The organism is Candidatus Nitrotoga fabula (genome assembly GCF_905221025.1).
Classification (GTDB): Bacteria; Pseudomonadota; Gammaproteobacteria; order Burkholderiales; family Gallionellaceae; genus Nitrotoga; species Nitrotoga fabula.
Map to the genome: position 1 here is coordinate 57,672 of NZ_CAJNBL010000005.1, position 57,671 is coordinate 115,342.

Annotated in this window: 56 protein-coding genes (2 of these 56 cut by a window edge); 32 read left to right on the forward strand and 24 right to left on the reverse strand. The window is 50.4% G+C overall.

Annotation, left to right across the window (positions count from 1 at the left end; translation table 11 throughout):
• The 7 genes from KJA68_RS01190 to fba all read left to right on the forward strand — a co-directional run.
• A protein-coding gene (locus KJA68_RS01190) for a 16S rRNA (uracil(1498)-N(3))-methyltransferase (protein WP_213035094.1) crosses the window boundary here: on the forward strand, nucleotides 1–453 show its 3' portion. The gene continues 285 nt to the left of window position 1, outside the view; only the last 453 of its 738 coding nucleotides appear in the window; its start codon lies off the left edge, out of view; the stop codon is at nucleotides 451–453.
• 219 nt (nucleotides 454–672) lie between these two features.
• The gene (tkt, locus tag KJA68_RS01195) at nucleotides 673–2,688 is read left to right on the forward strand and encodes a transketolase (RefSeq protein ID WP_213035095.1); all 2,016 of its coding nucleotides are present in this window, start codon (nucleotides 673–675) and stop codon (nucleotides 2,686–2,688) included.
• 275 nt (nucleotides 2,689–2,963) lie between these two features.
• Nucleotides 2,964–3,089, forward strand: a complete 126-nt coding sequence (locus KJA68_RS10960) for a hypothetical protein (protein ID WP_281412121.1) — start codon at nucleotides 2,964–2,966, stop codon at nucleotides 3,087–3,089.
• Between the two features lie 190 nt (nucleotides 3,090–3,279).
• Nucleotides 3,280–4,275, forward strand: coding sequence for a type I glyceraldehyde-3-phosphate dehydrogenase (gap, locus tag KJA68_RS01200; RefSeq protein WP_213035096.1), 996 nt, complete (start codon nucleotides 3,280–3,282; stop codon nucleotides 4,273–4,275).
• 77 nt (nucleotides 4,276–4,352) lie between these two features.
• Nucleotides 4,353–5,537 (forward strand): phosphoglycerate kinase, encoded by a 1,185-nt coding sequence (locus tag KJA68_RS01205; RefSeq protein WP_213035097.1) that lies wholly within the window; start codon nucleotides 4,353–4,355, stop codon nucleotides 5,535–5,537.
• 16 nt (nucleotides 5,538–5,553) lie between these two features.
• Nucleotides 5,554–6,993, forward strand: a complete 1,440-nt coding sequence (gene pyk / locus KJA68_RS01210; protein WP_213035255.1) for a pyruvate kinase — start codon at nucleotides 5,554–5,556, stop codon at nucleotides 6,991–6,993.
• 89 nt (nucleotides 6,994–7,082) lie between these two features.
• Nucleotides 7,083–8,147 carry a class II fructose-bisphosphate aldolase gene (fba, locus tag KJA68_RS01215; RefSeq protein ID WP_213035098.1) on the forward strand — a complete coding sequence of 355 codons (1,065 nt, stop codon included), beginning with the start codon at nucleotides 7,083–7,085 and terminating at the stop codon, nucleotides 8,145–8,147.
• A gap of 83 nt (nucleotides 8,148–8,230) precedes the next feature.
• Here fba and KJA68_RS01220 read toward each other — a convergent pair whose 3' ends face one another.
• The 10 genes from KJA68_RS01220 to dnaA form a co-directional block, all read right to left on the reverse strand.
• Nucleotides 8,231–8,422 (reverse strand): NF038104 family lipoprotein, encoded by a 192-nt coding sequence (locus tag KJA68_RS01220; RefSeq protein ID WP_213035099.1) that lies wholly within the window; start codon nucleotides 8,420–8,422, stop codon nucleotides 8,231–8,233.
• 94 nt (nucleotides 8,423–8,516) lie between these two features.
• A complete protein-coding gene (locus KJA68_RS01225) occupies nucleotides 8,517–10,358 on the reverse strand; it encodes an alpha-amylase family glycosyl hydrolase (protein ID WP_213035100.1) in 1,842 nt (613 codons plus the stop codon).
• Nucleotides 10,359–10,693: 335 nt separating this feature from the next.
• Nucleotides 10,694–11,383 (reverse strand): hypothetical protein, encoded by a 690-nt coding sequence (locus tag KJA68_RS01230; protein WP_213035271.1) that lies wholly within the window; start codon nucleotides 11,381–11,383, stop codon nucleotides 10,694–10,696.
• Nucleotides 11,384–11,540: 157 nt separating this feature from the next.
• On the reverse strand, nucleotides 11,541–12,242 hold the full coding sequence (locus KJA68_RS01235; RefSeq protein WP_213035101.1) for a cyclase family protein: 702 nt from the start codon (nucleotides 12,240–12,242) through the stop codon (nucleotides 11,541–11,543).
• Nucleotides 12,243–12,733: 491 nt separating this feature from the next.
• Nucleotides 12,734–13,501, reverse strand: coding sequence for an IS5 family transposase (locus KJA68_RS01240; RefSeq protein WP_213035102.1), 768 nt, complete (start codon nucleotides 13,499–13,501; stop codon nucleotides 12,734–12,736).
• 173 nt (nucleotides 13,502–13,674) lie between these two features.
• On the reverse strand, nucleotides 13,675–14,349 hold the full coding sequence (locus KJA68_RS01245) for a hypothetical protein (protein WP_213035103.1): 675 nt from the start codon (nucleotides 14,347–14,349) through the stop codon (nucleotides 13,675–13,677).
• Nucleotides 14,350–14,704: 355 nt separating this feature from the next.
• Nucleotides 14,705–14,869, reverse strand: coding sequence for a Fic family protein (locus KJA68_RS11075; protein WP_420887620.1), 165 nt, complete (start codon nucleotides 14,867–14,869; stop codon nucleotides 14,705–14,707).
• Between the two features lie 186 nt (nucleotides 14,870–15,055).
• Complete coding sequence (gene gyrB / locus KJA68_RS01255) at nucleotides 15,056–17,437, reverse strand: DNA topoisomerase (ATP-hydrolyzing) subunit B (RefSeq protein ID WP_213035105.1); 2,382 nt, start codon at nucleotides 17,435–17,437, stop codon at nucleotides 15,056–15,058.
• 122 nt (nucleotides 17,438–17,559) lie between these two features.
• Complete coding sequence (gene dnaN, locus KJA68_RS01260) at nucleotides 17,560–18,666, reverse strand: DNA polymerase III subunit beta (protein ID WP_213035106.1); 1,107 nt, start codon at nucleotides 18,664–18,666, stop codon at nucleotides 17,560–17,562.
• A 199-nt stretch (nucleotides 18,667–18,865) separates the two neighbouring features.
• Complete coding sequence (dnaA, locus tag KJA68_RS01265; protein WP_213035107.1) at nucleotides 18,866–20,239, reverse strand: chromosomal replication initiator protein DnaA; 1,374 nt, start codon at nucleotides 20,237–20,239, stop codon at nucleotides 18,866–18,868.
• A 440-nt stretch (nucleotides 20,240–20,679) separates the two neighbouring features.
• Between dnaA and rpmH the strand changes: the two genes are divergently transcribed.
• The 19 genes from rpmH (at nucleotide 20,680) to glmU (ending at nucleotide 37,626) form a co-directional block, all read left to right on the forward strand.
• Nucleotides 20,680–20,814, forward strand: a complete 135-nt coding sequence (gene rpmH, locus KJA68_RS01270; protein WP_213035108.1) for a 50S ribosomal protein L34 — start codon at nucleotides 20,680–20,682, stop codon at nucleotides 20,812–20,814.
• Nucleotides 20,795–21,154, forward strand: coding sequence for a ribonuclease P protein component (rnpA, locus tag KJA68_RS01275; RefSeq protein ID WP_213035109.1), 360 nt, complete (start codon nucleotides 20,795–20,797; stop codon nucleotides 21,152–21,154). The genes rpmH and rnpA overlap by 20 nt, the downstream gene beginning before the upstream one ends.
• Nucleotides 21,151–21,363: a membrane protein insertion efficiency factor YidD gene (gene yidD / locus KJA68_RS01280; protein WP_420887617.1), complete on the forward strand. Its 213-nt coding sequence runs from the start codon at nucleotides 21,151–21,153 to the stop codon at nucleotides 21,361–21,363. Before rnpA ends, yidD begins: the two co-directional genes overlap by 4 nt.
• Nucleotides 21,364–21,383: 20 nt before the next feature.
• Nucleotides 21,384–23,030 (forward strand): membrane protein insertase YidC, encoded by a 1,647-nt coding sequence (gene yidC, locus KJA68_RS01285; RefSeq protein WP_213035110.1) that lies wholly within the window; start codon nucleotides 21,384–21,386, stop codon nucleotides 23,028–23,030.
• Nucleotides 23,005–24,354 carry a tRNA uridine-5-carboxymethylaminomethyl(34) synthesis GTPase MnmE gene (gene mnmE, locus KJA68_RS01290; protein ID WP_213035111.1) on the forward strand — a complete coding sequence of 450 codons (1,350 nt, stop codon included), beginning with the start codon at nucleotides 23,005–23,007 and terminating at the stop codon, nucleotides 24,352–24,354. Before yidC ends, mnmE begins: the two co-directional genes overlap by 26 nt.
• Before the next feature lie 408 nt (nucleotides 24,355–24,762).
• Nucleotides 24,763–26,703, forward strand: a complete 1,941-nt coding sequence (gene mnmG / locus KJA68_RS01295) for a tRNA uridine-5-carboxymethylaminomethyl(34) synthesis enzyme MnmG (RefSeq protein WP_213035112.1) — start codon at nucleotides 24,763–24,765, stop codon at nucleotides 26,701–26,703.
• Nucleotides 26,700–27,320: a 16S rRNA (guanine(527)-N(7))-methyltransferase RsmG gene (gene rsmG / locus KJA68_RS01300; RefSeq protein ID WP_213035113.1), complete on the forward strand. Its 621-nt coding sequence runs from the start codon at nucleotides 26,700–26,702 to the stop codon at nucleotides 27,318–27,320. Before mnmG ends, rsmG begins: the two co-directional genes overlap by 4 nt.
• Before the next feature lie 2 nt (nucleotides 27,321–27,322).
• Nucleotides 27,323–28,120 carry a ParA family protein gene (locus KJA68_RS01305; protein WP_213035114.1) on the forward strand — a complete coding sequence of 266 codons (798 nt, stop codon included), beginning with the start codon at nucleotides 27,323–27,325 and terminating at the stop codon, nucleotides 28,118–28,120.
• The gene (locus tag KJA68_RS01310) at nucleotides 28,117–28,962 is read left to right on the forward strand and encodes a ParB/RepB/Spo0J family partition protein (protein WP_213035115.1); all 846 of its coding nucleotides are present in this window, start codon (nucleotides 28,117–28,119) and stop codon (nucleotides 28,960–28,962) included. Before KJA68_RS01305 ends, KJA68_RS01310 begins: the two co-directional genes overlap by 4 nt.
• A gap of 35 nt (nucleotides 28,963–28,997) precedes the next feature.
• Complete coding sequence (locus tag KJA68_RS01315; protein ID WP_213035116.1) at nucleotides 28,998–29,396, forward strand: ATP synthase subunit I; 399 nt, start codon at nucleotides 28,998–29,000, stop codon at nucleotides 29,394–29,396.
• A complete protein-coding gene (gene atpB / locus KJA68_RS01320; protein ID WP_213035117.1) occupies nucleotides 29,393–30,253 on the forward strand; it encodes a F0F1 ATP synthase subunit A in 861 nt (286 codons plus the stop codon). The genes KJA68_RS01315 and atpB overlap by 4 nt, the downstream gene beginning before the upstream one ends.
• A gap of 58 nt (nucleotides 30,254–30,311) precedes the next feature.
• A complete protein-coding gene (gene atpE / locus KJA68_RS01325; protein ID WP_173054147.1) occupies nucleotides 30,312–30,554 on the forward strand; it encodes a F0F1 ATP synthase subunit C in 243 nt (80 codons plus the stop codon).
• A 34-nt stretch (nucleotides 30,555–30,588) separates the two neighbouring features.
• Entirely contained in the window at nucleotides 30,589–31,059 is a 471-nt protein-coding gene (locus KJA68_RS01330) for a F0F1 ATP synthase subunit B (RefSeq protein ID WP_213035118.1), read from the forward strand.
• A 5-nt stretch (nucleotides 31,060–31,064) separates the two neighbouring features.
• Nucleotides 31,065–31,598 carry a F0F1 ATP synthase subunit delta gene (locus KJA68_RS01335; RefSeq protein WP_213035119.1) on the forward strand — a complete coding sequence of 178 codons (534 nt, stop codon included), beginning with the start codon at nucleotides 31,065–31,067 and terminating at the stop codon, nucleotides 31,596–31,598.
• Between the two features lie 31 nt (nucleotides 31,599–31,629).
• A complete protein-coding gene (gene atpA, locus KJA68_RS01340; protein ID WP_213035120.1) occupies nucleotides 31,630–33,171 on the forward strand; it encodes a F0F1 ATP synthase subunit alpha in 1,542 nt (513 codons plus the stop codon).
• A gap of 15 nt (nucleotides 33,172–33,186) precedes the next feature.
• Nucleotides 33,187–34,056, forward strand: coding sequence for a F0F1 ATP synthase subunit gamma (atpG, locus tag KJA68_RS01345; protein ID WP_213035121.1), 870 nt, complete (start codon nucleotides 33,187–33,189; stop codon nucleotides 34,054–34,056).
• Nucleotides 34,057–34,257: 201 nt separating this feature from the next.
• Nucleotides 34,258–35,679: a F0F1 ATP synthase subunit beta gene (gene atpD, locus KJA68_RS01350; protein ID WP_213035122.1), complete on the forward strand. Its 1,422-nt coding sequence runs from the start codon at nucleotides 34,258–34,260 to the stop codon at nucleotides 35,677–35,679.
• 48 nt (nucleotides 35,680–35,727) lie between these two features.
• The gene (locus KJA68_RS01355) at nucleotides 35,728–36,156 is read left to right on the forward strand and encodes a F0F1 ATP synthase subunit epsilon (RefSeq protein WP_213035123.1); all 429 of its coding nucleotides are present in this window, start codon (nucleotides 35,728–35,730) and stop codon (nucleotides 36,154–36,156) included.
• Nucleotides 36,157–36,264: 108 nt separating this feature from the next.
• Nucleotides 36,265–37,626 (forward strand): bifunctional UDP-N-acetylglucosamine diphosphorylase/glucosamine-1-phosphate N-acetyltransferase GlmU, encoded by a 1,362-nt coding sequence (gene glmU, locus KJA68_RS01360; protein ID WP_213035124.1) that lies wholly within the window; start codon nucleotides 36,265–36,267, stop codon nucleotides 37,624–37,626.
• 83 nt (nucleotides 37,627–37,709) lie between these two features.
• Here glmU and hisD read toward each other — a convergent pair whose 3' ends face one another.
• From hisD to KJA68_RS01410, 10 genes are all read right to left on the reverse strand, one after another.
• Nucleotides 37,710–39,011 carry a histidinol dehydrogenase gene (gene hisD, locus KJA68_RS01365; RefSeq protein WP_213035125.1) on the reverse strand — a complete coding sequence of 434 codons (1,302 nt, stop codon included), beginning with the start codon at nucleotides 39,009–39,011 and terminating at the stop codon, nucleotides 37,710–37,712.
• Entirely contained in the window at nucleotides 39,008–39,646 is a 639-nt protein-coding gene (hisG, locus tag KJA68_RS01370; RefSeq protein WP_213035126.1) for an ATP phosphoribosyltransferase, read from the reverse strand. Before hisG ends, hisD begins: the two co-directional genes overlap by 4 nt.
• 13 nt (nucleotides 39,647–39,659) lie before the next feature.
• Nucleotides 39,660–40,910 (reverse strand): UDP-N-acetylglucosamine 1-carboxyvinyltransferase, encoded by a 1,251-nt coding sequence (gene murA, locus KJA68_RS01375; RefSeq protein ID WP_213035127.1) that lies wholly within the window; start codon nucleotides 40,908–40,910, stop codon nucleotides 39,660–39,662.
• A 282-nt stretch (nucleotides 40,911–41,192) separates the two neighbouring features.
• On the reverse strand, nucleotides 41,193–41,948 hold the full coding sequence (locus KJA68_RS01380) for an ABC transporter permease (RefSeq protein ID WP_213035128.1): 756 nt from the start codon (nucleotides 41,946–41,948) through the stop codon (nucleotides 41,193–41,195).
• A 7-nt stretch (nucleotides 41,949–41,955) separates the two neighbouring features.
• Nucleotides 41,956–42,861, reverse strand: coding sequence for an ABC transporter ATP-binding protein (locus KJA68_RS01385; RefSeq protein WP_213035129.1), 906 nt, complete (start codon nucleotides 42,859–42,861; stop codon nucleotides 41,956–41,958).
• 28 nt (nucleotides 42,862–42,889) lie between these two features.
• A complete protein-coding gene (locus KJA68_RS01390; protein WP_213035130.1) occupies nucleotides 42,890–43,180 on the reverse strand; it encodes an STAS domain-containing protein in 291 nt (96 codons plus the stop codon).
• Nucleotides 43,177–43,716, reverse strand: a complete 540-nt coding sequence (locus tag KJA68_RS01395) for an MlaC/ttg2D family ABC transporter substrate-binding protein (protein WP_246487014.1) — start codon at nucleotides 43,714–43,716, stop codon at nucleotides 43,177–43,179. Before KJA68_RS01395 ends, KJA68_RS01390 begins: the two co-directional genes overlap by 4 nt.
• 133 nt (nucleotides 43,717–43,849) lie before the next feature.
• Entirely contained in the window at nucleotides 43,850–44,311 is a 462-nt protein-coding gene (gene mlaD, locus KJA68_RS01400) for an outer membrane lipid asymmetry maintenance protein MlaD (RefSeq protein WP_213035132.1), read from the reverse strand.
• A 2-nt stretch (nucleotides 44,312–44,313) separates the two neighbouring features.
• Nucleotides 44,314–45,108 (reverse strand): lipid asymmetry maintenance ABC transporter permease subunit MlaE, encoded by a 795-nt coding sequence (gene mlaE / locus KJA68_RS01405; protein WP_420887618.1) that lies wholly within the window; start codon nucleotides 45,106–45,108, stop codon nucleotides 44,314–44,316.
• Nucleotides 45,099–45,908: an ABC transporter ATP-binding protein gene (locus tag KJA68_RS01410; protein WP_213035133.1), complete on the reverse strand. Its 810-nt coding sequence runs from the start codon at nucleotides 45,906–45,908 to the stop codon at nucleotides 45,099–45,101. The genes mlaE and KJA68_RS01410 overlap by 10 nt, the downstream gene beginning before the upstream one ends.
• 409 nt (nucleotides 45,909–46,317) lie before the next feature.
• Between KJA68_RS01410 and KJA68_RS01415 the strand changes: the two genes are divergently transcribed.
• Nucleotides 46,318–47,673, forward strand: a complete 1,356-nt coding sequence (locus KJA68_RS01415) for an alkene reductase (RefSeq protein WP_320412093.1) — start codon at nucleotides 46,318–46,320, stop codon at nucleotides 47,671–47,673.
• Nucleotides 47,674–47,856: 183 nt separating this feature from the next.
• Here the strand turns inward: KJA68_RS01415 and metK are convergent, their stop codons facing one another.
• Entirely contained in the window at nucleotides 47,857–49,020 is a 1,164-nt protein-coding gene (gene metK / locus KJA68_RS01420) for a methionine adenosyltransferase (RefSeq protein ID WP_213035134.1), read from the reverse strand.
• Nucleotides 49,021–49,091: 71 nt separating this feature from the next.
• Here metK and KJA68_RS01425 point away from each other — a divergent pair, with 71 nt between their 5' ends.
• Genes KJA68_RS01425 through ubiD form a run of 3 tightly spaced genes read left to right on the forward strand, consistent with a single transcriptional unit; the run spans nucleotide 49,092 to nucleotide 52,305 of the window.
• Nucleotides 49,092–49,976: a lysophospholipid acyltransferase family protein gene (locus tag KJA68_RS01425; RefSeq protein WP_213035135.1), complete on the forward strand. Its 885-nt coding sequence runs from the start codon at nucleotides 49,092–49,094 to the stop codon at nucleotides 49,974–49,976.
• Nucleotides 49,977–50,005: 29 nt separating this feature from the next.
• Entirely contained in the window at nucleotides 50,006–50,842 is an 837-nt protein-coding gene (locus KJA68_RS01430; protein ID WP_246487023.1) for a lysophospholipid acyltransferase family protein, read from the forward strand.
• Complete coding sequence (ubiD, locus tag KJA68_RS01435) at nucleotides 50,842–52,305, forward strand: 4-hydroxy-3-polyprenylbenzoate decarboxylase (RefSeq protein WP_213035137.1); 1,464 nt, start codon at nucleotides 50,842–50,844, stop codon at nucleotides 52,303–52,305. Before KJA68_RS01430 ends, ubiD begins: the two co-directional genes overlap by 1 nt.
• On the opposite strand, the gene KJA68_RS01440 is transcribed toward ubiD, so the two are convergent.
• Nucleotides 52,262–53,320, reverse strand: coding sequence for a zinc-dependent alcohol dehydrogenase family protein (locus tag KJA68_RS01440; RefSeq protein WP_213035138.1), 1,059 nt, complete (start codon nucleotides 53,318–53,320; stop codon nucleotides 52,262–52,264). The genes ubiD and KJA68_RS01440 overlap by 44 nt on opposite strands.
• Nucleotides 53,321–53,496: 176 nt before the next feature.
• Between KJA68_RS01440 and aroC the strand changes: the two genes are divergently transcribed.
• A complete protein-coding gene (aroC, locus tag KJA68_RS01445; RefSeq protein ID WP_213035139.1) occupies nucleotides 53,497–54,600 on the forward strand; it encodes a chorismate synthase in 1,104 nt (367 codons plus the stop codon).
• Nucleotides 54,601–54,772: 172 nt separating this feature from the next.
• Here the strand turns inward: aroC and KJA68_RS01450 are convergent, their stop codons facing one another.
• Nucleotides 54,773–55,474: a DsbC family protein gene (locus KJA68_RS01450; protein WP_213035140.1), complete on the reverse strand. Its 702-nt coding sequence runs from the start codon at nucleotides 55,472–55,474 to the stop codon at nucleotides 54,773–54,775.
• Nucleotides 55,475–55,493: 19 nt separating this feature from the next.
• Nucleotides 55,494–56,651, reverse strand: coding sequence for a UbiH/UbiF family hydroxylase (locus KJA68_RS01455; protein ID WP_213035141.1), 1,158 nt, complete (start codon nucleotides 56,649–56,651; stop codon nucleotides 55,494–55,496).
• 89 nt (nucleotides 56,652–56,740) lie between these two features.
• Here KJA68_RS01455 and dusB point away from each other — a divergent pair, with 89 nt between their 5' ends.
• Nucleotides 56,741–57,671, forward strand: the 5' portion of a protein-coding gene (gene dusB, locus KJA68_RS01460; protein ID WP_213035142.1) for a tRNA dihydrouridine synthase DusB. It continues 77 nt past the right edge of the window; the window shows 931 of its 1,008 coding nt (coding positions 1–931); its start codon is at nucleotides 56,741–56,743; its stop codon lies beyond the right edge, outside the window.

The window sequence follows — 57,671 nt, forward strand, 5'->3', positions numbered from 1 at the left end:
ATTCAAAAAGCCACCGAGCTCGGGGCTGCTGAAATACAACCCCTGCAAACCCGCCGCAGCACGACCCGGCTGGATGGCGAGCGTGGGGAAAAACGCACCCGGCACTGGCATGACATCGCCATTTCCGCCTGTGAACAATGCGGCAGGAACAGGCTCCCCCGCATACATTCCCCACAGGAATTCGGCGTCTGGCTTGCCGCTGTCGGGGAGATGCCAGGCAGAAAATTTATTCTCTCCCCGGAAGCTGCAACCACCCTGCATGAGCAGCCTGTGCCGAATGAACCCATCACCCTGCTAACTGGGCCGGAAGGCGGTTTCAGCGAGGAAGAAATGCAGCTTGCCATCCGGGCAGGCCTCATTCCGGTTCGCATGGGCCCGCGCGTACTGCGCACAGAAACCGCCGCACTGGCAGGCATCACTTCCCTGCAAACCCTATGGGGAGATTTTATTTAGCCCTGCCGGACCCCTCCGCTCAGGACAATACACCACCCGCTTATCCCGCTGCAATGTCCGACCTGCAATGCCGGATCCGGTTTTTACAGCCGGCAACCCGGACTTCGGTCATTTTCTCCTGTTGCCCAAAACAGGGCAGTACGGCATAATTACCAACTGTTTCTGTCTGTTACAACGAAAATCAATTCATTCTAGAGATGTTTAGGAGGCTAGTAAAAAATGGCTGCGGCGCGTAAGGTACACCCACCCAAGTTTAATGACATAACTGGAGCGATCCGCGCTTTGGCAATGGATGCAGTGCAAAAAGCCAACTCCGGACATCCTGGTGCCCCTATGGGCATGGCAGAAATCGCCGAAGTGCTATGGATCAACCACCTTCGCCACAACCCGGCCAACCCGAAGTGGGCGGACCGCGACCGGTTCGTGTTTTCCAACGGCCATGGATCGATGCTGATTTATGCACTGCTGCACCTGAGCGGTTACGATCTGCCCATGGATGAACTGAAACGCTTCCGCCAGATGCACTCCATGACTCCGGGACACCCCGAGTACGGCTATACCGCAGGAGTGGAAACCACGACCGGCCCGCTGGGACAAGGCATTACCAATGCAGTCGGCTTTGCGCTCGCCGAAAAGCTGCTGGCCGCAGAATTCAACCGCCCCGACCATGAGATCGTCAACCATTACACCTACGTTTTCCTTGGCGACGGCTGCATGATGGAAGGTATTTCACACGAATCCTGCGCGCTGGCAGGAACATGGGGGCTGGGAAAGCTGATCGCTTTCTGGGACGATAATGGCATTTCCATTGACGGTCACGTGGAAGACTGGTTTACCGACGATACCCCGAAACGCTTCGAGGCTTACGGATGGCACGTAATCGCTGACGTGGAAGGCCACGATCCTGAAGCAATCAATGAAGCTATCCTGGCCGCCAAGGCAGTGACCGACAAGCCCACCCTGATCTGCTGCAAAACCATCATCGGCGCAGGTTCGCCAAACAAGGCCGGCACCCATGACGTGCACGGTGCGGCGCTTGGAGATGCGGAAATCGCCGCCACACGCGAACATATCGGCTGGAAGTACCCGCCATTCGAAATTCCGGCGCATGTCTACCAGGCATGGAACGCACGCACCAAGGGAGAAGGACTGGAAAAGCTCTGGCAAAACAAATTTGCAGAATACAGCAAGGCATATCCCCAGGAAGCGGCTGAATTTGAACGGCGCATGAGGGGCGATCTGCCGGAAGGCTGGGAGCAGCATGTTGCGGACCTGATCGCCAAAACCAACGAGAAGTCGGAGTCAATTGCTTCGCGCAAGGCTTCACAGAACGCCATTAACGGGCTGGCTACCGCGCTGCCGGAATTTCTGGGCGGTTCAGCCGACCTGACCGGATCCAACCTGACCAACTGGACCGGCGCCAGACACATCCATGGAAAATCAACCGGCAATTACATCAGCTACGGGGTTCGCGAATTCGGCATGTCCGCGATCATGAACGGCGTAGCACTGCATGGCGGGTTGCTGCCGTTCGGCGGCACATTCCTGATGTTCTCGGAATATGCGCGCAATGCACTGCGTATGGCCGCCCTGATGAAACAGCGCGTCATTTTCGTATACACGCACGACTCCATCGGCTTGGGGGAAGACGGCCCGACTCACCAGCCAGTCGAGCAGACTGCCACGCTCCGCTACATTCCAAACATGGATGTCTGGCGTCCCTGCGATACCGTCGAATCGGCCGTTTCCTGGGTTGCCGCGGTTGAACGCAAAACCGGACCGTCCAGCCTGATTTTCAGCCGCCAGAACCTGGCATTCCAGAAACGCGACATCGCCCAGATTGCCGATATCCGCAAGGGTGGATACATCCTGTCGGAAGCAGCCAATGGCCAACCCAAAGCTATCCTCATTGCAACCGGTTCCGAGGTCGGTCTGGCAATGGATGCGCAGAAAGCTCTGGCGCAGGAAGGCATTCATGTACGTGTGGTTTCCATGCCATCCACCAACGTCTTTGACCGGCAGGATGCCACATACCGCGCCCATGTGTTGCCTGCAGGCATCCGGCGCGTGGCGGTTGAGGCCGGCGTGACAGATTTCTGGCACAAATATGTCGGCCTGGACGGCGCCGTGATCGGCATGAACGTATTCGGCGAATCCGCCCCGGCAGGCGAACTATTCAAGCATTTCGGCTTTACCACTGAAAACGTGGTAAATACGGTAAAAGGCATTTTATAAAATTTCCAGAGGCCGTCCTGAGCTTGGAGGGCGGCTTCCGGAAGATCCGGGCACTCAGTATTGCTGGCCTGCTTTTTTGCACAACGCTGAATTTCAGCCTGCTGATCGATTGCAGCATAGACGACGAAGATTTTGACCAGTCATCACTGTCCAATTCTTTACATTGCAACCGCTTTTGCAAATGACATCGGCCCTGTACAAGCATTGCCCACACTTGAATGAGTACTGCGCAGAATTTATGAAGATGGCACTACGCAAAGAACACAGCAGTCGCCATGCCGGGGAATTTTCAGGATCAGGCAGCAGGCGTGTCCATTATCACCCTGCCACCGGATCGCGAGGCAAATCCTGCTTGCGTGATGCAACCCAATGCCGGTGCAAACTGCGAGCCCACTGAATAAATGCCTCCATTCCTGCCAACCTGAATGCCCGGGGCAAGATCACGCGATGTCCGGTAAAACTGCCCTGCCATCCGGATATTGGATGCACGGCACTGTGGAAAATGCAGGGTTTTTTATCAAGCTGGCTGTAATGTCAAGGCATAGATCTGAGTTGGCAATATTTTAGTTCTTAAAACCAGGAGAAAGAAGCATGACTATCAAAGTGGGTATCAATGGATTTGGCCGGATCGGCCGCATGGTTTTCCGTTCGGCGGTAAAAAATTTCAAGAACATCGAGATCGTGGGCATCAACGACCTGCTCGAACCCGAGTATCTCGCCTATATGCTGACCTATGACTCGGTGCATGGCCGCTTTGACGGAACCGTCTCGGTTGAAGGAAATACCCTGGTTGTTAATGGAAAGAAAATCCGCCTGACCGCCATCAAGGACCCTGCCGAACTCAAGTGGAATGAAGTGGGTGCAGATGTTGTCGTCGAATCCACTGGTCTTTTCCTCACCAAGGAAACCTGCGAAAAACACCTTGCCGCCGGCGCCAAGAAAGTTATCATGTCCGCGCCTTCCAAGGATGACACCCCCATGTTCGTATATGGCGTCAATCACACCACTTACGCAAACCAGCCGATCATTTCCAACGCTTCCTGCACGACAAACTGTCTTGCCCCTGTTGCGAAGGTACTGCACGACACTTTCGGCATCAAGCGCGGACTCATGACCACAATACATGCCGCCACCGCCACCCAGAAGACCGTGGACAGTCCTTCCAACAAGGACTGGCGCGGGGGACGCGGTATCCTTGAAAACATCATTCCCTCTTCCACCGGGGCAGCCAAGGCTGTGGGCGTCGTCATTCCCGAACTGAACAAGAAACTGACCGGAATGGCTTTCCGCGTGCCCACATCGGATGTATCCGTGGTTGACCTCACTGCAGAACTGGTCAAGCCGGCAACCTACGATGAAATCTGCGCTGCCATGAAGGCAGCCTCCGAAGGTTCCATGAAAGGCATCCTTGGCTATACCGATGCCAAAGTGGTTTCCACCGATTTCCGTGGCGAAAGCTGCACCTCGGTTTTCGATGCAGAGGGTGGCATGGCTCTCGACAGCACCTTCATCAAGGTCGTGTCATGGTATGACAACGAGTGGGGCTACTCCAGCAAGGTACTGGAAATGGTCGGCGTGATCGCCTGATAAACCTGTCCGCAGGGCGGAGTTTCCGCCCTGCGAGGGCTCATGTACATCCCCCAAATGATTCATTGGAGAAAGAATTGTCCGTAATCAAAATGACTGATCTGGATCTCAAGGGCAAACGCCTCCTGATCCGCGAAGATTTGAACGTTCCCCAGGCCGATGACGGTACGGTCACCGACGATACCCGCATCCGGGCCAGCCTTCCCACCATCCGGCATGCCGCAGATGCAGGTGCCAAGGTAATGCTGATGTCCCACCTCGGCCGTCCCGAAGAAGGCGTGTACTCCGAAGCCGATTCCCTGAAACCCGTGGCCGATTGCCTGTCCAGGCTGCTGGGCCAGGAAGTCCGGGTAATCCGTGACTGGCTGGATGGTAACTTCAGCGTGGCCGACGGGGAAGTCGTGCTGTTTGAAAACGTGCGCTTCAACCAAGGCGAAGGAAAGAACAGCGACGAGCTGTCCCAGAAAATGGCCAGATTGTGCGACATCTTTGCCATGGATGCTTTTGGCACCGCTCATCGCGCGCAGGCTTCCACCCACGGGGTGGCGAAATACGCGCCCGTCGCATGCGCCGGTCCGCTGCTGGCAGCGGAGCTGGATGCTCTGGGCAAGGCCCTGCAAAGCCCCGCACACCCGCTGATCGCCATTGTCGGAGGTTCCAAGGTTTCAACCAAGCTGACCGTCCTGGAATCACTGTCCCATATTGTGGATCAGCTGATCGTAGGCGGAGGCATAGCCAATACCTTCATCAAGGCGGCAGGATACAACGTCGGTAAATCCCTGTATGAAGCCGACCTGGTAGCCGAAGCACAACAACTGATCCAGGCTGCCAAGGCCAAGGGCGGCTCCATTCCGGTTCCGACTGATGTGGTTGTCGGCAAAAAATTCGATGCGAACGAGCCGGCCGTCATCAAGAAGGTTGCAGACATCAGCGATGACGACATGATTTTCGATATCGGCCCCGAAACCGCCCGGACCTATGCAGACTACCTGAAAAAAGCCGGCACCATAGTCTGGAACGGCCCGGTCGGGGTGTTCGAGTTTGACCAGTTTGGCGCAGGCACCCGGACCCTAGGCATGGCCATTGCGGAAAGTCCCGCATTTTCCATAGCCGGCGGCGGAGACACGCTGGCAGCGATTGCAAAATACGGGATCGGCAGCCAGGTAAGCTATATTTCCACGGGAGGCGGAGCATTCCTGGAGTTTCTTGAAGGAAAGAAATTGCCCGCGGTAGAAATTCTTGAGCAACGTGCCGCACAGTAAACAAAACGAGAAATTTATGTTACGCAGAACCAAGATCGTTGCCACCCTTGGACCCGCCTCCAGCGACCAGAAAGTGCTGGAAAAAATGATACAGGCCGGCGTGGATGTGGTGCGCATGAACTTTTCCCACGGTTCCGCAAAGGACCATGTGGCCCGGGTGGAAAAAGTGCGCGCAGCAGCGGCTGCATGCGGCCGCATTGTAGGTATCCTGGCCGACCTGCAGGGTCCAAAGATCCGTGTGGGCAAAATCGAGAATGACAAGATCATGCTCAAGCAGGGTGACACATTTATCCTGGACGCGGAATGGACCGGGCTCGGCAACCAGGAGCGTGTCGGCCTCGACTACAAGGATCTGCCCAAAGATGTCAGCAAGGGTTCCGTGCTGCTTCTGAACGACGGTATGCTGGAATTCGACGTGATCGAGGTCAAGGGCGCGCAAGTGATCTGCAAAGTGGTGTGCGGCGGCATTCTGTCCAACAACAAGGGGATCAACCGCAAGGGCGGCGGCCTGACTGCGCCCGCGCTGACCGACAAGGATAAAAAGGACATCAAGACTGCCGCCCTCATCCAGGCAGATTATCTGGCAGTTTCCTTCCCGCGCTCGGCAGAAGACATGAAACTTGCGCGCAGGTTGATGCACGAGGCTGGCGGAAAAAGCCTGCTGATGGCAAAAATCGAGCGCGCCGAAGCCATCGGCGTGCTGGACGAAATCATCGATGCATCCGATGCGATCATGGTTGCCCGCGGCGACCTTTCGGTGGAAGTCGGAGATGCGGCCGTACCCGGCCTGCAAAAACGCATGATCCGCATGGCGCGCGCAAAAAACAAGCTGGTGGTCACCGCCACCCAGATGATGGAATCCATGATCACCAATCCGATCCCTACCCGCGCGGAAGTTTCCGATGTAGCCAACGCTGTGCTGGATGGAACCGATGCCGTCATGCTGTCTGCGGAAACCGCAGTGGGCGATTACCCGATCGAAACGGTCAAGTCCATGGCACGCATCTGCATCAAGGCGGAAAACGAGATGGAGGACAACGAAACCAGCCACCGTCAGCACCTGAAGAAATTCTCGCGCATTGACCAGTCCATCGCCATGTCCGCGCTTTATGCAGCCTCGCACTTCAATGTCAAGGCGATTGTCGCGCTTACGCAATCCGGCTCGACGACGCTGTGGATGTCGCGCATGAATGCGCGGGTACCCATCTTTGCGCTGACACCGACAGAATCCACCCTGAGCAAGGTGACCCTGTTCAGCGGCGTGCATCCAATCTCGTTCGACATCACCTCCGATATCCCATCGGTGGAATTGCGCGCGGCGGAAGATGAGCTGGTGCGCCTGGGGCTGGTGCAGGAAGGAGACATGATTGTGATGACCATCGGCGAAGCCGTAGGCAAGGCAGGACACACCAATACCATGAAGATCGTACGGGTAGGCGATCACAAGAAAAACTGAAGAGTTGAAATACAGGCGGGTTTGCCCTTACACTGCCCGGTTGCACGTTTAGATTTTGTTGGATAACTTTAATCTGTTAGGAGAAAAAAATGGCTCTTGTTTCATTACGCCAGCTGCTGGATCATGCAGCCGAAAACGGGTACGGACTGCCCGCATTCAACGTCAACAATCTGGAGCAGGTCAAGGCAATCATGGAGGCCGCGGATGAAACCAACAGCCCCGTAATCATGCAGGGCTCCGCCGGCGCCCGCAAATATGCAGGCGAGGCGTTCCTGCGCCACCTGATCCAGGCTGCCGTAGAAACCTACCCGCACATCCCGGTTGTCATGCACCAGGATCACGGAGCCTCTCCTGCAGTATGCATCAACGCCATCCGTTCCGGATTTTCCAGCGTGATGATGGACGGCTCCCTAAAAGAGGACGCCAAGACCCCCTCTTCCTATGAATACAACGTCGAAGTCACGCGCAAGGTCGTGGAAATTTCCCATGCAGTGGGCGTATCCGTTGAAGGTGAACTCGGCTGCCTGGGCTCTCTGGAGACCGGCATGGGCGAACAGGAAGACGGTCAGGGCGCAGAAGGCAAGCTCGACCACTCCCAGCTGCTGACCGATCCGGAAGAAGCCGCCGACTTCGTCGCGAAAACCGGCGTGGATGCGCTGGCAATCGCCATCGGAACCTCTCACGGCGCATACAAGTTCACCCGCCCGCCTACCGGCGACATCCTGGCCATTGACCGGGTCAAGGCGATCCACGCCCGCATTCCAAACACCCACCTGGTCATGCACGGCTCTTCTTCGGTTCCGCAGGAATGGCTGAAGATCATCGACCAGTATGGCGGCGACATGGGAGAAACCTACGGCGTGCCGGTTTCAGAAATCGTTGAGGGCATCAAGCACGGCGTGCGCAAGGTAAACATCGACACCGACCTGCGCATGGCCTCCACCGGCGCGATCCGCCGCCACCTCGCGCAAAACCCGAAGAACTTCGACCCGCGCAAATTCCTGGCCGATTCCACCGTTGCAATGAAGGAAATCTGCAAGGCCCGTTACGAAGCCTTCGGCTCTGCCGGCCAGGCTTCCAAGATCAAGCCGATCTCGCTGGATGCGATGTCCATCCGTTATACCAAAGGCGAGCTGAAAGCCATCATCAAGTAATTGAGACAACCGGCATGAACGAAAAAAGCGGCCAAGAGGCCGCTTTTTTCTTTCCAGGACAATGAAAAAAACCGTACAGGTTCTCAATCCTGCTCCTCCTTATCCTCGTCACCATCAGGAATCACCGCATCCGCAACCGCCCCGACGGCCTTGGCAGTAACCTTGACCCCCGTGGCAACAACCGTAACCGCAGTATCAGCAACGGTATATACGGCGCATCCGGACACGCTCAATACCAAAGCCAGCAGTATGAGCAACCGGGAAGCCGAAATCATGGGGTCGCGTAACAATATGACTTTTGAAAACTAAAAATCAACGTGCAGGGTGCAGGCGCTCATCCTCTCCGCACCCGGTTTTTGCAGGTAAAGACTATATGACATTGCGCCAGACCCGCCCGTAATTGGATGGAATGCTCAACCATCGCTCCTGCGATCCCCCGATGACAAAATTATCCTGTCCGTGCAATTGTTCCATATAACGACCGCCACGCTCAAACCGGAACGGCACATGCTGTTCGGCGTCCGTGAAATTCAAGGCAACCAGGCTCGTTTTCGTTTCCGTCCTGCGCTCGAACAATAACAGGCCGCGCGACAGGTAACGCTCATAATCATTGAAAAAATAATGCTGCCCGCGGCGAAACTCCTCGCAGTTCCTGCGCAGGCTGATCAGTCTGCGCACCAACCAGATAAGGCTTTTTCCGACTTCGTCATAGAAATAATCCCAGCGCAATGGCCGGAGGAGCATCACCCGTCCAAGGCCATCCTCGGGAAGAAAATAATTTTCTCCGAATTCCTGCCCCTGCCAGAGCATCGGGATGCCCTTTGCACAGAGCAGGCCGATCAGGTACGGCTGCATCCTGTACCAGTGCGCACGCTCGCCTTCCGCGAACAACGGATTCCAGTCAGGCTGGCGAAGGCCAAATTTGCACAGGAAGCGGCTATGATCATGGTTTTCAATATATTGCAAAGGAGCCTTGGACAAAACCTCCCCGTTATGGGTCGCCTGGCCAATGTAACCCAGCGCGCCAAAGCGCATGCCGAGATTTTCAATTGCTCCGGCGGCACCCTGTGCGCAAGAACCCGCAGCGGCAAAAGTTGCATTCTGCCAGGTGGCATTACTGTAGCTCTCTGCAAGAACCTGCTCCGGAGCCTCCAGCTGTTCCGCAATCTGAATCAGGCGTGGTCCGTCCGGCGCATCAAACCGTGAAAAACCGGCCATTTCTCCCTTGACGTACTGATAGGTATGGAAGACCAGGTTTGCATACCCCATACCCGTTGCACCATCCCAGTAATTGGGCACGCAGTCGTAACGAAATCCGTCAATATGATAGGTCTCCAGCCAGTGCCGGTTTACCGTAAAAAAAAAGTCGCGGGTCAGGGCACGGTTGAAATCGGTGCTGACGCCAAAATAATCCTTGGCGAACGGGCCCATGAACGGGTTTTCCCGGTACTGAAGGCGCCGGTAAACATCGGCGTAAGGAAAGCTGTCGGCGGTATGGCCATACACCGCATCCACGATCACCGCCAGCCCGCGCTGGTGCGCAGCATCCACAAAATGCTGGAAATCCCCGCGCCGGCCAAAGCGTTCATCCACCCCCAAATACCCCAGCGGCAGATATCCCCAGTCCACCTCCAGCGCAACATTGCTCACCGGCATGACCGACAATGCATTCACACCCAGGTCCGCTAGATAATCCAGCCGATCCATGGCCCCTTGAAGTCCCGCCCCGAATTCGGAAAGGTTCAGTTCATACAGAATCAGGTCATGCAATGCCGGGGTTTTCCAGCTTGCCTCGGCCTGGCTCCAGCGATACGGGACGTAGCCGAGCGTGAAGGCAGAAAGCTTTCCAACTGCGTATTCCCGCGCAAATGGGTCCACAATCCAGTCCAGTATTCCGCAATTCGGGTTGTGCAGTTCATACCGGTACACATGCCGCCCCGCCGAACCGAAACGTGAGCCCGGCTGGACATCCCGGGAAACGTTGAAATCAACCGTCCCGAACCAGGCATCACCGTATTCCGGGTCGATGCGATGCTGAAGCTCGAAGGTAAGCGGCTGCACCGACTGGATGAACTGGTCATGCTCGTGAATGATTTTTACATAAAGCCGGTTGCCATCCCGTGCCGAAACCCAGGGCAGCAACAGACCAAAACTAACCACACCCGCTGGAAATTCTTTGGGGCCCAACTGGTTCAGGGCAAGACTTTTCAAAATGCAGGTTCTCCTGTAAAGAAACGCACCATTACACTACTTACTCCTGCCGATCAATACAGCAGCCAACTATAAAGAATCGACACCTGCGAACAAACTGCGCAGGGAATCACGTTAGGCAGGGCTACTCGGTATTGGAATTGGGGGTTAAATTCCGCCAAGGGGTTTCCCCTTTGAACCTAAACGATAACAACCAATAGTAACATCGCATTAAAGGCCATTCACATAAACCCAATAGCCTCCGCCAAACCCAAGGCTACTCAACCGGCTTGGCTTTAATCGATGGCCGTTGAGTTTTCCTGAATCCAGAAAAATGAACGATTATTCATTTCAATCTATACTTCCGAGTCTTCTATTGAGGTACGTCTGCTCGCTGCAGAACCATAACCCACTTCATTTTCGACATTTAGATTGGCACCCTCAGAAATCTGCTCGATGACTCCATCACTATCTGGAAAATTTCCTGATCCTTCTTTATCCGTCCCTGCTTCCGAGTCTTCTATAGATGTACGTCTGTTCGCTGAAGCGCCATAACTCGCTTCATTGTCTACATTTACATTAGCACTCTCAGAAACTTGCTCAACGGCTTCATCTGCATCAAGAGAATTTCCTGATCCTTCCTTACCGCGTTGTATAGGGTTTATCGCGTTCTTTTCTGGTACCCCGCTTATGCTGGAAGTTGCAGCGCTTCCATGCGGTTTAATCGTATGTTTATTTTTTTTGATCAGTGCGTGACCTGATGTATGTGATTGTGCACCCTCATTACTGTTATTTTTTCCTGCCTTCATGATAAATCCTCCCGCGAGTTCAAGTCTGAAGTGCAACGCCTGGCTTGAAGAATACCTGATTAGGCGTCTGGCATCCAAATCTCTATTCTGGGGCGGTTGTTTATTTTTGCCATCACGGTATCCATTTACTGTTGAATGATCGTGATAAAGCCCCGATTCTTCAAAAACACGAACGCATTGATCCATTTTTGTTTTTATTGACGCTGATCCTGGGCGCAATCGATTCTGTGCCCCCATAGAGAGGGATACTCACCACTGTACTCTTGCACCATACGGGCTGCGCGTTCCTTTACTTCAGGACAAGCATCTTTGATTTGTTCATAACCCCATCTTCTCAGAGAGACCTCCTCAAAACCCGGGAGATTCAGTCGGCTATGCCCGACCTATCCCGGCCTCATGAAGATTTCAAAGTCGCGATTATCCGCAGCGGCGCACCGCTACTTTTTGCTATTTTCATAGGCAAAGCCACAATATAAATGCCTTTGGCAGGCAGTCGGTCTAAATTGGCCAGATTTTCGAAACCCGGTTTGTTTCGGCCCAGTAAAATCCGATGCGTTGTAAACTCTTGCGATTGGCCGTAATCCAGGCTGGGGGTATCCAGCCCCAAGGCTTTGATATTTCTATTTTCAACCAGCCACTGCGTCGCGGCCGGAGAAATGCCGGGAAAATGCAATTCCGGTATTGCTGCCGCACCGGTTTTCTGGGTGCCGAAGTATTTTTCCCGGTCAGGGTAAAACTGCCCATAACCGGTTCTGAAAAGTATGATCGTGTTTTCCGGAATCCTGCCGTAGTCTTTTTCCCAGTTTTCAATATCCTGAACGCCTACCTGATAATCCCGATCGGCCAATACATGATGCGATACATCGATCATCACCGCCTCGCCGGTTAAACTGCTGAGCGGAATCTGGTCTACCGTTAATTTATTTTCCGCAAAATGAATCGGTGCATCCAGATGCGTACCCCCATGTTCAGGCGTACAGAATCTGTAGGAAGAATAATAACCAAACGGCGTATTGCCTTCCGCCTCAGTGATGTGTTCAAACCCTTTGATGTTATTCGGCCAATACAAAGTAGCACTGTCATAACTATGACTCAAATCTATCCATTCCGGATTATTGGGCAAAGCAACAGAGTGATAATGTTGGGAGCACCCGGTAATGCCTGCTATGAATAGAATGAGTAATTTTTTCACTGTAATCATTTCTGGAAAATAGTAAAAGAAAATATCCGAAACCGATAATGACAGGGTTATCAACCATGTCAATATAAAGATCACTGGTCAAAAAATTTTATGAACCACTCCATTATCCATGTACTCAAGTAGACTACGTCGGTTATTCATAATATCAATTTGCGAATTTCCTGACATTACCCGATCAAATTGAGCAGTCATAAATTTGAAGCCCAGGCATTCTGAATATGAAATCAGCCATCATGTGAAGTTTCCTTAACTCGACTAATTTAAGGAATAACGGTGCTTGTTTGACCAGTACTTGGTTGCAGAAAATATAATTTAACAAGCTCATAACAGCCTTCAGAAATAGACTAAGGAATATCCATTCCAAACGACTAGAACCTATCTCAAAATTACCTAAGTAGAATTCTGATAGTTGCCAACTGCACGAAACCGAGAAAATTCTCGGCATAGTATTCCCGTCGACAAAGGAGACGACGTTGCCACTGAATCCAGGCAAAGAAGCGCTCGACCAACCAGCGTCGTTCATATCTACGCAGGCGGCGACCATCTTGTGTCTTGGGTTTTACCCGGTTTCTTCTATGTGGAGCGATCATCTCAATGCCATCCTCGCACAACTCTTCATCCAATTTGTCGCTGTCGTAGGCACGATCGCCAATCAGATTCTCAGGCTTTGCCTCTATCATATAGAAGTCAAAACTCAACTGCACTAAGGTGACTTCGTGATGATTTGCGGCGTGCGTGCTTACCGCCAACGGCAGGCCATGGCGATCCACTATTGCCATGATTTTCAGGCCCTTACCGCGCTTTGTCGGGCTAATTTCATCGCCCCCACCCTTGGCCGATGCGAAGGTGGCATCAATAAAACACTCCGACTCATCAATGGCGCCTTCATCACGCAGGGCGTTTGCCAAAGCAGTCATAACCTCCCGCAGAACTTCATTTCGACACCACTGTTGAAAGCGGCGATGAGCCGTTTTGTAATTCGGGTAACACTGAGGCAGCATGTGCCATTGGGCACCCGTATTAAGAATCCAGAGCACGGCTTCGAGAATTTTGCGTGCGGGGATGGGTTTGCGTCCAACACGACCAGAAGCAATATCCTCTTCCGGAAAGTGATTCCGGATGCGGTCCCAATGTTGATCGCTCAACCTTAGCATGACTGAAATTATACGGCATACAGCTCACAAGTTAATTTTGAGATAGGTTCTACAAAGTATATTTCCAGTCTTTCTGGCAAGGTGCCTTGCTAAAGGCGCTTAGCATATTGTGAAGGGGCGTTTTAGCCGCATTGCGGCGAAGCAACCCAGTGAACAGTAACAAATAACTTGATCTATTTGTTAAATTTTTTATATCTTAATACTGGCACTACAGAGCGATTTAGCTCAATAAAGCCAGTGCCATTTTCAGGCAAAACAAAAAGTGAGTCCCCTAGCTTTCCCAAAAAAATATATTCTCCATTCTTCATTCCAGTAACATTTTCAATTGTAACTGCCATGTATGAGGATTTTTCATTAATATTGTGGGCTTCAGATAAAGCAAGAAATAAAATTAGTGCTGGGGATGGAAATAGTAATAGACATACAGCATAACGCAATGCAGCTGTTTTAAATTGCTCCTTCATGAACTTACTAGATGATAGTATGTTCCCAATTGGAATAAGTGATAAAAAATATCCAACTACAGCAAGAGGGTATTTCAGTCCAAAATATAATGACACAACACCGCCAATGAAAAACCAAAACAAAGCAAGCTTTAGTATTATTTTTTCATGACCTTTTTCAATCTCCCGTTTTTTTGGGGAAAGAAACTCAACAACAGCACATGATAAAATGATGCAAAATGCCACAACAGATGAATACCCACCATATGAAAGCAAATCGCTTAAACTAATATAGATCAATGGGTTTATATCAAAACTGCACCAATATGCCAGAATATATATCAATGCGCTGACGGGGGACCAGACTGTTAATAATGGAAGTACTTTTTTAATGTCGTCTAGCATGGATTGCTTGTATCCTAAAGCTGCAATTCACCGGCAGCGAAGAGCGAGCAGCGTTTTTTGTTGTCCGTGTGAAATTGCCTTATTAGCCTATTCACGATGAAGCTGGGTAGTACACAGAATATAATAGAAAAATAACCTCCTCTTGATCATTCTGACAAGTCAAGAATGACATTGCTCAATTAGGGCACATTTGGCACGACGAACCTGAAACAAACTCCACCCCGAATAAAACCTGGGTGATTACCCTCTTTAAATTAGAACTAACCCTGATATCGGTATTAGACAATGTGTCAGGAAATAACCTTCTATCTTCAATATCGATTTTTCCAGTAATGCCGAGAAGATCGAATGCTTGTTAAGCCAATATGAATCTGGCCGATCGCCCGTTACCATTAATAAAGTAATGTATCTGCAAAAAACCGTGATAATATTTTGCGCTTTCTTTTATAATTTTCTGCTTCTTTGCAGTTAGCAAACGCTCATACCGCATCCAATCCTCCTGACCTGCGATACTTAAAATTACACTTCAAACTTGTATCTGCTCTACCTTTTGCAACAAAAATCCTTAATAAAGGAAAGCAACGCTTTACATCAAAATCTGCCAATTTAGAGACTAAACCTAGTTTTTGAATAACGTAGATGCCTGTAGTTAAAAATCATCGACAGGCAATTTAAGAAATTTTGAGACCTGGCATCAACAACACCACTATATATCAAGATTCTGGGCTCCCAGCGCATTCTCCTCAATGAAGTTACGGCGAGGTTCAACTATATCGCCCATCAGGGTAGAGAAGGTTTCGTCTGCCTTGATCATATCTTCGATCTGTACGCGCAGCAGGGTACGGTTCTTGACGTCCATTGTGGTTTCCCATAACTGTTCCGGGTTCATTTCTCCCAATCCCTTGTAGCGCTGGACACTGACTCCGCGCTTCGCTTCTTCCAGCAGCCATTCGATGGCCTGCTTGAAGTCTGCGACCGGCTTGCGCTGTTCGCCACGCTTGATATATGCACCCTCTCCCATCAGACCGTTCAGCACATGCGCGGTTTTCCGGATCTGGGCATATTCTCCGCTTTGCAGGAAAACGGAATCAATGTAGCTGACCGAATAATTGCCGTACAGGTATCTTTCCAGGCGCAAACGGTTTTCATCATTGGCCGGATTTACTTCCGCCCTTACCATTACCGCCGAGCCGCATGCCTGTTGCAGATTGATCGCGCTCTTCTCCGCCTGTTCCCGGGTATCGAGCTGGATGTCCGGCTGTTTCAACATGGCGTGCAGTGCTTCTTCCATGATCATCCTGGACAAGCGTTCTATTACCGCTTCCGCAAGGAAGTATTCCTTTGCCAAATTTTCCAGTGTTTCTGCTTTCAGCGCAGGTACATCCTGCTGCGTGTACAGTTCGGCATTCATCAGGGCAGAACGGAGCATGAATATTTTCATTTCATGGTCATCCTTCAGGTAACGTTCTTCCTTTCCCTGCTTGACCTTGTACAGCGGAGGCTGTGCTATATATACATGCCCGCGCTCGACCAGTTCCGGCATCTGGCGATAGAAGAACGTCAACAGCAGCGTGCGGATATGGGAGCCATCCACGTCCGCGTCGGTCATGATGATAATCCGGTGGTAACGCAGTTTTTCCACATTGTATTCATCCTTGCCGACCCCTGTCCCCATAACGGTAATCAGGGTGGCAATTTCCTGGGACGTGATGACTTTTTCGAAACGCGCCCTTTCAACATTCAGGATTTTTCCCTTAAGCGGCAGGATGGCCTGGAATCTGCGGTCGCGCCCCTGCTTTGCCGAGCCGCCAGCTGAATCTCCCTCCACCAGATACAGCTCGGATTCTGCCGGGTTTTTTTCCTGGCAGTCGGCCAGTTTGCCGGGCAGCCCCATCCCATCCAGCACCCCTTTTCTGCGTGTCAGTTCACGAGCTTTGCGTGCAGCTTCGCGTGCCCTGGCAGCTTCTACAATTTTTCCAACAATCACTTTGGCATCGTTCGGGTTTTCCAGCAGGAATGCCATCAGCTGCTGGCTGACCAGTTCTTCCACGACTGGCCGGATTTCAGAGGAAACCAGTTTATCCTTGGTCTGCGACGAGAATTTCGGATCTGGCAACTTGACTGACAGCACCGCAGTCAGGCCTTCCCGCATGTCATCCCCGGTGGTTTCCACCTTGGCTTTTTTAGCGATTTCTTCTGATTCTATGTACTGGTTCAGGGTACGCGTCATTGCCGTGCGCATTGCGGTCAGGTGAGTACCGCCATCCCGTTGCGGAATATTATTGGTAAAGCATTGCACTGTTTCCTGATAGGTGTCGTTCCACTGCATTGCGATTTCAGCGGTGATCCCCTCCTTTTCAGCGGAGGAATGAAATATGTTTTTATGCAGGGTATTTTTATTCCGGTTCATGTATTCCACGAAACCCTTTACCCCGCCGGTAAATGCAAAGATTTCTTCCTTGCCGTTCCGCTTGTCGATCAGGGAAACTTTTACCCCGTTATTCAAGAAAGAAAGCTCGCGCAGCCTTTTAGCCAAAACGTCAAAATGAAATTCGACTGTGCCGAAAATTTCCCTGCAGGGCAGAAAATGAACCTCCGTGCCGTTTTTTTTGCTTTCCCCAATCACATGGAGCGGAGCAACCGGTTCGCCATTCCGAAATTCCATGAAATGGGTTTTTTTATCCCTGTAGATCGTAAGCCGCAGCCACTCGGACAGGGCATTTACAACGGATACCCCTACGCCATGCAGCCCCCCGGAAACTTTATAGGAATTGCCGTCGAATTTTCCACCAGCATGCAGAACCGTCATGATGACTTCGGCTGCCGAACGATTTTCCTCCTCATGGATGTCGGTTGGTATTCCTCGCCCGTTATCCGCAACACTCACCGAATTATCCGGATGTATGGTTACGGTTATTTCATTGCAATACCCGGCCAGAGCTTCATCCACGGCATTATCCACCGCCTCGAACACCATATGATGCAGGCCGCTGCCATCATTTGTATCCCCGATATACATACCGGGACGTTTCCTGACCGCTTCCAGGCCTTTCAGGACTTTAATACTGGTGGAATTGTATTCGTTCATTTCTGCACCTTCATATGTTTCACGTGAAACATCAAAAAAATATCAATAATTATAAATATATATCATTTATAAATATAAACAATACCCAGGAACCTCCTGAGATAAGGATTTATACTCGATGATCAAATCCGCATCGGCATTACCACATATTTAAATTCTTCGTTTTCCGGGATGGTAATCAGGACGCTGCTGCTGGAATCGCCAAATGAGAAAATGATGGTTTCTGTGTCCAGATTGGATAATCCGTCCATCAGGTAATTGACATTAAAACCGATATCGAGTTCTGGGCCATGATAATCGATTTCCATTTCTTCCAATGCTTCTTCCTGTTCGTTATTATTGCTGCTTATGCTCAGATTCTGATTGGTCAGGACAAGACGGGCTCCCCTGATTTTTTCATTGGATAGAATTGCTATGCGCTGCAATACTTGCAGCACCTGGGATCTGTTCAGGATTACCTGATTGCTGTATTTTGGAATCACCCGTTCATAGTCGGGGAATTTTCCATCAATTACCTTGGAAATCATGACGGACCCCGAGAAAGTCATGCGAACCTGACTGTCAGCCAGTTCCAATGCCATCATTTCATCCGTATCGGATAAAATCCGGATCAGTTCATGTATGGTTTTTCTTGGCAGGATCACTTCACGTTTTGAATATTCCTGATCCAGCCGGGTAGCAACATAGGCTAGACGATGCCCATCGGTTGCCACTAATTTCAGCCAGTCTCCTTCAATTGCCAGCAATATTCCGTTCAGATAATAACGAATATCCTGTTGTGCCATTGCATATTGAATCATCGAAAGCAGTTTTTTCAGGGTTTTTTGTTGGATCTGAATTTTGACAGCCTGATTCAATTGTTCAGTAACTTTTGGAAAATCTTGTGCCGGCAGGGTTTGCAGAATGAATCTGCTTTTATTCGCTTTGATTGTCAGGCGATTTTCCTGAATATCCAGTGTGGTTCTACTTCCTTCCGGCAATACCCTGAGTATTTCCTGCAGTTTTTTGGCGCCGGTAGTTATGGCTGTGTCTGGTCCGGATTGGTTTGCATTGGCAATTTGCGTTTCAATCTGAATTTCAAGATCAGTGGTGATCAATCGTATATCCGGTCCTTTTTTTTCAATCAATACATTTGAAATAATTGGGAGAGGCCGGGTGCGATCCACAATTCCAATGATTTTCTGCAATGCATTCAGTAAGTGTTCTTTTTCAATTTTTTCTATAAACATATTTACTTATCCTTAATAACAATAATTACATTTCAATTTTTAATGAACAATTAACTATTCTTTTTTATTTTCAATATATTGGAATATAAAAAAGATTGTGGATAAATTCTGTTTTCAAATGGTAAATATTGTGTATAGTTTTTTTGAAGAAAAATTTTGGTTGTTTATCCACAAAATATGCAGGTCATTTATCAGAATATTAATTTCGCAAAGTCTGATTCAGCAGAATAAAGTCTTCGTTTAGCGCTGTATCCGTATTGCGCAGACTTTCAATGGTCTTGCAGGCATACATGACTGTTGTATGGTCACGGCTGCCAAATGCCGCTCCGATTTCCGGAAGGCTTAGCTGCGTCAGTTCTCTTGCCAGGCACATTGCAACCTGCCTGGGCCTGGCAATCAGCCGGGTACGTTTTTTGGACAGAAGATCTGAAACCTTGATGCGATAAAAATCAGCCACGGTTTTCTGGATGTTTTCCATGGATATCTGTTTGTTCTGGCAGGCCAGAAGGTCTTTGAGCGCTTCTTTGGCCAGTTCAACCGAAATAGAACGTTTATGGAAACGTGAATAGGCGTCTATGCGTTTAAGAGCCCCTTCCAGTTCGCGGATATTGGAACGGATATGTTTGGCGATGAAAAAGGCCACATCTTCGTTGATTGGATTATTGGAAAGAGAAGCTTTCTGCAGCAGGATGGCAACCCGCATTTCTATGCCGGGAGGTTCAACTGCAACCGTCAGACCCCAGCTGAAACGGGAAGTCAGTCTGGGGGTCATGCCTGATATTTCCTTGGGGAAGGTATCGCAGGTAATGACAACCTGCTTGTGCCCATCGATCAGTGAATTCAGTGTATAGAAAAATTCCTGCTGGGTTCCGGGTTTATCTGCAATAAACTGAATGTCGTCGATCAGCAGCAAATCCAGCGAGTTGTAGAATTGCTTGAATTCATCGAATTTTTTAGTCTGAAAAGCGCGGACCACGTCTGAAATATAATTGGTGGCATGAACATAGCAAATTTTTGCATGCCTGTTTTCCTGTTTTATGTAATTTCCAATGGATTGAATTAAATGAGTTTTGCCCAGCCCTACTCCACCGTAGATAAACAGGGGGTTGTAGGTTGTACCCGGAGTTTCGGCAACCTGAATGGCTGCCGCATGTGCCAGCTGATTGGCTTTTCCGGTTACAAAATTTTCAAAGGTCAGCAACGGATTGAGCTGGCTTTGATTTTTATGTTTATTCAGTGAAAGCAAAGGCACGGAAGGAACCGGAGCAGAACCGGGTACTTCATCCATGAGTAAAGCTGGAGATTTCGCAGTGAGCGAATCAATGGGTTTGTCTCCCACACGCAAACTGAAGCTGGGTGGACAGGAAAGATATAATTCTGCTTGCCGTGCAATTTCCGGTAAAAAACGTTCCTGAACAATTTTCAGTGTAAAGCTGTTAGGAGCAATGAGGATTATCTGATTGCCCTGTACCTCAAACGATAGAGGTTTGATCCAGGAGTTATATTGCTGTGGGGTGAGTGTTTCTTCAAAAAAAAGAAGACATGAATTCCATAATGTATTGTCTTGCATCATTTTTGGATAACAGTTCGATTATATCGGTGAATATTCTACTACATCACTGCCATGCAAGTTCTTTGCTGTAGCTAAGTGATTCAGAATGCACAAAAAATTTGTTGCCAGTCGGTTTTGTGGAATTCCGGTTGTTTTGGCAATTCTGGAATCATACATTCATTCAGGGAAAAATGGTTTTTCAGTTATTTGCTGCAAGGGATATTGCAGGTTTGTTTTTTTAATTTTTATTTCAATTCAGTTTTTTAGATGGTAATTTCGAACCAATTCATTGATTTTATTTATTATGTCGTTCATTCACTGGTTTTGAACATCAGGAATGGATTAGAATTTTATGCAAAATCATTTTTCAGCATGGGGTTCAGTAAAATAAACTTGACATTAATCACCGTAAATAATGTAATAGCGGGTTTTAAAGCATATATTCATCAGGGACATTCATAATGAAACGTACATATCAACCTTCCGTAACGAAAAGAAAGCGCACTCATGGTTTTTTGGTTCGTATGAAAACTAAAGGTGGAAGAGCGGTAATCGCAGCTCGCAGAGCAAAGGGTCGTGTGCGTCTTGCCGTTTGACGCCAGGAAAACTTTTCCTGCATGCCGCCGGCTCAGGCAACGGACAGAATTCGAGTTGGCGCTTCGTGCTGATTGTTTCAGTAATAAATGGTTTTCCGTTTACATACGAAAAAATGAGAGTGGCTATTCCCGTCTTGGAATAATAGTCAGCAAAAGAAGCATGCCCAAAGCAGTATCCAGAAATTTTGCAAAGCGCCTGATTCGAAATATTTTTAGGATTCATTTTTCTGCTGAAGCCCCGGTTGATCTGGTGGTTCGTGCAAGGCGACAGTTTGATTCTGAAAATTCTGCCGAGGGACGAAAAGCCCTGATCGAACTATTTCAATCTGTCCGCACATGATGCGGCGACTCTTTATCCGCCTGATCGGTTTATATCAATATCTGTTAAGTCCGATCATGCCGCCAACTTGCCGCTTTACTCCATGTTGTTCTCAATATGCCCGAGAGGCGATCGAAAAACATGGTGTTTTGCGTGGCGTCTGGCTGGGCATGAAGCGCGTGATTCGATGCAACCCCTGGAACCCAGGTGGTTATGATCCCGCCCCTTAGATTTACATAGGCAAAACCATATGGATTCTCAAAAGGTGTTCAGGTCGTTACTGTTTCTGACATTCACAATATCGGTCGTTTTATTGTGGGATAGCTGGCAGCGTGCGCAACATCCGGTGGTGCCGGTTCCTTCTGCGGCTGTTTCAGGCACGGACGTACCTCAGGCCAGTATGCCAGCTGTCCCGGCTGGCCCTGGAGCGACTGCCGTTACCGTCCAGCCTGGTATTCAGTCCGGCCGTGTTGTTACGGTTCGAACCGATTATCTGATTGCAGAAATCAATACGGCAGGTGGAGATTTGCGACGGCTGGAATTTTTGCAGCAGCGCGACAGCAAGGACAGGAATAAACCTTTTGTGTTGTTGCAGGAGCATGGGTCGCATACCTATATTGCCCAGACCGGTCTGCTGGGCGCCGGATTGCCTAATCACCAAACGGAATTCGCTGCCCAGGCAGAAGAGTATCAGCTTGCCGAAGGTAAGGATACGGTCGAGGTCCGACTGCAAGCCATGAGCGCGACCGGGGCAAATGTTTCGAAAATATATGTGTTTCATCGTGGCAGCTATCTGATCGATGTAGGCTATGAAATTGAAAATACGGGAACCAGCCCGATTTCTTCTTCTGCCTATTTCCAGATTGTGCGCGATAAATCCACTCCAGAAGGTTCGTCCATGTTCCTGCCTACCTATACGGGAACAGCGATCTATACCGAGCAGGATAAATTCCAGAAAGTGGATTTTGCCGATATTGAGAAGGGTAAGGCCAAGTATACCCAGACTGCTGATAACGGTTGGGCGGGCATGCTGCAGCATTATTTTGTGTCGGCCTGGCTGCCACGGGAGAAGGTGCAGCGGGAATTTTATACCCGTCATCTGAAAAATGACCAGTTTTCGGTTGGTCTGGTTTTGCCGGTGGCGGCGATTGCAGCCGGGCAGACCGGTAAAATCAGCGTGCCGTTTTATGCCGGCCCGGCGCAAACTTCACTGGATGCAATTGCACCCGGCCTGGGGCTGACGGTGGATTATGGTTGGCTGACGATTATTTCTACGCCATTGTTCTGGCTGCTTTCCAATTTGCATGGCTGGGTATCCAACTGGGGGGTTGCCATTATCCTGTTGACTGTATTGATCAAGCTGCTGTTTTTTCCATTGTCTGCGGCCAGCTATCGTTCCATGGCAAAAATGCGGGTTGTGGCGCCAAAGCTTGAGAGAATCAAACAGCAATTTGGGGATGACCGTGAGCGTTTGCACAAGGCCATGATGGAATTGTATAAAACGGAAAAGATCAATCCGCTTGGGGGATGTTTGCCAATGATCGTCCAGGTGCCGGTATTCATTGCCTTGTACTGGGCTATCCTGGCCAGCGTCGAATTGCGGTATGCCCCGTTCTTCGGCTGGATCGAAGATTTGTCAGTGCCAGATCCCTATTATGTTTTGCCGCTGATTATGGGAGCTACCATGATCCTCCAGAGCAAATTAAATCCTGTGCCGCCTGATCCTTTACAGGCCAAGCTCATGAAAACCCTGCCTATTATATTCAGCGTAGTGTTTTTCTTTTTCCCGGCCGGGCTGGTGCTGTATTCCATAGTGAACAATATTCTTTCTATTGTTCAGCAGTGGTACATTACCCGCAGACTGGAGACCAATGCAAAAGGTGTCGCAAAGACCTGAAACGATTGCTGCCATTGCTACCCCTCATGGACAGGGAGGGATAGGTGTGGTCAGGCTTTCCGGTTCTGATCTTGCTTCAGTGGCAGCTCAGCTGCTGGGAAAAGTACCGGAACCCAGGCGAGCGACGTATGCCTCGTTTCTTGATTCGCACGGACAGGCCATGGATCAGGGCATTGCCCTGTTTTTTCCCGCTCCGCACTCTTACACCGGGGAAGATGTCCTGGAATTGCAGGGTCATGGCGGTACAGCCATACTGCAAATGGTGCTTCAGCGTTGTCTTGAACTGGGTGCGCGTCTTGCGCAACCAGGAGAATTCACCCAGCGCGCATTTTTAAACAACAAGCTGGATCTGGCTCAGGCTGAAAGTGTAGCGGATTTGATCGCAGCGACTACCAGCCAGGCTGCAAGGAGCGCCATGCGATCCTTGCAGGGAGATTTTTCCCGGGCGGTGCATCGTCTGGTGGATGAGCTGATCCTGCTGCGCATGCTGGTTGAAGCCATGCTGGATTTTCCCGAGGAAGAAATTGATGTCCCGGATACCATGCAGCGGGACACGCGCTTATCCGTACTGCTGACCGAGCTGGAAAAAATCCTGAGCCTCGCAAAGCAGGGTAGTCTGCTGAGGGAAGGCGCCCATATTGTACTGGTCGGGCAGCCTAATGTCGGAAAATCCAGCCTGCTCAACCGGCTGAGCGGAGGGGATATCGCGCTTGTCAGCGAATTTCCAGGTACGACGCGAGACCTTATCAGCCAATCCATCCAGATCAGCGGGGTTCCGCTGCATATCATTGATACCGCCGGTTTGCGCGAAGCGGAGGACACGGTGGAAAGGATGGGGATTGCGCGTACGTATGGAGCCGTGAATAAAGCGGATGCCATTCTGGTGCTGATGGATGCCAGCCGGGGTAAAACCGATCCTGACCAGAAAATACTGGACGAACTGCCGCTGGAAATCCCGCGCCTCTATATTTTCAACAAGATTGACCTGCTTGCCCGGCCTGGGTTTATGGAAGAACACTGTGGCGAATGCCATATTTATTTATCCGCAAAAACAGGCGAAGGGATCGATTATTTGCATCATAAATTGCTCTCGCTGCTTGGCTGGCATCAGGAATCCGGAATATACATGGCGCGGGAGCGCCATGTTCAGGCGCTGATGAGCTCAAAAAATCATTTGCAGCGGGCGGCAGGAGAAATCGTGCGCCCGGAGCTGTGTGCGGAAGAGCTGCGGCTGGCTCAGGAGAGCCTGAATTCCATTACCGGGGAATTCAGTGCAGATGATCTGCTTGGGGAGATATTTGGGCGGTTCTGCATCGGAAAATGATGAAGCAGCTCGGCATTTTTCCCTATTTCAGGGTTTCTTTGCATTTGATCGGAAGGATGCCATTCGATTTCCTCTTATGTCAAATGGGGTCTGTAACGGATAAGCTTGGGTTTCAGTTTATTAACAGGAAAAGATCATTTTCAGAAATGAGCCGGTTCCGAGGTAATTATCCGGAAATCCCGGATCGTTCAGGGGAAACAGGTCACTCAACTACCGAAAAAAATGGATAGGAGTGATTGACTGGGATCGGTACGGTTTCAGGGCCAGATGTGGTTTCACGTGAAACCACAACAGGAAGTGTCCCTGTAGGACAGGATTCAGGGTTGAGCCGGTTTTCATGTATGATGCGCTCATACCTTAAAATAAGGTGCCGTTGTATTTTTCTGTTTATAGTCGGTCAGTATCAGGATGGATTTTCCAAATAAATTTGACGTAATCGTAGTGGGGGGCGGCCATGCCGGGACCGAGGCTGCGCTTGCCAGTGCGCGTATGGGGTGTGCGACGCTTTTACTCACCCATAATATCGAGACGCTTGGGATAATGTCGTGCAACCCGTCTATCGGCGGGATCGGCAAGGGTCATCTGGTCAAGGAGATCGATGCCCTGAGCGGGGCCATGGCGGCAGCCATTGATGAATCGGGCATTCAGTTCCGCATGCTTAATGCGTCGAAGGGGCCGGCGGTGCGTGCCACGCGCGCACAGGCCGACCGGGTGCTGTATCGGCAGGCTATTCGCAGGCGGCTGGAAAACACGCCGAATCTCTGGCTATTTCAGCAGGCTGTGGAGGATCTGATGGTAGAGAACCATCGGGTGCAGGGTGTGATGACCCAGCTTGGTCTGAGTTTTAAGGCGAAGACGGTGGTGCTGACCACCGGGACGTTTCTTTCCGGGCTGGTGCACGTTGGGCAGTCCAGTTACCGGGCAGGGCGGGCCGGCGACCCGCCTTCGGTTAGTCTGGCGCATTGCCTGCGTGAGCTGGATTTGCGGATGGGCCGACTGAAGACCGGTACTCCGCCGCGCATTGACGGGCGCAGCATAGCGTATTCCGGTTTGATCGAGCAGCCCGGCGATCTTCCGGTGCCCGTTTTTTCATTCATGGGACGGGTGGAGCAGCATCCGCGGCAGTTGTCATGCTGGATTACGCATACGAATCCGCGCACACATGAAATTATCCGGCGCGGACTGGATCGTTCACCGATGTTTACTGGGGTCATTGAAGGGGTGGGGCCGCGCTATTGTCCATCCATTGAAGATAAGATCACCCGGTTTGCCGACAAGGACTCGCATCAGATTTTTCTGGAGCCGGAAGGTCTGGACACGCACGAGGTGTATCCGAATGGAATTTCGACCAGTCTGCCTTTTGATGTGCAGCTTGAGCTGGTGCGTTCGATAAAGGGCCTGGAGAATGCCCATATCATGCGACCGGGGTATGCGATCGAGTATGATTATTTTGATCCGCGGGGTTTAAAGCATTCTCTGGAAACCAAAGCGATCCGGGGGTTGTTTTTTGCCGGGCAGATTAATGGCACCACAGGGTACGAGGAGGCAGCCGCTCAGGGATTGCTGGCCGGGATCAACGCGGCCCTGCTCGCGCAGGACCGGGAAAGCTGGCATCCTCGCCGGGATGAGGCGTATCTGGGAGTGCTGGTGGATGATCTGATTACGCGCGGGGTATCTGAGCCATACCGCATGTTTACCAGCCGCGCCGAATATCGTTTGCAATTGCGCGAGGACAACGCGGATCTGCGTCTGACGGAAACCGGTCGCCGCCTTGGGGTGGTGGGGGATGTCCAGTGGAAGGCGTTTGAAATGAAGCGCGCGGCAATTGCAGGGGAGGAGGCACGGCTGAAATCGACCTGGGTGAATCCGAAGCTGTTGCCTGCGGAGGAAGCGGAGCGTGTACTCGGCAAGGGAATTGACCGGGAGTATGCGTTGTATGAACTGTTGCGTCGACCGGATGTGAATTATGTCAGCCTGATGACGTTGCCTGGAGCGGGGGATGGGGTGGCGGATGAAACGGTTGCCGAGCAGGTGGAAATTCAAGCCAAGTACCAGGGGTATATTGCACGTCAGCGGGAGGAGATCGAGCGCAATGCGCATCATGAAAACATGCGGCTGCCGGAAGCGATGGATTACCGCACGGTACCGGGCCTTTCGATCGAGGTGCAGCAAAAGCTGAACCAGCATATGCCGGAAACCCTGGGGGAGGCGGCGCGCATTTCCGGAATTACTCCGGCGGCGGTTTCTCTGCTGTTGGTACATCTGAAACGGGGTTTTCGCAGTCCGACTGCAGATGCGGAATCCGGGCCGTTGCCAGCAGGGCGCGGTAAAGAGCAGAGAAGCGCGTGAATCAGGCTGAGGAACTGGCACTTGGAGTTGCCCAGCTGGGGCTGGAGTGCCCGCCGGATGTGCAGGGCAAGCTGTTGCGCTATCTGGAACTGCTACAGAAATGGAACCGGGTGTATAACCTGAGCGCGATCCGGGAACCGGGACAGATGGTAAGTTATCATTTGCTGGACAGTTTGGCTGTGCTGCCTCACCTGTGGCCAGGCCGCTGGCTGGATGTGGGCTGCGGTGCAGGTTTGCCCGGCCTGGTGCTGGCGCTGATGCGGCCGGAGTGGGAATTTGTTCTGCTGGACAGCAATCGCAAGAAAACGAGTTTTGTACAGCAAGCCAAAATTGAACTGGGATTGCGGAACCTGAGTGTATGTTGTGCGCGTGTTGAAACCTGGCCGATGGATGAACGGTTCGATGGCATTATTTCCCGCGCCTTTGCCGAGACGGCCAAGTTTGTGGCGCAAACCGGCCATCTTTTGGCGCCGGGCGGGCGCTGGGCTGCGATGAAGGGGGATGCGCGGCAGGAGCTGGAAAGGTTGCCTGATACCGTTCTGGTGGAGCAGGTGGTTCCTTTGCAGGTGCCGGGACTGGCTGCGGCACGTAGTCTTGTTGTGTTGAAACGTAACTGAATATGGTCAAGATACTTGCGATTACCAATCAGAAAGGGGGGGTTGGCAAAACCACCACTTCCATCAATCTGGCCGCCAGCCTCGCTGCCCTGAAGAAGCGTGTACTGCTGATCGATCTGGATCCCCAGGGAAATGCAACGATGGGCAGCGGGATCGATAAGCTCAGTTTGTCGGCAACCATTTATCATGTGCTGCTGGGAAGCAGGCCATTGCAGGAGGTGCTCGTCCGCGCTGAAACGGGAAAATATGATCTGCTGCCCTCGAACCGCGATCTGGCTGGAGCCGAGATCGAGTTGGTTGACCTGCCGCAGCGCGATACCCGGCTCAAGGATGTGTTGCGTGACGTGTCGGAAGAATATGAGTATATATTGCTGGATTGCCCGCCGGCGTTAAACCTTCTTACCTTGAATGGATTGTGTGCAGCGGGGGGGGTCATGATTCCGGTGCAGTGCGAGTATTACGCACTGGAAGGGCTCAGCGATTTGCTGAACACCATCCGCAAAGTTCGGTCCGGACTGAACCCCCTCCTGGAAATGGATGGGGTGCTGCGCACTATGTACGATCCGCGCAATACCCTGGCCCAGCAGGTATCAGATCAGCTGCAGCAGCATTTCGGCGAGAAGCTTTACCAGACGATTATTCCGCGGAACGTGCGGCTGGCTGAGGCACCCAGTTACGGAGCACCGGCACTGCATTACGACAGGACATCCAAAGGGGCACAGGCTTATCTTGCTCTGGCAAGGGAACTGCTGAAAAGTCAGGGAAATCTGCGCAAACCGAAACGGGAGAAAGTGATTTGAAAAAACCGAGCAAGGGATTGGGGCGTGGTCTGGATGTGCTGCTTTCGGGTAATGTTAAAGGACAGGGCGATGTTTTAAGCGAGGTGGAAATCGATGCGCTCAAGCCCGGAAAGTATCAGCCGCGCAGCAGGATGGACGAGGCTACACTCAGGGAACTGGCTGCGTCGATCAAGGCGCAGGGAGTCATGCAGCCCATTCTAGCCCGTTCGCTGGAGGATGGTGGTTATGAAATTATAGCCGGTGAACGCCGCTGGCGGGCAGCCCGGCTTGCGGGGCTGGACAGTGTACCGGTGCTGGTGCGCAAGGTTGCCGACCAAGCCGTGCTGGCCATGGCTCTGATTGAAAACATCCAGCGCGAGAATCTTAATCCTCTGGAAGAGGCTGTCGGGATTCAGAGGCTGATTGATGAGTTTAAGATGACGCACATTGCGGCTGCGGATGCAGTGGGCCGCTCGCGCAGTGCGGTAAGCAACCTGCTGCGTTTGCTGAAGTTGCCAAGGACGGTACAGGATATGCTGATGGAGGGCCGGATTGACATGGGGCATGCGCGCGCGTTGTTGGCACTGAACGGTGCGCAACAGGTGGCCGCTTCCAACAAGATTGCCGCTGAAGGATTGTCGGTGCGCGAGGCAGAAAAGCTGGTACAGGACATGTTGAATCCTGTTTCCCGCAATGCCAAGGTCAAGGTAAGTCGTGATATCCTGCAGTTGCAGGAACAAATTTCCCAGCAGCTGGGAACGGATATTCAGATCCGGGCAGGGAAAAAAGGCGCGGGCAAAGTGGTAATCCATTACACCAGTCACGATCACCTGGCAGAGCTGATCGCTCGTTGGAAAAAATAGCTGAACAAATAAGTCATTGACGCAAGCAAACTAGATTGTTTATACTAGTAGGCTTGGAAGGATTAAGGATGGTTGTGGGCAGCGCGGTTAGCCGGATAATACTTGCTCAGGTAGCGGTAACTATGGCAATGGCACTGTTGCTGCTGGTAAGCGGGAGCTCTGTTGGCGCGGCATCGGCCTTGTCAGGCGGGGCGGTCGGATTCATTGCAAGCTTGGTGTATGCAAGAAAAATGCTGGCGCCGAAAGGTGGCGATCCAAAAGCATTTCTTTCGGCGCATTACCGAGCCGAAGCATACAAGCTTGCGTACACTATTCTGTTGTTCTCCCTGGTCTTTACGCAATTCAAGGATGTGCAGGTTGTGCCGCTGTTTGCGACATATATTGCAACGTTATTGGTGTATTGGGTAGCATTAATTTTTGTAAAAAGTTTATGAGTACTGAAGATCTGACGACCTCCGCCTATATCAAGCATCATCTTCAAAACTTGACCTGTACCATCCAGGATGGGCATTTTCATTGTGCGCACAGCGCCGAAGAGGCGAAGGAGATGGGGTTCTGGGCGTTCAACATGGACACCCTCTTCATGTCGCTGATGCTGGGTTTGCTGTTCCTGTTTCTTTTTGGCAGGGTGGCGAAAAGCATTAGTCCGGGCGAACCTCGGGGCATGCAGAATTTCGTGGAATGGGTGGTTGAGTTTATAGACAGCAGTGTGCGTGGATCCTTTACCGGCAGGAACGCAATGGTTGCACCGCTTGCGCTTTCCGTATTTGCCTGGATATTCCTGATGAACCTGATGGATCTGGTGCCGATCGATTATGTTTCCCTGATCACGGAGCCGTTGGGAATTGGTCATTTCAAGCTGGTTCCAACGACTGATCCGAATGCAACCATGGGGATGGCCATAGGCGTGTTCCTGCTGGTTCTGTTTTACAGCATAAAAGTCAAAGGGTTGGGTGGTTTTATCGGGGAGCTGACGCTTCAGCCGTTTGGCAAGTTCGGTTTGCCTGTCAATCTGTTCCTGGAAGGGGTCAATCTGATTGCCAAGCCGATTTCTCTGGCGCTGCGGTTATTCGGAAATATGTACGCAGGTGAGATGATCTTTATTCTGATAGCGCTCATGGGTGCGTCCTGGGTCAGCGTCTCTTTCGGAAGTACCCTGCTGTTCGGCTCGCAGATTCTTCTTTCGCTGGGGTGGGCAATATTCCATATTCTGATCGTTACGCTGCAGGCATTCATATTCATGACGCTGACCATCGTGTATCTGGATATGGCGCATCAGGAACATCATTAATAATCAACGCATTGATTTAACTTAAACACTTAACTTTTATTGACAGGAGAAAAAACAGATGGATACGGCACAAGCATTGCTATACATAGCCGGCGCAATCATGATGGGCCTTGGGGCCTTGGGTGCTGCGGTGGGGATTGGTATTCTGGGTGGACGCTTTTTGGAAGGTGCGGCTCGTCAACCTGAGCTGATTCCAATGCTGCGTACCCAGTTCTTTGTAGTTATGGGTTTGGTAGATGCGGTTCCGATGATTGCAGTCGGTATTGCCATGTACGTTCTGTTCGCGGTGGCTGGTCAGTAAGCCTGCATGCGATTAATCAAGGAAAGGTTTTTGCATGAACATTAATGCGACCCTTATCGCCCAGACGATCATGTTTGCCTTGTTCGTCTGGTTTTGCATGAAGTATGTGTGGCCTCCCATCATGGCGGCGCTGGATGCACGAAATAAACGGATTGCAGATGGTCTGGCCGCGGCGGAGCGGGGTAAGAACGAATTGGCTCTTGCGTCCAAGCGTTCTGCAGAGATGCTTCGCGAAGCAAAGGAAAAGGTATCGGAAATTATCGCACAGGGCGATAAGCGGGCAAGCGAGATCGTCGAGGAAGCCAAAGAGCAGGCCAGGGTAGAAGGTGAGCGCATTGTTGCGGCTGCCAAGGCAGAAATTGAACAGGAGGTATTCCGTGCCAGGGAACAGTTGCGCACACAGGTTACCTCTGTTGCGCTGGCTGGCGCCGGAAAGATTCTTGGCCGGGAAATCGATGCCAAGGCCCATAATGACCTTCTAGACAAGCTTGTGGCGGAAATCTGAATATTATGGCTGAAGCGATCACTGTAGCAAGACCTTACGCCCAGGCTGCATTTGAAAGAGCCCGTGAACTGGGTGACCTTAAAGGCTGGTCGGAAAAATTGCAGGCTGCTGCTGATGCGGTGATGAATACCGACGTTCGCACGATCATAACCAGTCCAGGTGCAGTCAAAAGCCAGATTGCCGATCTGATGCTTGCGCTGATCGGAAGTACGGTGAACGATAATCAATGCAACTTCCTCAGGTTGCTGGTAGAAGGCAACCGTCTTACCCTGCTTCCGGAAATCGTAATGCTGTATGAGGCAATGCGGGCGGAGGCAGAGAAAAGCCTGGATGTTGAAGTGGCTTCTGCTTTTGAGCTGAGCGAGGAACAAAAGCAAAAAATAACCGGTGCGCTGAAAAAACGCATGGGTTGTGAGATTACGCTTCGCTGTAAAACAGACCGTGATTTGTTAGGCGGGATTATTATTCGCGCTGGCGACAAGGTGATAGATGGTTCTGCGCGCACCCACCTTTCCGAATTGGCCAATGCCTTGGCTTGAAGACGGATTTATTGAGATTAAGGAAAAATAGATGAAGCTCAACCCTTCTGAAATTAGCAATTTGATTCGTAGTCGCATCGAAAACTTCGAGGCGTTATCCCAGGCGCGCACGGAAGGAACGGTGACCAGCGTTACCGATGGTATTGTGCGGATACATGGCCTTTCGGATGTTATGCAGGGGGAAATGCTGGAGTTTCCGGGTAACACTTTTGGACTGGCTCTGAATCTGGAACGGGATTCCGTAGGTGCGGTGGTGCTGGGAGATTATGAGCACATTACCGAAGGGGATACGGTCAAGTGTACCGGACGCATTCTGGAAGTGCCCGTCGGCCCGGAACTGGTTGGCCGTGTCGTCAATGCCCTTGGTCAGCCTATTGACGGGAAAGGCCCGATCAATGCGAAGATCACTGACAAGATAGAAAAAGTGGCTCCGGGTGTGATTGACCGGAAGTCGGTTTCGCAGCCTGTACAGACAGGATTGAAGTCGATAGATTCGATGGTTCCGGTAGGGCGGGGTCAGCGTGAATTGATCATCGGCGATCGTCAGACCGGGAAAACTGCTGTAGCCATAGATGCGATCATTAATCAAAAAGGTCAGGATATGACCTGCATTTATGTTGCGGTTGGGCAGAAAGCATCTACTGTTGCCAATGTGGTTCGCAAACTGCAAGAGAATGGTGCGATGGAATATACCATTGTGGTCGTCGCTACCGCCTCCGACTCCGCTGCAATGCAGTTCCTGGCTCCTTATGCTGGATGCACGATGGGAGAGTATTATCGTGATCGTGGCCAGGACGCACTGATTGTTTATGACGATTTAACCAAGCAGGCTTGGGCATACCGTCAGATTTCGCTGTTGCTGCGGCGTCCGCCGGGCCGGGAAGCGTATCCGGGCGATGTGTTTTATCTGCACTCCAGGTTGCTGGAGCGAGCGGCGAGGGTAAACGAAGAGTACGTGGAAAAATTTACAAATGGCGAAGTCAAAGGCATGACCGGATCGCTGACTGCCTTGCCAGTGATTGAGACAGCAGCCGGAGACGTGTCCGCATTTGTTCCAACCAATGTGATTTCCATTACAGACGGCCAGATATTTTTGGAAACCGATCTGTTCAATGCCGGTATCCGGCCAGCTATCAATGCGGGTATTTCCGTTTCGCGCGTGGGCGGTGCAGCACAGACCAAGGTTATCAAGAAACTTGGTGGGGGTGTGCGTCTGGCCTTGGCGCAGTATCGCGAACTGGCCGCATTCGCGCAATTCGCATCTGATCTGGATGAGGCTACGCGCAAGCAGCTGGAGCGTGGCCGCCTGGTCATGGAGCTAATGAAGCAACCACAATATGCTCCATTGTCGGTTTCAGAAATGGCGGTAACCCTGTTTGCAATTAACAAGGGTTATTTTGATGACGTTCCTGTCAATAAGGCTCTGGCATTTGAAAGCGGCTTGCATGCGTTTGTTAAATCTCAATACAAGGCATTGGATGATGCCATTGCGTCGAGCAAGGATTTATCCGCTGATAATGAGAAAATCCTTGTTAGTGCAATTGAAAAATATAAGTCCACTGCAGTCTTTTAAGCTGGGGTCCGTATAATGGCTGGCAGCAAAGAAATACGCACGAAAATCAAAAGTGTAGAAAATACACGAAAAATTACGCGAGCAATGGAGATGGTCGCGGCATCCAAGATGCGTAAGGCACAGGATCGCATGCGCGCAGCTCGCCCATATGCGGAAAAGATCCGTCAGGTTGCCGCGCATTTGTCACGCGCCAATCCGGAATATAAGCATCCGTTCCTGATAAAGCGTGAGGATATTAAAAACATTGGAGTTATAGTTGTAACTTCCGACAAGGGACTATGTGGCGGGCTGAATACCAATGTTCTGCGTATGGTCATGAGCAGAATGTCGGAGTGGCAAGCTCAGGGCAAGGGCATTCAGGTGTGTTCCATAGGGAATAAAGGATTCAGCTTTATGACCCGGGTAGGGGCCCAAGTCAAATCGCATATAGTTGGGTTAGGGGATATTCCGCATCTCGAGAATCTGATCGGTGCGGTGAAAGTAATGCTGAATGCGTATGTTGCCGGTGAAATTGATGCTATTTATATTAGCTATAATGCTTTTGTGAATACCATGAAGCAGGAGCCGAGAGTGGATCAGCTGCTGCCGCTATCCAGCGATCAGCTGGAGACGGGGAGCGGTAGCACATGGGATTACATTTACGAGCCGGATGCGAAAGTGGTGGTGGATCAGCTGTTGGTGCGCTACATTGAATCGCTGGTTTATAACGCAGTGACCGAAAATCAGGCTTCTGAGCAGAGCGCCCGCATGGTGGCGATGAAGGCAGCTTCAGACAATGCAAAGCAGGTGATTGGAGATCTAAAGCTGATCTACAACAAGGCCAGGCAGGCTGCAATCACCAAGGAAATTTCAGAAATTGTCGGTGGAGCAGCGGCGGTAAGCTGATTGATGCGATCGACGTGCAGCAAAAATGCGGCACTGCTGCATGGTAGATGTAATGGTTTGAATCGTATTTCACGAAAAATGGTTGGTTTGCAAACCCGGGTAGCATGATCCGGACTGTGCCAGGATGGAAAGAGAATCAGGTGGTGTAACCGCAGTAGCACTCGGCGGATACACAGATAATATAATGTGGGGAACCTTAAGATGAGTCAAGGAAAAATTGTTCAGTGTATTGGTGCGGTGGTGGACGTTGAATTTTCTCGTGATCACATACCGAAAGTCTTCGATGCGCTGGTAGTACAGGACGATGGAAGCTCCGTGGTTGAAAAAGGCCTGACCTTGGAAGTGCAGCAGCAGATTGGTGATGGAGTTGTCCGCACGATTGCAATGGGTTCCTCAGATGGCCTGCGTCGCGGGATGGGGGTAGTAAATACCGGTAACCAGATCATGGTACCGGTTGGACATGGCACACTCGGACGAATCATGGATGTTCTGGGGCGACCGATAGATGAAGTTGGGGAAATTAAAAGCGATGAACGTCGCTCTATTCATCAGAAGGCGCCAAAATTCGATGAATTATCCCCATCTGTTGATTTGCTTGAAACCGGCATCAAGGTGATTGACTTGGTCTGCCCGTTTGCCAAAGGTGGGAAAGTGGGTCTGTTCGGGGGAGCTGGGGTAGGCAAGACCGTTAACATGCTGGAGTTGATCAACAATATTGCCAAGCAGCATTCCGGTTTGTCCGTGTTTGCCGGAGTGGGTGAGCGTACGCGTGAAGGAAACGACTTTTATCACGAAATGTCAGAGGCGGGAGTCATCCAGCTTGATAATCTGCCCGAATCCAAAGTAGCCATGGTTTTTGGACAGATGAACGAGCCACCAGGAAACCGCCTTCGTGTAGCTCTGTCAGGGTTGACAATGGCGGAATATTTCCGTGATGAGGGGCGGGATGTGTTGTTCTTTGTTGACAACATTTATCGTTTTACTCTGGCTGGAACGGAAGTGTCCGCTTTGCTGGGCCGTATGCCTTCTGCTGTTGGATATCAGCCAACTCTGGCAGAAGAAATGGGGCGCTTGCAGGAGCGAATTACTTCAACAAAAACCGGTTCGATTACATCTATCCAGGCTGTCTATGTACCTGCGGATGACTTGACTGACCCATCGCCTGCCACCACCTTCCTTCACCTTGATTCTACAGTGGTGTTGTCCCGTGATATTGCTTCGCTTGGAATTTATCCAGCGGTAGATCCGCTGGATTCCACTTCGCGTCAGCTTGATCCGCTGATCGTGGGTGAAGAGCATTACAATGTTGCCCGTAGCGTTCAGCAAACGTTGCAGCGTTATAAGGAGCTGCGCGATATCATTGCAATTTTGGGTATGGACGAGCTTTCCCCAGAGGATAAACTGGCCGTAGCGCGTGCACGTAAGATTCAGCGGTTCCTGTCCCAGCCTTTCCATGTGGCTGAAGTGTTTACCGGAAGTCCGGGAAAATATGTAACGTTGAAAGAGACCATCAAGGGTTTCAAGGGGATTGTCAATGGGGATTACGATCATCTGCCGGAGCAGGCGTTCTACATGGTCGGAACGATTGATGAAGCGGTTGAGAAGGCTAAAACAATTCAATAAGTCCGGATTGCTGTATTTGGCAATATTGTTTTAGTAATAAGGAAAATTATGGCAATGACTGTTCATGTTGATGTGGTGAGCGCGGAAGAGTCCATCTTTTCCGGTCTTGCGGAAATGGTTGTTGTTCCGGGGGAAGTTGGAGAACTCGGGATCTATCCGCGACATGCCCCACTTTTATCCCGTATTAAACCTGGATCGGTTCGTATCAAGTTGCCGGATCAAGCAGATTTTGTTCTGATTTATGTTTCGGGTGGCATGTTGGAAGTACAGCCTAATCTGGTTACCGTTCTGGCAGATACGGCGATTCGTGGCGCAGACCTTGATGAGGTTCGCGCGCTTGAAGCGAAGCGCAAAGCAGAGGAAGCAATGAAGAACCGCACTTCCGACATTGATTATGCTGCTGCCCAGGCAGAGTTGTCTGAATCGCTTGCCCAATTACAGGCCATTCAGAAATTGCGTAAGCAGATTCCGCATTAGGTAAATGTCCGGTCAGATTGATGAATGCATAGGGAAAGCGGCTCAGGCCGCTTTTTTTATATGTATTATTATTTTGATGATTGGTTGGTCAAGGGTGCAAAATTGATTATGAATGCTCTTAATGTCGTTATCCTCGCGGCCGGGAAGGGGACGCGCATGTATTCGGAAACCCCCAAGGTGCTCCATTCGCTGGCCGGTCGCCCGCTACTGCAGCATGTTCTGGATACGGCCCTTGGACTTTCTGCCTCTCAACTGTGCGTCATTTATGGCCATGGGGGAGAGGCAGTTCCCGAGATGATGGCAGGTTATGATGCAGCCTTTATCCTGCAGGAGCCGCAGCTTGGTACGGGCCATGCGGTGCAGCAGGCGCTTCCGCAGTTGAAGGATGGTTCGGTCACTTTGGTGTTGTATGGCGATGTGCCGCTCCTACAGATTGGCACACTTAAAAAAATGCTGGATACGCCACAAGCGCTGACGCTACTCACGGTTTTTCTGGATAACCCATCTGGTTATGGACGCATCTTGCGTGATCGTTCGGGCAGGGTGAGTGGTATTGTGGAGGAAAAGGATGCCAGTACGGAACAGCGTGCTCTGCGAGAGGTCAATACCGGAATTATGTCTGTGCCCACGCATTTTTTGCGGCACTGGCTTTCCGCCTTGCGAAATGAGAATGCGCAAGGCGAGTATTATCTTACCGATATTGTCGCCATGGCTGCAGCTCAAGGTGTGGATGTGCACACGGTACACCCTAGCCAGGAGTGGGAAATCCTTGGAGTCAATAATAAGATGCAGCTGGCGGAACTGGAACGTATCTGGCAAAAAAACCATGCCACCGAATTACTATTGAAGGGAGTAACACTGGCTGATCCGGCGCGTTTGGATGTTCGTGGTCGGCTGGAATGCGGACGGGATGTTGAAATTGATGTCGGGTGTGTTTTTGTTGGCAATGTGCAACTGGGGGATGGGGTAAAAATTGGTGCTTATAGCATCATAAGAAATACCTGCATTGGCAAGCATTCGCGCGTGGAGCCATATAGTCATATTGATGAGGCAAAGATCGGCAGCAATTGCCGCATTGGACCTTACGCACGTTTGCGCCCGGGAAGCCAGTTACACACAGATGTGCATATCGGTAACTTTGTCGAGGTGAAAAACAGTGAATTTTCATCCAGCAGCAAGGCGAACCATTTAAGCTATATTGGCGACGCCAGTGTGGGTACGCGTGTCAACATCGGGGCGGGCACCATCACCTGTAATTATGACGGTGTAAACAAGCACCGCACCATTATTGAGGAAGATGCGTTTATCGGGTCCAACACGCAGCTGGTTGCGCCGGTCAAAATTGGGAGAGGTGCTACCATAGGAGCCGGCTCTACCATTACCCGCGATGCACCGGAGGGTGAGTTGACACTTGCCCGTTCCAGACAGACCACTTTAAAGGGGTGGAGGAGACCTCAAAAAAAGAAGTAGCATTGCTTAATCAGTGCGTAATTTACTGTAGCGGTGGTATAAATATATTGCAGAGAATGCTTCTGCATGGCTGTGTCGTTATTTCAGGGGGAATCTGTCCTGAACAGGGCGGATTGTGCATGGGCATGCAGTCCTTCCCCGTAGGCTAGCTCTGCAGCGATTTCACCGAGTATGGCTGCGCTTCGTGCTGATACCTGGATTAGGCTGCTCCGTTTCTGAAAGTCATACACACCAAGCGGGGAAGAGAAGCGAGCCGTTCCGGAGGTGGGCAGGACATGGTTGGGACCGGCGCAGTAATCGCCCAGTGCTTCTGATGTATGGCGTCCCATGAAAATTGCGCCGGCGTGTTTGATACTGGGTAGCCATTGCTGGGGGTTTTCTACGGAAAGCTCAAGGTGTTCTGGAGCAATACGGTTGCTGATAGCGCATGCTTCTTCCAAGGTCGCCACTTCAATCAGGGCACCGCGGTTTTCCAGTGCCGTGCAGATAATGTCACGGCGTGGCATGTCTGCCAGCAAGCGGTCGGCGCTCTGCGCCACGGCGCTGGCGAAAGCAGGGTCAGGTGTCAGAAGAATCGACTGTGCCAGTTCATCATGCTCTGCCTGGGAAAACAGGTCCATTGCTATCCAGTCTGGGTTGGTTTGACCATCGCAAATCACCAATATCTCGGATGGACCAGCAATCATGTCGATTCCTACCACTCCGAATACACGTCGCTTGGCTGCGGCTACATAAGCGTTTCCTGGGCCAACGATTTTATCCACGCGTGGTAGGGTTCCCGTGCCATACGCCAAGGCTGCAATTGCCTGCGCACCGCCAATGGTAAATACCCGGTCCACTCCGGCCAGATGTGCAGCTGCCAGCACGAGCGGGTTTTGTATCCCGTCCGGGGTCGGCACGACCATAATAAGCTCTCTAACCCCGGCCACTTTTGCGGGCAGCGCATTCATCAGTACGGAAGATGGATAGGCTGCCTTGCCGCCTGGCACATACAGGCCAACCCGGTCTAAGGGTGTCACCTGCTGGCCGAGCAGGGTGCCATCCGGTTCAGTATAGCTCCAGGATTCCTGCAGTTGCTTTTTGTGGTAAGCGGTTATGCGCTGAGCGGCCTTTTCCAGCGCTGCGCGCTGCGGGCCGCTCAGTCCATTGAAGGCAGTGCGCAGGGTTGCAGGAGACAGTTCAAGCGTGGAGCTGTCCTGTACATCCATCCGATCGAAACGCCGGGTGTATTCGAGCAGCGCTGCATCTCCGCGTGTTCTGACATCCGCCAGAATAGCGGCTACTGTGGCGTCCAACTGGTAATCCATGGTCTCCTCAAAGGCCAGCAGTTTATCCAGTTGCTTGTGGAAATCAGGCTGCCGGGTAGAAAGCCGTTTTATGTTCATTGGGTAACCGCCTTGGAGAATATATCCAGCATGGGCTGAATAGTGGAATGTTTCAGTTTTAGCGACGCCTGATTGACAACCAGACGTGAGGAAATTGCCGAAATATTTTCTACTGCCTTGAGATGATTGGCTTTGAGAGTGTTGCCGCTGCTGACCAGGTCTACAATTGCATCAGATAGTCCGACCAGTGGCGCCAGTTCCATTGAGCCATATAATTTGATCAGATCTACATGCACGCCTTTCGCCGCAAAATGTTCGCGTGCAGTTTGCACGTATTTGGTTGCCACGCGCAGTCGCGCGCCCTGACGTACTGCTGAATCGTAATCGAACTCATTTCGTACTGCCACCATCATTCTGCAACGTGCAATATTAAGGTCGAGCGGCTGATACAAGCCGATGCCACCGTGCTCGTCCAGCACGTCCTTGCCTGCTATGCCCAAGTCAGCTGCCCCATACTGGACATAGGTGGGTACATCGGATGCGCGCACGATAATTAAGCGCACGTCTGGACGGTTCGTAGACAAAATCAATTTGCGTGAGGGTTCGGGGTCTTCGGTAGGACGGATTCCTGCTGCCTGCAGTAGCGGCAGCGTTTCTTCAAAGATGCGTCCCTTGGACAGGGCGATGGTAATCATAGGATATCTTTCATTATTGGGTGCGGGTTATGTTCGCCCCGAGTTGTGACAGTTTTGTCTCGATATGCTCATAACCGCGATCCAGATGATATATGCGTTCAATTGTGGTTTTTCCCTGCGCCACCAGTCCGGCAATAACCAGGCAGGCTGAAGCACGCAGGTCGGTTGCCATTACGGTTGCCCCTTCCAGGCGGTCTACTCCTCGAATCATGGCCGTATTGCCTTCGACATCAATTTTTGCACCAAGGCGTCGCAATTCCTGTACATGCATAAAGCGGTTTTCAAATATGGTTTCAATGATCATGGCACTATTGTCCGCAATTGCATTTAATGCCATGAATTGAGCCTGCATATCGGTAGGGAATGCGGGATAGGGCGCGGTGCGCACGTTTACTGATCTGGGGCGCTCCGGCATATGCAAATGCATCGTGTCATGGCTGCTGCGAATCTGAGCGCCGGCTTCAGTCAGTTTTTCCGATACGGCATCCAGGATATCTGTCCTGGTATTATGCAGAACAATATTTCCCCCGGTCGCTGCGGCCGCTACCAGAAAAGTTCCGCTCTCAATGCGGTCAGGAATGATGTGATGGGTAGTGCCGTGCAATCTTTCCACGCCTGTGATGGTGATCGTGTGGCTGCCTGCTCCCTCAATTTTTGCACCCATTGCATTCAGGCATTGAGCTAAATCCAAGATCTCCGGTTCGCGTGCAGCATTTTCCAGTATCGTTACCCCGTCTGCCAATACGGCGGCCATCATTAAGTTTTCCGTGCTGGTAACGCTGACAATATCGAATAAAATTCTGGCGCCGGTCAGGCGTTTTGCTTGTGCATGTATGTAGCCATGTTCAATGTAAACAGTTGCTCCCATTGCCTGAAGTCCTCGGATATGGATATCCACAGGGCGAGAACCAATCGCGCATCCGCCAGGCAGGGATACGCGAGCTTCGCCAAAGCGTGCAACAAGAGGACCCAGCACGAGTATAGATGCACGCATGGTTTTTACTAGGTCATATGGCGCTTCCAGTTTGTTAACATTCGCGCCATGTAAAAGCATTTCGTCGCCTTGCACCGAAATGGTCACCCCTATCTGTTCCAGCAATTTACGCATGGTGGAGATGTCATGTAAATTGGGCATGTTGTTCAGTTTCAGAACATCACTGGTCAACAGGCTGGCACACATCATGGGCAAGGCTGCGTTCTTGGCGCCGGAAATGCATACATCTCCGCGTAATGGCGTTCCACCTTCAATGGCTAATTTTTGCATTGTACTGTCTTCAAAAATTGCGGATTCATCATTGATTTCCGCTGTATTGTTTATCCTGGATTTGTTTTTTCATATGCCCGGTTAGTGTATCTGGCATTGTACTTCTCGGAGCTTGATCCATCGCGATTCCTGGGGACTCTGTGTTTTGAGCGGGTATGACCAGAACTCTTTTTTCAGGGATACCTATTGTTTCCTGAGGATAAACTGCATTTTTATCCCGATCTCAGCTGATAATCTTGACTATGGTATGGCTGGTTCCATGAGGTATTGCTGCAATAAGTATCAGTGCCGTAGTTTATATCCGGATTTCAATAGCCGTAACGCCAGTAGTGTAATGCCCAGTAGGCATACCCCCGTAACAATCAGGCTTAACCAGGGTGAAAAATCAGATAAGCCGAAAAATCCATGACGGAAGCCGTCTATCATATAAAAAAATGGATTGAAATGCGATATGGACTGCCAGACAGGGGGTAGGGAGTGGATTGAATAAAATACACCGGATAAAAATGTCAGCGGAAGTATAATAAAATTCTGAAATGCTGCGAGCTGGTCAAATTTTTCAGCCCACATTCCGGCTATTAACCCCATCGTTCCCAGCATCGCACTTCCCAGAATGGCAAACAAAAAAACCCAGACCGGGGCTACTGGTGCCGGTTGGGAAAACCAGAGTGCGGCTATATAGACCCCCAGGCCGACTACCAGTCCGCGTAACATTGAAGCGAGCACATAAGCTGCAAAAAACTCCCAATAGGAAATTGGCGCCAGTAACACAAAAACGATATTCCCGGTAATTTTTGATTGAATCAGGCTGGAAGAGCTATTGGCAAAAGCATTTTGTAAAATGGACATCATAACCAGCCCCGGAATTAGAAAGGTGGTGTAATCTATTCCGGGATACACGTTGGTGTTCTGTTCTAGCACATGTGAAAAAATCAAAAGGTAGAGCAACGTTGTCAGTACGGGAGCCATAACGGTCTGGAAGCCTACCTTCCACACGCGGAGTATTTCTTTATAAAATAAACTGTAAAAACTCAGCATGTCTGTCTCATTGCATGTCTCGTCTTACCATACGCAGGAATACCTCTTCCAGGTCTGGCTGCTGCAAGGTCATTTCCTGGATGGTAATTCCGAATGTCCGCAGTGTCTTCAACATAGGTTCCAGTGCAGAATAGGAAGGTAATGTCAGCAGGAAATCTTTGTCTGTCTGTTCGATTACCTGTGGTAGCAAGGAGGCGGGCAATTTTCCCACGAGTTTTAGCCGGACGCGACAACCGGTCAAAGCTCCAAGGAGGTTTTGCGTACTATCTAGCGCGATTACCCTGCCTTGCTTTAGCATGGCAATCCGTGTACATAAAGCTTCCGCTTCTTCGAGGTAATGGGTGGTCAGCAATATGGTATGTCCATCGCGGTTCAGCTGCCGGATGAAGTGCCATAGTGACTGGCGCAGTTCCACGTCTACCCCAGCTGTTGGTTCATCCAGAACAATAACCGGTGGTTTGTGCACGAGCGCCTGAGCGACAAGCACGCGGCGTTTCATACCGCCGGACAAGCGGCGCATGTTGGTATCCGCTTTGTCGGTCAAACCAAGGTTGTGCATTACTGTATTAATCCAGGTTTCATTATGATGCAATCCAAAAAAACCGGACTGTAAACGCAATGTTTCACGTACTGTGAAAAATGGGTCAAACACCAGTTCTTGAGGGACCACGCCCAGCATGCGGCGGCTAGTGCGATACTGTCTGACTACGTCGTATCCATGAATCCGGAGTTGCCCTGCATCGGGTAATGCAAGGCCGGACAGGAGGTTGATCAGTGTGGTTTTTCCCGCGCCGTTAGGGCCAAGCAGACCGAAAAATTCGCCTTTTTCAATGCGCAAATTAATACCATTCAATGCCTGTAACTGGCCATAGCGCTTGTAGGTCTGGCATATCTCAATGGCAGCAGCAGTCAAATGGGTTTCCCAAAATCAGGTGAAATTATTAATCCCCGCAGAGTGGCAGCATCTCTGCTACTCCATACAGGCGGGCAAGACTCGACAAATTTTCGGGGATGTGGGCGAAGCACAGTTTTATATTTTTTTGCTGTGCTTCGCGGAGCCAGCTCAGTAATAGGCTGACCGCAGCGGAATCGACGGTTTTAACCTGGGAAAGGTCTATAACCAGTTGTCCTGAATCGTTTGCATGTAATCCATTGTTATATAGACTGGTAACCGTATCGATGGTCAGACGGTCCTGTACCAGGAGATGTCCGCTGTTGTTATTGTGATTCATTTGGGGGTAGCTTTGGATGGCGGTTTGTTGACTTGCGCTTGATTTTTTTCCACTAATGTCTTGATGAGTCCATCAATACCGCTTTTTTGGATTTGTTCAGCGAAGGTGCCGCGATAGTTGGTAACCAAGCTGATGCCTTCGATCGACAGATCATATACTTTCCAGCCGCTAGCGGTTTTTTCCAGATCATAGTTTACAGGGATGGGTTGTTGTTTGGTTTTGTCGTGAATCAACGTTTTGACTGTTACATCGGTGTCATCATCCTTCATTTTGAGGGGTTTCACCTCAACTTGCTGATCCTGGTATGTAGTAAAAGCGGTGGTATATGTGCGTACCAATAAATTGCGGAACTCGGTTTCCAGTATTTTTTTTTGTTCTGGTGTTGCATTGCGCCAGTTTTTGCCGACGGCAAGCCTGGTCATATGAGTAAAATTAAAATGTGGCAGGACTTTGGCATCCACCAGCTCATTAATTTTTTTCTTGTTACCAGCCCGGATATCTTTATCTTCTTTGACAATGGACAGGACTTCGTTCACGGTATCCCTGATCAGGGCCTCTGGTTCGGGTATGTTCGCATATACGCTGAGGGAGCAGCATGCCATTAATATTAATGTGAGGTATGCAGTAATTTTTTTCATGTCTGTCGTCGCAATTGATTGGTCGAATGGGTTATTGGGTTTCTTCTGCCTTGCTATATAAAAATTTGCTTATTAAGTCTTCCAGTACTACTGCAGATTGTGTTTTTTTGATTTCATCTCCTGCTTTTAGCAGCTCCTCATCTCCGCCTGGGATCAGGCCGATATATTGCTCGCCTAACAATCCAGAAGTCAGGATATTGGCAAAAGTATCCTTTGGAAACTGGAAATGTTTATCGATCGTCATGGTCACCCTGGCTTCATAGCGTTCTGGATCCAGTGTAATTTTATCCACCCGGCCAACTACTACTCCAGCGCTTTTGATGGATGCCTTGGACTTGAGGCCTCCAATGTTGGAAAAATGCGCTTGTAATTGATACGTTTCTGACATGTTGTATAGATTCAGGTTTCCTACCTTTAATGCCAGCACGGTCAGCGCCGTCAGGCCGGCTACGACAAATATCCCGACCCATAAATCCAGTGTGGCACGCTTCATCGCTACTCCCCTTGAAACATAAATGCAGTCAAAATGAAATCCAGAAACAAAATGGTCAGCGAAGACTGAACAACAGTTCTTGTGGTTGCATGAGATACTCCTTCTGCGGTGGGTGGTGCGTCATAGCCCTCAAAAAGTGCGATAGCAGTAACTGCAATTCCAAAAACGAAACTTTTAATCATGCCGTTCATGATGTCATGCTGGAAGTCCACACTGGCCTGCATCTGTGACCAGAATGAGCCATAATCCACACCGATCAGTACAACCCCTACTACATACCCTCCAAAGACACCGGTAGCAGAAAACAATGCAGACAATAGCGGCATTGATATGACACCAGCCCAGAAACGGGGTGCAATCAAGCGTGCCAAAGGGTTTATTGCCATCATTTCCATTGCAGAGATCTGTTCCGTGGCTTTCATCAGCCCGATTTCAGCTGTCATTGCCGAACCAGCGCGACTTGCAAACAGCAGGGCAGCCAGAACGGGGCCTAGTTCGCGCACCAGGCTTAGTGCTACCAGTGATCCCAGTGCAGATTCCGAACCATAGCGCTTGAGGGTCTCATAGCCTTGTAAGCCCAGTACCATGCCTACAAACATGCTCGCCACCATGATGATAATAAGAGACATGACTCCACTATAGAACAGTTCTTTTACGGTCAAGTGGAAGCGACGGAAACTTGTACCGGAGTAAAGCAGAATCATGAAAAAGAAGCGGGATGCAAATCCGATGCGCCACACCGCTTCCACAATGCGGTGTCCTATGGAGCGAAGGTTTTCGACAATCATTATCGCCATGGCCGTAACTTTAGATCTTGCCAGTAATCGCCGCATGGATAATGAAATGGAACGGGACCGTCCATTTCGCCATGGATGAATTGATGCACAAACGGTTTGTCGGAATGGATAATTTCGGCAGGCGTTCCCTCTGCAACCACCACGCCATCTGCAATAAAATAAATGTAGTCTACGATCTGAAGGGATTCTTTGACATCATGCGTGACTACTACTGAAGTTGCGCCAAGCGCATCATTAAGGCGGCGTATCAAATTACCCACTACAGACAGCGAGATTGGGTCGAGGCCGGTAAAAGGTTCGTCATACAGGATCAGCATCGGATCCAGCGCAACGGTTCTTGCCAGTGCTACACGCCGTGCCATTCCACCAGAAAGCGCGGCAGGCATCAGGTGATGCGTTCCACGCAAGCCCACGGCTTCCAGCTTCATCAGTACTAAATCCCGGATGATTGGTTCTGGAAGGTCGGTGTGTTCGCGCATTTGAAATGCTACATTGTCATAAACAGACATGTCCGTGAACAATGCGCCAAACTGGAATAGCATTCCCATCCTGCGGCGTAGAAGGTACAACCCATGATGGTTTTGTTCATGTATTACCTTGCCATCAACTTTTACATAACCGCTACTGGGTTTAAGCGCCCCGCCGATCAAGCGTAACAGGGTGGTTTTGCCGCAACCGCTGCCTCCCATGATGGCAATTACCTTTCCTTTATGGAAGGTAAGATTGACCCCCTTAAGGATAGACCGGCTGTCATAGCCAAAATTGACGTTGCATATTTCGACCAGCGCTTGGGATGACACGTATTCAACACCTTGACTGTTCGGTAAAAGGCCATTTTAAACCATGCCATTGATGGACTGCAACTCGGGCCTGACGTATTGTGGTCAGGCAGTTAGCTCGTGCCTGCGCCTGATCTTCGAGTTTGTATTCAGTCTTTGCATTCAAATCAGTTTGTCAAAACCTGTTGCCTAGATGGGGCTTATGGTTTCCTCCGTCTGCTATATGTCTGGAAGAATCTGCGACGCGTCGTTTTATTTGTGTCCGGTGTTCGTTGGCCAGGTCGGTTAAATTGGGGAGAGCGTTGCAATATTGCTTTTTAAATCAACACTCATTGGATAATCTGGCTGTTTATAAATGATCGGGTTGATGAGGCTATAGAACAGGCTATAATGCATCATTATTAATGTACCCTTATTAAGTGATGAACCTATGGTAAACGACGATAAACATTTATCCAGTGACGACAAGCTCACTTCGAGCGCTGATCATCAAGTTTCTGCTTCCGGAAGCACGAGGCCAAAGAAAGAAATCCCCCTGATTCCAATGGATGACTGGGATCTGGATGAAAATCCTCCTCTGATTCCAGCATATACGGATGTTCCAAAAGCTTTAAACGAGAACCCGAATCCAGTTGCGGATCCAAGAAATTACCCTAAGAAAAAGCCGGTACAACGAGAAACCTATCCCTCCGGATGGACAGATATTTCGCATATTCTGCCACCAGAGATCCATCCTTTATACAGGAAAGCGTGGCTCGGTTCGCTACAGCTCAACAACAGAATTGTCATGGCGCCAATGACCCGAAGCCGGGCCGGTTTGGGCAATGTCCCTACCGTTATGAATGCCACATACTATTCCCAGCGCTGTAGTGCCGGCCTGATTATTTCCGAGCCGACCCAGGTCTCTGATCAAGGGATTGGATATCCAGCTACGCCGGGAATATCCTCTGAGGAACAGATCGAAGGATGGAAAATGGTAACGGCCCGTGTTCATCGGTCGGGTGGAAAAATTTTTATGAATCTGTCGCATGCCGGACGGATCTCACATCCATTGTGGCAGCCATTCCAGGGTCTGCCTGTTGCGCCTTCCGCCATTAAACCGGAAGGTGAGGTATTCACTCCCAAGGGAATGATGCCATTTGAAACGCCTCGAGCGTTGGAAACAGCCGAGATACCCAGCATCGTCGAGCAGTACAGGCAAGCTGCTAAGAATGCTGAAGATGCCTGGATGGACGGATTGGAAATTGATGCTGCAAATGGATATCTTCTTGATCAGTTCCTGCGTGACAGTACCAACCAGCGCGCGGATGAATATGGAGGTTCGATCGAGAACCGTTGCCGGTTGTTGTTTGAAGTGATTCAGGCGGTATGCAGTGTGTATCCGGCTCAAAAAGTTGGGGTGCGCTTATCCCCGGTCAATCCGCAAAATGATATTTCCGATTCTACGCCGCAGGAAACTTTTGAATATGTTGTAGAGCAGCTGAATCGCTTTAATCTTGCGTATATACATGTGGTCGAGGAACAGCCTTCCGAGTTTGATTTTAAGCGTTTGCGCAGTTTGTTCAGAGGCCAGTACATGGCAAATGGCGGCTATGATGCGGTTCGTGCCGAAGCTGCGATAGATGAAAAAACTGCGGACTTCGTATCATTTGGTGCGTTGTTCATAGCTAATCCTGATTTACCATTGCGATTACGTGAACGCAGGGACTTTAATGTGCCGGATACGACTACATTTTACGGCGGTGATGCGGCTGGATATATTGATTATTATCCTTTGCCCTATTAGTTCCCTATTAGGAATTCAGCAATCAGCGGGGATGGTGGCTATAAAATGTCCATCCCTTGTTCTTCGGCTATAGAGGTTGCGGGTAGCACATGGCTTGGAAGGGCGCACGTATTTGATTCTAAAAATTATGAGTTAACCAGGATTAAAGATCGGCACATTTTGTGACGATCTTTATATCAAGAGTTACAACCCGGCATCCGCGCGCAGAGCGGATGCCTTATCTGTTGCCTCCCATGTAAATCCGGGTTCTTCGCGACCGAAGTGACCGTAAGCAGAAGTATTGGTATAGATCGGACGCAATAATTCCAGCATTTGTACAATGCCTTTTGGGCGTAGGTCGAAATGCTTATTGACCAGTTCAGCAATTTTTTCGTCGGGAATTTTTCCGGTGCCGTAACTGGTTACCCATGTGCTGGTGGGTAAAGCCAGACCGATCGCATAAGATATCTGGATCAGGCATTTGCTTGCCAGGCCGGCAGCTACAATATTTTTGGCAATATACCGGCCGGCATAAGCCGCAGAGCGATCCACCTTGGACGGGTCTTTTCCGGAAAAGGCCCCCCCTCCATGCGGAGCGGAGCCACCATAAGTATCCACAATGATCTTGCGTCCAGTCAGGCCACAGTCTCCCTGCGGACCGCCGATCACAAATCGGCCCGTGGGATTAACCAGGTATTTGATGTTGCCCCTGATGAGTTCGGCAGGAAGCAGGGGTTTGATGATGTCTTCAATTACGGCTTCACGAATGGTCTCCAGCGATATGTCAGGGGAATGCTGGGTAGACAGCAAGACCGTGTCTATGGAGTGCGGCTTGTCATTTACATAACGAATGGTGACTTGAGCCTTGGCATCCGGACGTAGCCAATTCAGACGTCCATCTCGCCGCAGTTGCGACTGACGCTCAACAATACGGTGCGCCAGATAAATCGGGAGCGGCATGAGCGTGGGCGTCTCATCACATGCATAACCGAACATCAGGCCTTGATCTCCAGCCCCCTGATCCAGATATTCATGGGATGCCCGGTCAACTCCTTGAGCGATATCCGGGCTTTGCTTGTCGTATGCGACCAGCACGGCACATCCTTTGTAGTCTATGCCATATTCGGTATTATCATAGCCGATGCGCCTGATGCAATCGCGAGCCACATGAATGTAGTCTACGTTGGCTTTGGTAGATATTTCACCGGCAAGTACCACGAGCCCAGTGTTGACCAACGTCTCGGCTGCTACTCGCGCATACGGGTCTTGCGCTAGAATAGCGTCCAGAATGGAATCAGAAATTTGATCCGCAACCTTGTCTGGATGACCTTCAGAAACCGATTCGGATGTAAATAGAAATTCACTCATGGATCCCCGCAATTTAGGTTGGTTCATAAAATAAATTATTATAGCAATAACTTTGGTTGCGTTTACTTCCCATGAAATCTGCTCTTGTAATTTGGCTATGCTCCCTTGTAGCGAAATTGCCGCTGAGAGTATTGCATTGTTTAGGTGCTGTACTGGGAAAGTTGACGTATAAGCTTTCCCGTGCCTATGCCAAACGAATGCGCGAAAATTTGGGTAACGCATTAAAAGGGTATTCCGATGCGGAATTTCGCAAGGTCTTGCATGCGGGTATTGCAGAAGCAGGGAGGGGTGCGATTGAGTTGATCTGGATATGGTGTCGCCCCCTGGGTGAAGTGAAAGCCAGCGTCCGGGAGTGCCATGGCTGGGAGCATGTCGAGAATGCTCGTTCGAATGGTAAGGGTATCGTTTTTTTGACCCCACATTTGGGGTGTTTTGATGTATCCGCCATTTATGCCGCTACATTTATGCCAATGATTGTACTGTATCGCCCACCCAGGCTGGCATGGCTGGATCCACTGATGCGCCGTGGCCGCGAGCGAGGTCAGTTGCGACTGGCGCGGACCGATGTCAGTGGGGTACGTTTGCTGTACAAAGCCTTAAAGCGAGGGGAGGCAATAGGTCTTCTACCCGACCAGGTTCCAGGTAATGGTGAGGGGGAATGGGTCGATTTTTTCGGTAGGCCAGCCTACACTATGACGTTAATCGGACGCTTGGTACAATCCAGCGGTGCTGCGGTGCTGTTGGCATCGGTCGAAAGACTGGAAAAAGGTGCGGGGTATATTTTGCGTATCATTCCGTTGAGGTTAGTGGATGGCGCTCCCATAAGCAGGCAGGTCAATGCGGCTCTGGAAGAGCTGGTGCTCTCGAATCCTGCACAATATTTATGGAGCTATAACCGGTACAAGACCCCGCCGGGAGTCAGGCCAGCTATAAATCAAGAAAAAAAATCGCAATGATGGTGCGTTTGGGAATTTTTTTGCTGTGGGTGTTGCATTTTTTGCCCTACCGGCTGCAAGCATGGATCGGTAATGTCTTGGGAATTTTGTTTTATTTGATTTCTAGCAGGCGTCGCCGGGTGGCCAGTATTAATCTGCGCTTATGTTTTCCCGAGATGGGTGAAACAGAGCGAAAGCGGCTGGTACGCCAGAATTTTAGGGCATTTGCACGTAGTATTGTAGAGCGTGGAATTTTATGGTGGTCCAGTCGCGAGCGCATCCAGAAGTTGATTCGTGTTAAAGGTGAGGAGCATTTTCAGAATGCTTTGGGTAGTCCAGTGATTTTTCTGACTGCACATTTTGTTGCGCTGGATGTGCTCGGGTCCTGGCTTATACAGCATGGAGATGGGGTCAGTGTTTATTCCAGGCAAAAAAATGAATATTTGCAGAATCTGTTGATTAAAAAGCGGACGCGTTTCGGCAATACATTAATTTATTCTCGTCAGGCCGGGTTGCGTCCGATCATAAAGGCATTACGTGCAGGCCGGCCATTGTTTTATTTTACTGATCAAGACTGGTCAACCAAGGACAGTATATTTGTTCCATTTTTTGGGGTGCCGGCAGCCACGTTAGCGACCTTGCCCCGGCTGGTGACAATGGCGAATGCGAAAGTGGTGTCGTGTGTCAGCCGCGTATTGCCTGATTACGAGGGGTATGAGGTGTGCTTTTATCCTGCATGGCACAATTTCCCTTCCCATGACCCGATCGCGGATACGCGTCGAATCAATGAATTTATCGAGCAGCGGGTCAGGGAAATGCCGGATCAGTATTTCTGGTTACACAGAAGATTTAAAACCCGGCCTGAGGGCGAAGAAAGCTTTTATTGATGAAATATCGTGACCTGCGAGATTTTATCTCGCAATTGGAAAAATTGGGCGAGTTGAAATATGTGAGCAGACCGGTATCTCCCGATCTGGAGATGACGGAAATCTGCGATCGTGTTTTGCGAACGCATGGTCCAGCCGTTTTGTTCAAGAATCCCGAGGGATACAATATTCCTGTTCTGGCGAATCTCTTTGGCACACCACACCGGGTAGCTCTGGGCATGGGCGAACAAAGCGTAACGGCATTACGGGAAGTAGGGAAGTTGCTGGCTTATCTGAAGGAGCCCGAGCCACCTAAGGGACTGAAGGATGCATGGGACAAATGGCCGGTATTGAAGCAGGTTTTATACATGACGCCCAAGGTGATATCGAATGCTCCCTGCCAGGAGGTTATCTGGGAAGGTAGTGAAGTAGATCTGGGTAGGCTTCCCATACAGACTTGCTGGCCAGGGGATGCCGCACCTTTGATAAGCTGGGGTCTGGTGGTAACTCGCGGACCCAATAAACCGCGTCAGAATCTTGGTATTTATCGCCAGCAGGTGATCGCACCTAATAAAGTGATTATGCGTTGGCTGGCGCATCGTGGAGGAGCGCTGGATTATCAGGAATGGCTTCAAATGTATCCCGGCCAGCCGTTTCCACTCGCAGTGGTGATTGGTGCCGACCCAGCGACTATTCTAGGTGCAGTCACACCCGTACCGGACAGTTTGTCTGAGTACCAATTTGCTGGTTTGCTTCGAGGATCCAAGACGGAACTGGTTCAATGCATTGGGTGTGATTTGCAGGTACCTGCCAGTGCCGAGATTGTGCTGGAAGGAAAGATTCATCCCGGAGAAGTCGCCATCGAGGGCCCCTTTGGTGATCACACTGGTTATTACAATGAACAGGAAACATTTCCGGTGTTCACCATTGATCGCATTACCATGCGCCGCGATCCAATTTATCACTCAACTTATACAGGAAAGCCGCCAGACGAGCCGGCTATATTAGGGGTGGCATTGAACGAAGTTTTCGTTCCTCTGCTGCAAAAGCAGTTTCCCGAGATTTCAGATTTTTATCTTCCGCCAGAAGGTTGTTCCTATCGCCTGGCTATCGTGTCCATGAGAAAACAGTATTCGGGGCACGCCAAGCGCGTGATGTTTGGCATCTGGTCATACCTGCGCCAGTTCATGTATACGAAATTCATAATTGTGGTAGATAATGATATTGATATCCGTAACTGGCAGGAGGTAATCTGGGCGATTACCACCCGGGTGGACCCTTCACGTGATACATTGCTGGTGGATAATACGCCCATCGATTATCTGGATTTTGCCAGCCCTGTGTCCGGTTTGGGCAGCAAAATGGGGCTGGATGCAACCAATAAGTGGCCGGGTGAAACAGCTCGAGACTGGGGCACACCAATCAGTATGGATGAAGTGACTAAAAATCGTGTTGATAGGATGTGGTCGGAGCTTGGACTATAGATACCCACGGCAGTGGGTCTATCATCAGTACAATTTTTCCGGTAACCCCCCCCTGTTCCATTAATCGATGTGCCTGGGCAGCATCCTTTAATGGAAGGGTAGCACTTACCAGCACTCCGAGTTTGCCTGCTTCAATTAGTTTGGCACCTTGCTCCAGAATTTTGCGCTGGCGGATTCGCTCGTCATGCATCTGCATGACTTGTGGAGTAAGCATCAGTTCATAACATAGGGATAAATTGCGCAGACGAGCCAGCTGGATGTCCGCCATGGACAGCGGGGTGGACAGCAGGGTGACGATTTTGCCTCCAATGCGCGTTGCTTTGAGCGATTGCAGGAATACTTCGCCGCCTACAGTGTCCAATACAATGTCCACCCCTTTGCCTGCAGTCCAGGAAAGAATTTCTTGCACGAAGCCCTGGTCGCGATAATGAATAATTTTTTCTGCGCCGAGTCCATGCACGAGGCCAGCCTTCTTGTCATCACTTATGGTCACCGCGATGCGTGCGCCAAGGTGGTGGGCAAGCTGGACAGCGATATGTCCGACCCCTCCGGCAGCTGCATGGATGAGAATGGTTTGTCCGGCTTGCAGGCAAACACGTTCGACCAGAGCTTCCCAGGCAGTGATCAGTACCAGAGGTAAGGCTGCACTTTCTTGCAGGCTAAGGTTGGCTGGCTTAAGTGCACAGTAATCTTCATGGACATTGATATATTCAGCATAGCTACCGGGCTCATCTCCGATTCCTCCGCTACAAAAGTAGATCGTATCACCGATTGAAAAACGTGTTACAGCAGTGCCGATGGATTCGACAGTCCCTGCACCGTCACATCCCAGGATGGCGGGCAGTTTGTCGGGATAATAGGCTGGCTTGGTGCGCAGTTTGGTGTCCAGTGGATTAATTCCTGCAGCTGCCAGCTTGATTCGCATATGGTGTGCTGATGGCAGTTCAGGTTGGGGAACGTCCTGCAGTTGCAACATGTCGGGGGTGCCAGCCGCAGTCATTACAATCGCTTTCATATCAGATGGTCCTCAGTGCTGAATGGTTGAGAGAGTGGGCATTGCAATAAATCCAGGCTGTTGCTGTAAGTTTTCGGCATGGGAAAAAATGGATTGTCAAATCATTGGCATAGTTGAAGCAGCAGTACAGAGGTGTGCTATGTTAAACTTAACTAAAATATTTTGCGAGTTTAGCTATGTCAGGAAATACATTCGGAACCTTATTCTGCGTTACTTCTTTTGGCGAGTCACATGGCCCTGCGATCGGATGCGTGGTGGATGGCTGCCCGCCGGGAATGGAACTGAGCCATGCAGACATCCAGCGGGAGCTGGACCGGCGTAAGCCGGGTACTTCGCGCCATGTCACGCAAAGGCGTGAGTCGGACACAGTAGAAATTTTGTCTGGCATCCATGAAGGGAAGACCACGGGTACTCCGATCGCGTTGCTAATCCGGAATGAGGACCAGCGTAGCAAGGATTATGGCAATATCGCTGACAGTTTTCGCCCAGGTCACGCTGATTATACGTACTGGCATAAATATGGCATTCGCGATCATCGTGGCGGCGGGCGGGCGTCTGCACGTGAAACTGCTGTACGTGTAGCAGCTGGCGCGATTGCAAAAAAATGGCTAAATGAGCGTTATGGAATAATCATCCGGGGATATTTATCGCAGCTGGGCGAAATTGTGGTGCCATTCATGAGCTGGGAGAGCGTGAACAGCAATCCTTTTTTTGTCGCGGATGAGAACTATGTTGAACAGTTGGAAAAATATATGGATACGTTGCGTAAATCCGGAGATTCAATTGGTGCAAAGCTTACGGTCGTTGCTGAACATGTGCCCGTGGGATGGGGGGAGCCTGTATATGACCGGCTGGATGCGGATATTGGCTATGCCATGATGAGCATCAATGCGGTTAAGGGGGTGGAAATTGGCGCAGGCTTTTCTTCGGTTACACAGAAAGGCAGCGAACATGGTGATGAAATGACCCCGCAGGGATTTTTATCAAACCATGCTGGTGGTATTCTTGGTGGTATATCTACCGGGCAGGATGTTGTGGCGCACATTGCCATCAAACCTACTTCCAGTATTCGTCTTCCGCGTAAATCGGTCAATAAGGCGGGTGAGCAAACGATGGTTGCAACTCACGGTCGTCACGACCCCTGCGTAGGAATCCGTGCTACGCCTATTGCCGAGGCTATGCTGGCTTTGGTGCTGATCGATCATGCGTTGCGCCATCGTGCGCAGAATGCAGATGTGGAATGCCCAACGCCCAGAATTCCTGGAAAAATTCAAGGCTGACAAGAGCGTGAAGGGCATTCAGGGGGCAAGCTTTCTGAATGGTTAGGATTCCGAGCGAAGCAGCTGTCCAGGCTCTAGGGAACCGGTAACATTTGACAGGGGCATGGAAGACGCAGCTGTTTTTTTATTCTGTTCCGTTCAATTATGTAAACTATGAAAAGTGCCGGGGTCGTTAAGGATTTGTTGTGCTATTTAATGACTTCTCCAGCATGGCAGCAGGTCTGAATCCGGGAACCTGAACGCCGTCCGCAAAGACCAATACCGGGGTTCCTTTTATTTTTAATTTTTGGCTTAGTTCATGTAATTTGGCTGAAGGCACGTCGCAGGTTCCGGATACAGGCTGAACATTACTCAGCATCAGATTGTCCCATGCCTTGACAGGGTCTTTGCTGCACCAGACGCCCCGCACTTTTTTGTCGGAACCCGGAAAAATGGACAGCATGAATATGTATAAAGTGACGTTGTCCACATTCTTTAATTCACTCTCGAGCTTTTTGCAGAAGCTACAGTTTGGGTCGCTAAAGTAAGCCATTTTTCTCTGCCCGTTCCCTTTCACTTTTTTGATGGCAATGTCGAATGGCAGTGTATTGAAATCGATTGCGAATAATTTACGGGAACGCTCATCCGTAAGGTTGCGCATATTTTTCAAATCGTAAATATTACCATCAATGAGATATTGTGCATTTTCATCGGTATAAAACAGCTGGTCTTGCACAACCACTTCGTACAGGTTAAGAATATTGGCCCTGCTGATTTGCTCAACCTTGCCGAGTTGAGGATAATTTTTTTGCAGCAGGTCTTTGACCTTGGATGCATCGGCATGGGCGTAAGAAAATGAGAAGGAAACAAGTAGTGACAGAAAAAATTTGATCATAATAAACCCGTCAGGTTGGTTAATTGAGTGCGTGAAGTGCCAGCATTTTTTTCAGTGGTGTAATATGGTTTGCAGATGCGAGTCCAAGGTTGCGAATAGATCGCAGTACTGGATTGCCGTTATTGAACAATTTCTTCAACAGGTCAGTAGCATGTAGCATGGAAAAAATATCCTCCTTGCGTGAACGCTCATAACAACGTAACAGGTTAATGTCGCCGCAATCCCGATGTGCCTCCCGTTCCATCAGTATACGTGCCAGTTGGCGTGCGTCGCGGAAACCCAGATTAACCCCCTGTCCGGCCAGAGGATGAATGTTGTGCGCGGCATCGCCTACCAGCGCCAACCGTGATTTTACGATCTGTGGCAGGTATAGGGAACGTAGCGGGAATGCGACCGGCGGGGTAACGAGCTGCATGGTGCCCAAATGGTGATGTGAGGCAGATGTAACTTGTGCGCATAGATCTTCATGGGAGAGATTGAGCAATATTTTTGCTTTTTCAGGGCTTACGGACCACACCATGGAAACACTTTTCTGAGGTAACGGCAGCAGGGCCAAAATTCCGTCCTGCTGGAACCACTGGAAGGCTGTGTTCCGGTGTGTCTTCTCAATCATGAAATTTGCGACTACAGCGTCCTGGTTATAAAGCGTTGGTGGTGCTACGATGCCAGCCTGCTGTCGTACCCAGGAATTGCCCCCGTCTGCGCCAATTACCAGATTCGTCTTGAGTGTGCGGCCGTCTTCAAGTCGAAGGTAAGCAGCATCATCCTGCCAGTCAAGGTGGCTGCAGCGTGCAGGGTGGAACAGGGTTAAATTGTCCTGTTCCTGTAATTCTTGCCAGAGTGTTAGTTGCAGCACTTGATTTTCCAGGATAAAAGCTAATTCTGGTAAACCCAATGGATAGGCGCTGAAATCGAATTCCATGCCCATGTCACCAAATATGCGCATGGTTTCCACCGGTTGGATCCGGCTTTTATCCAGCTGCTGCCAGATATTGCATTGCGAAAGAAAGGCGGCAGTTCCCGGGCTGATAGCATAGATGCGGTTGTCCAGGTCCTTTTTATGGATGCCGGGTGTCTGTGATTCCACCAGCGCCAGGTTTAGTTCACTGGATTTAAGTGACGCTGCCAGACTGGCTCCAACCAGTCCCCCTCCTATGATCAGTACGTCGAAAGTCATCGTTACAATAATTTCATTCCGTGCATTTAGGTGATGATAGCACGGGATGATCGATTAATTTATAATTATCCCTATTTGGAAAATAGCATATGCGCATTGGCCCCTACCATCTGAAAAACAACCTGATCGTTGCTCCTATGGCCGGAGTAACGGATCGTCCATTTCGCATGTTATGCAAAAGCATGGGGGCAGGCATGGCGGTGAGCGAAATGGTTTCATCTAACTCATTGTTGTATGGATCCGAGAAAACCAAGCGGCGCGCAAATCACGAGGGAGAGGTTGATCCAATATCGGTGCAGATTGTAGGCGCTGATCCCAAGATGCTGGCGCTTGCTGCGCAGTATAACGTTGATCAGGGCGCACAGATTATTGATATTAATATGGGTTGCCCGGCAAAGAAGATTTGTAATGTGCTGGCCGGATCAGCACTTTTGCAAAATGAAGCATTGGTCGGTCGCATATTGGAAACGGTTGTGGGTTCGGTGGATGTGCCGGTAACGCTTAAGATACGGACTGGATGGGATAAGCAGCATCGTAATGCGGCGCGTATTGCTCAAATTGCGGAGGCCAGTGGCATTCAGGCGCTTGCCATTCATGGGCGGACCCGTGCGTGTGCGTATAGCGGGGACGCGGAGTACGAAACCATTGCTTCGGTGAAATCTTGCGTGACCATCCCGGTTATTGCAAACGGGGATATCACCACCCCTGAAAAAGCTCGTCACGTACTCCAGAAAACGGGTGCGGATGCAGTGATGATCGGGCGGGCAGCGCAAGGGCGGCCATGGCTGTTTCGTGAGATTGATCATTATATGAAAACCGGTACGCATTTACCCGCGCCACAGGTAGAAGAAGTGCACCGTGTGCTCATCAAGCATGTATACGAGCTTTACATGTTTTATGGGGAATACACGGGGTTACGCGTTGCCCGCAAGCACATCTCTTGGTATACAAAGGGTTTGACCGGTTCAGCGCATTTTCGTCATCAGATGAATCAGTTGGAGAGCAGTACACAGCAACTGG

What these genes read in the sequence shown, in the direction of transcription:
- atpD (WP_213035122.1), top strand. Translation starts at nt 34,258, where the DNA reads ATGAGTCAAGGAAAAATTGTTCAGTGTATTGGTGCGGTGGTGGACGTT.
- KJA68_RS01240 (WP_213035102.1), bottom strand. Translation starts at nt 13,501, where the DNA reads ATGCTAAGGTTGAGCGATCAACATTGGGACCGCATCCGGAATCACTTT.
- KJA68_RS01355 (WP_213035123.1), top strand. Translation starts at nt 35,728, where the DNA reads ATGGCAATGACTGTTCATGTTGATGTGGTGAGCGCGGAAGAGTCCATC.
- gyrB (WP_213035105.1), bottom strand. Translation starts at nt 17,437, where the DNA reads ATGAACGAATACAATTCCACCAGTATTAAAGTCCTGAAAGGCCTGGAA.
- ubiD (WP_213035137.1), top strand. Translation starts at nt 50,842, where the DNA reads ATGAAATATCGTGACCTGCGAGATTTTATCTCGCAATTGGAAAAATTG.
- KJA68_RS01330 (WP_213035118.1), top strand. Translation starts at nt 30,589, where the DNA reads ATGAACATTAATGCGACCCTTATCGCCCAGACGATCATGTTTGCCTTG.
- KJA68_RS01335 (WP_213035119.1), top strand. Translation starts at nt 31,065, where the DNA reads ATGGCTGAAGCGATCACTGTAGCAAGACCTTACGCCCAGGCTGCATTT.
- rpmH (WP_213035108.1), top strand. Translation starts at nt 20,680, where the DNA reads ATGAAACGTACATATCAACCTTCCGTAACGAAAAGAAAGCGCACTCAT.
- KJA68_RS01415 (WP_320412093.1), top strand. Translation starts at nt 46,318, where the DNA reads ATGGTAAACGACGATAAACATTTATCCAGTGACGACAAGCTCACTTCG.
- metK (WP_213035134.1), bottom strand. Translation starts at nt 49,020, where the DNA reads ATGAGTGAATTTCTATTTACATCCGAATCGGTTTCTGAAGGTCATCCA.
- gap (WP_213035096.1), top strand. Translation starts at nt 3,280, where the DNA reads ATGACTATCAAAGTGGGTATCAATGGATTTGGCCGGATCGGCCGCATG.
- dnaN (WP_213035106.1), bottom strand. Translation starts at nt 18,666, where the DNA reads ATGTTTATAGAAAAAATTGAAAAAGAACACTTACTGAATGCATTGCAG.
- dnaA (WP_213035107.1), bottom strand. Translation starts at nt 20,239, where the DNA reads ATGATGCAAGACAATACATTATGGAATTCATGTCTTCTTTTTTTTGAA.
- atpB (WP_213035117.1), top strand. Translation starts at nt 29,393, where the DNA reads ATGAGTACTGAAGATCTGACGACCTCCGCCTATATCAAGCATCATCTT.
- KJA68_RS01245 (WP_213035103.1), bottom strand. Translation starts at nt 14,349, where the DNA reads ATGCTAGACGACATTAAAAAAGTACTTCCATTATTAACAGTCTGGTCC.
- KJA68_RS10960 (WP_281412121.1), top strand. Translation starts at nt 2,964, where the DNA reads ATGCCGGGGAATTTTCAGGATCAGGCAGCAGGCGTGTCCATTATCACC.
- mnmG (WP_213035112.1), top strand. Translation starts at nt 24,763, where the DNA reads ATGGATTTTCCAAATAAATTTGACGTAATCGTAGTGGGGGGCGGCCAT.
- KJA68_RS01455 (WP_213035141.1), bottom strand. Translation starts at nt 56,651, where the DNA reads ATGACTTTCGACGTACTGATCATAGGAGGGGGACTGGTTGGAGCCAGT.
- KJA68_RS01440 (WP_213035138.1), bottom strand. Translation starts at nt 53,320, where the DNA reads ATGAAAGCGATTGTAATGACTGCGGCTGGCACCCCCGACATGTTGCAA.
- tkt (WP_213035095.1), top strand. Translation starts at nt 673, where the DNA reads ATGGCTGCGGCGCGTAAGGTACACCCACCCAAGTTTAATGACATAACT.
- KJA68_RS01230 (WP_213035271.1), bottom strand. Translation starts at nt 11,383, where the DNA reads ATGGGGGCACAGAATCGATTGCGCCCAGGATCAGCGTCAATAAAAACA.
- atpA (WP_213035120.1), top strand. Translation starts at nt 31,630, where the DNA reads ATGAAGCTCAACCCTTCTGAAATTAGCAATTTGATTCGTAGTCGCATC.
- KJA68_RS01425 (WP_213035135.1), top strand. Translation starts at nt 49,092, where the DNA reads ATGAAATCTGCTCTTGTAATTTGGCTATGCTCCCTTGTAGCGAAATTG.
- mlaE (WP_420887618.1), bottom strand. Translation starts at nt 45,108, where the DNA reads ATGGCGATAATGATTGTCGAAAACCTTCGCTCCATAGGACACCGCATT.
- yidC (WP_213035110.1), top strand. Translation starts at nt 21,384, where the DNA reads ATGGATTCTCAAAAGGTGTTCAGGTCGTTACTGTTTCTGACATTCACA.
- KJA68_RS01305 (WP_213035114.1), top strand. Translation starts at nt 27,323, where the DNA reads ATGGTCAAGATACTTGCGATTACCAATCAGAAAGGGGGGGTTGGCAAA.
- KJA68_RS01380 (WP_213035128.1), bottom strand. Translation starts at nt 41,948, where the DNA reads ATGCTGAGTTTTTACAGTTTATTTTATAAAGAAATACTCCGCGTGTGG.
- yidD (WP_420887617.1), top strand. Translation starts at nt 21,151, where the DNA reads ATGATGCGGCGACTCTTTATCCGCCTGATCGGTTTATATCAATATCTG.
- mlaD (WP_213035132.1), bottom strand. Translation starts at nt 44,311, where the DNA reads ATGAAGCGTGCCACACTGGATTTATGGGTCGGGATATTTGTCGTAGCC.
- KJA68_RS01220 (WP_213035099.1), bottom strand. Translation starts at nt 8,422, where the DNA reads ATGATTTCGGCTTCCCGGTTGCTCATACTGCTGGCTTTGGTATTGAGC.
- fba (WP_213035098.1), top strand. Translation starts at nt 7,083, where the DNA reads ATGGCTCTTGTTTCATTACGCCAGCTGCTGGATCATGCAGCCGAAAAC.
- KJA68_RS01390 (WP_213035130.1), bottom strand. Translation starts at nt 43,180, where the DNA reads ATGAATCACAATAACAACAGCGGACATCTCCTGGTACAGGACCGTCTG.
- glmU (WP_213035124.1), top strand. Translation starts at nt 36,265, where the DNA reads ATGAATGCTCTTAATGTCGTTATCCTCGCGGCCGGGAAGGGGACGCGC.
- KJA68_RS01450 (WP_213035140.1), bottom strand. Translation starts at nt 55,474, where the DNA reads ATGATCAAATTTTTTCTGTCACTACTTGTTTCCTTCTCATTTTCTTAC.
- hisD (WP_213035125.1), bottom strand. Translation starts at nt 39,011, where the DNA reads ATGAACATAAAACGGCTTTCTACCCGGCAGCCTGATTTCCACAAGCAA.
- mnmE (WP_213035111.1), top strand. Translation starts at nt 23,005, where the DNA reads ATGCAAAAGGTGTCGCAAAGACCTGAAACGATTGCTGCCATTGCTACC.
- aroC (WP_213035139.1), top strand. Translation starts at nt 53,497, where the DNA reads ATGTCAGGAAATACATTCGGAACCTTATTCTGCGTTACTTCTTTTGGC.
- hisG (WP_213035126.1), bottom strand. Translation starts at nt 39,646, where the DNA reads ATGATTACCATCGCCCTGTCCAAGGGACGCATCTTTGAAGAAACGCTG.
- atpE (WP_173054147.1), top strand. Translation starts at nt 30,312, where the DNA reads ATGGATACGGCACAAGCATTGCTATACATAGCCGGCGCAATCATGATG.
- atpG (WP_213035121.1), top strand. Translation starts at nt 33,187, where the DNA reads ATGGCTGGCAGCAAAGAAATACGCACGAAAATCAAAAGTGTAGAAAAT.
- pyk (WP_213035255.1), top strand. Translation starts at nt 5,554, where the DNA reads ATGTTACGCAGAACCAAGATCGTTGCCACCCTTGGACCCGCCTCCAGC.
- murA (WP_213035127.1), bottom strand. Translation starts at nt 40,910, where the DNA reads ATGCAAAAATTAGCCATTGAAGGTGGAACGCCATTACGCGGAGATGTA.